The organism is Microbispora sp. H10949 (assembly GCF_014161435.1).
GTDB classification, from domain to species: Bacteria; Actinomycetota; Actinomycetes; order Streptosporangiales; family Streptosporangiaceae; genus Microbispora; species Microbispora triticiradicis.
Window position 1 is genome coordinate 913790 of sequence record NZ_JABBWZ010000001.1, and the last position, 40566, is coordinate 954355.

The following is a 40566-nucleotide window of genomic DNA, read 5'->3' on the forward strand; positions in this document are numbered from 1 at the left end:
CCGGGCTGCGGTCCCGCGTGGAGCTCGCCCTGGCCGTCGCGCGCGGCGAGCTGTGACCGTCCTTCGACCACGGGCGTGTCCCCGGCGGCTGGACGACGCCGGCGAGATGCCGCACACCCGGCCGTGATCAGGCGGCGGGGAAGTCGGTGGCGGGCGCGCTGAGAGCGGTGGCCTCGACGTTCGCCCGCAGGGCCTCGACCTTGGCCACGGCGTAGGAGTGGGCGTCCGAACCGAGCAACTGCCGCAGCGGGCCTTCCCCGGCCAGGACCCGCCCGATGATCGCGCGGGCGCCCATGACCGGGTCGCCGAGCTGGCTGCCCTGGAGCTTCAGGTGATCGAGGATCATCTCGCGGATGGCCGGGTAGTGCGCGGTCGTCTCCGCGGGCAGGACGAGGCTGTCCGCGCTGAGGAAATCGGTGCGGAAGTAGCCGGGCTCGACGATGGTGACCTCGACGCCGAACTCCGCCACCTCGGCGGCGAGCGCCTCACTCAACCCCTCCAGCGCGAACTTCCCGGCGCAGTAGAGGGCCCAGCCCGGGACGGCGGTCAGGCCCAGGATCGAGGACACGTTGACGATATGGCCACCTCGTTGCCCGCGGAGGATCGGCAGGGCGGCACGCAGCACGTTCCACACGCCCACGACCTGGACGTCGAGCATGTCGCGGACCTCGCGGTCCCCGGTCTCCTCCACCGCGGCCAGGAATCCGTAGCCCGCGTTGTTGACGACGACGTCCAGGCCGCCGAAGCGTCCGGTGGTCTCCCGGACCGCCCGGCTGACCGCCTCCTCGTCACGCAGGTCGACGGTGAGCGGAAGAAGGCGCGACATCTCGATCCCGCCGCCGAGTGCGGCGAGCAGCCGCTCCGGCGACCGCGTCGTCGCGGCGACCTGGTCTCCGCGCTCCAGTATCTGCCTGACCAGTTCGAGGCCGAGGCCGCGGGAGGTGCCGGTCACGAACCACGTGGCAGGCCGGTCTGCTGGGAAGCTCATGGTGATCCTCTCGAATGTCGCGAGTGGCGCCGGCCGGGAGGCCCCCAGGACCGGCACAGCACCAGCTTCCTTCGCCGCGACCCGCCGTGGACGTCCATAGCGCGCCCTGCGCAACCGCGCACCGGGCAACCTAGGACGCACCGGACCACCCAGGAACGCGCGGCAGCGTGGACACTGGATCCGTGGCCGGAACCAACCGTGAGCTCGCCGACTTCCTCAGACGCGCCCGTGGCCAGGTCGACCCCTCGCGGGCGGGCCTGCCCCCCGACGGCCGCGTGCGACGCGTCCCGGGCCTGCGCCGCGAGGAAGTCGCTCTCCTGGCCGGAGTCTCGACCGACTACTACGCACGCCTCGAACAGGGCCGGCGCATCGTCCCCTCGACGACCGTCGTCGAGGCCATCGGCCGTGCTCTAGGGCTCGACGACGCCGGACGCGCGCATCTGCACGACCTCATGGGGATGACCGCGGCCCCCGTCCGGCGCCGAACTCGCGGCGTCCAGCGCGTGCGCCCCGGGCTCTACCAGCTCCTCGACGCCCTCGACGGCGAGCCCGCCCTCGTCCTCGGCCGCCGCACCGACGTGCTCGCCGCCAACGCGATGGGGAAAGCCCTGTTCACGGACTTCGACCGGATGCCGCCGAGGCGGCGCAACTACGCGCGATGGATGTTCCTCGACGACGCCCGATCGCTGTTCGTGGACTGGGAGGTCCAGGCACGCGCCGTGGTCGAGAGCCTGCGGCTCGACGCGGGCCGCGACCCGGACGACCAGGCCACCGTCGCGCTCATCGCCGACCTGCGCGAGCACAGCCGTGAGTTCGCCCACTGGTGGGAGCAGCACCGCGTCCACCAGCGCACCCACGGCTCCAAACGCCTGCGGCACCCTCTCGTCGGCGAGCTGACCGTCGAGTACGAGACCCTCTCCCTGCCCGGAGACCCGGAGACGACGCTCTTCGTCTACACTGCCGAACCCGGCTCGTCCTCGAAACGCGCCCTGGACCTTCTCGCGAGCTGGACCGCCGAGACCCTGGCGGTTCGCCGCGGACATTAGGGATCTCCCTACTGGGCGTCGCGCGCGCGGAGGGCCAGGCTCGGGAGCATGGAGTCACCGATCCTTCGGTTCGCCGACGCGGTCTGGCGTGGTTCGGTGCGTCCCGAGGACGTGCCCGTCTCCGATCTGCGCCGGGACGGGGTGCAGGAGATCGCCTACGGTGTCGCGATGTGGCCCGCGTGCGGGAACGTCTACGTGGTCCGGGGCGAGGACGGGCTGGCTCTCTTCGACACGGGCGACGCCCACGAGGCGTCGCCGTCCTACCGAGCGATCAGGAAGTGGTCGGCCGAGCCGCTCAAGTACGCGATCTTCTCGCGGGGCAGGGCCGACCGGCTGGCGGGCCTGGAGGAGTTCGACGCCGAACCCGGCCCGCGGCCGCTGGTGGTGGCGCAGGAGGGACTGGTGCGCCGGCTCACCCAGCAGGGCAGGACGGCCGGCTACAACGCCACCGTCGACCTGCGCGAGCAGGGGTTCCCGCGGGTGGTCTGGCCGCTGCCGCACCGGCTGCCCGACCTGACCTACCGCGACCGGCTGTCGCTGTCGCTGGGCGACGTCACGTTCATGCTCACCCACGCCCACGGCGCCACGGACGACGCCACCTGGGCGTTCCTGCCGGAGCGCGGGGTGCTGCTGACCGGGGACCTGTTCGGCTGGACGGTGCCGGGCGCGGGCGACCCGCAGCGGGTCCAGGGCTACCCCGACGAGTGGGCCGTGGCCCTCCGCGCCATGGCCGCGCTCGACGCGGACCTGCTCCTCCCCGGCCGGGGCCTGCCGATCTGCGGCGCCGCCCGGGTGCGCCGGGCGCTCGCCGACACCGCCGACTACCTCGACAGCCTGGTGGAGCAGACGCTCGACCTGATGAACTCCGGCGCCCGGCTGGACGAGATCCTGCACGAGGTCAAGCCGCCGCCCGCGCTCGCCGCACGCGTCTACCTGCAGGAGCACCACGACGAGCCCGAGTTCATCGTGCGCAACATCTGGCGGCTGCACGGCGGCTGGCACGACGGCAACCCGGCCAACCTCAAGCCCGCGCCGGACGCGGTGTTCGCCCGCGCGGTCGCCGAACTGTCCGCGGGCGCGGCGTCGGTCGCGGGGCGTGCCGTCTCCGCTGCGGCCGACGGCGACCTGCGCCTCGCCTGCCAGCTCGCCGAGCTCGCCGCCCAGGCCGAGCCCGACGACCACCAGGTCCACGAGATCAGGGCCCTCGTGTACGCGCTCCGAGTGCAGCAGGAGCCTGGAACCATCGCCCGCGGCGTCTACGCCTGGGCCGCCGCCGAGTCACGCAGCAAGATCACCGGCCTGGACCTCCTCGACGTCTACCACGACGTCACCGAGGGCCGGGTGTGGTGGCTGCCGGTCGCCAACTGAGGCCGGCACCGACGACGTCGTCCGTCACGACGGCCGGCGGGCGCCTGGAGGGGAGCGCCCGCCGGCCCTGCCGGTAACCTTCCTGTCGTGCTCGAACAGATCACGGCGACGCGGTACGTCGCGCCGCTGCGCGAGGGCGGCTCGCTGCCCGGCGTCGTCGAGGCCGACGACCTCGGCACCTACGTCGTGAAGTTCCGCGGCGCGGGCCAGGGCAGGCGGGTGCTCGTCGCCGAGATCGTCTGCGCCGAGATCGCCCGGCGGCTGGGCTTCGCCACGCCGGAGCTGAAGGTCGTCGACGTCGATCCCCAGCTCGGCGCCCGTGAGCCCGACGAGGAGATCCAGGACCTGCTCACCGCGAGCGCCGGGCACAACCTCGCGATCGACTTCCTGCCCGGCGCGCTGGGCTTCGACCCGCTCGCCTGGCAGCCCGACGCCGGGTTCGCCTCCCGGGTGCTGTGGTTCGACGCCTTCGTGCACAACGTGGACCGGAGCTGGCGCAACCCCAACCTGCTGGTGTGGCACGGCGGGGTGTGGCTGATCGACCACGGCGCGGCCCTGTGGTTCCACCACAACTGGCCGACGGCCGACCCCCGCCGCCGGTTCGACGGCCGCGACCACGTGCTCGCGCCGTTCGCGACCCGGCTCGGCGAGGCCGACGCCGACCTCGCCGGGCGCGTCACCCGAGAGCTGCTCGACGAGGTGACCGCGCTGGTGCCGGACGAGTGGCTGGAGGACGAGCCGGGCTTCGCGGACGCGGAGGCCGTACGGCGGGCCTACACCGAGCACCTGCTCGCCCGGGTCGCCGGGCCGCGTGACTGGCTGCCGGACCCGGGCGAGGCCCCCGCCCCGCGCGGCGAGCGGGGCGCGACGATCGGCGGCTTCTGGCGGGCCGCGCGGGAGGCCGGACGATGAGCGGGCGGGACGTCTACGAGTACGCGGTGATCCGCGTGGTGCCGAGCGTCGAACGGGGCGAACTGGTCAACGCCGGCGTCATCCTCTACTGCCAGCCACGCGGCTATCTGTGCGCGCGGGCCGAGCTGGACGAGTCCCGGCTGCTCGCGCTGGGCGCCCCGGTGGACCTCCCCGGCGTGCGGCTGGCCCTGGCGGCGTACGAGCGGGCCTGCGGCGAGGAGGCGGGGCCGTTGTGCGGGGAGCCGCTCGGCGCCCGGTTCCGCTGGCTCACCGCGCCGCGCAGCACGGTCGTGCAGACCGGGCCGGTGCACGCCGGGCTGACCGGCGACCCGGCCGCCGAACTGGAGCATCTGCTGACCCGGCTGGTCAGGCCGCCGGCCGCGATCAGAACAGCACGGACATGAACGAGTCGACCTCCTGGAAGCCCACCTTGCGGTAGACGGCCCTGGCCGGGAGGTTGAAGTCGTTCACGTAGAGGGTGACGACCGGGGCGAAGTACTTCAGCGCCTGCTCCACCACCGCGGCCATGCCCGCCACGGCGTGGCCCCGGCCGCGCAGGTCCGGGTGGACCCACACGCCCTGGATCTGGCAGGCGTGCGGCGTGACCGCGCCGATCTCCGCCTTGAAGACCACCTGGCCGTCGTCGATCCGGGCGTACGAACGCCCGATGCGGATCAGTTCGGCGACCCTCGACCGGTAGAGCGCGCCGCCGTCGCCGTTGTCCGGCGAGACGCCCACCTCCTCGGTGAACATCGCGACGCACGCGGGCAGCAGGATGCCGAACTCCTCGGGGCGGACCCGCCGTACGAGCGGGTCCGGCTCGACGGCGGGCGCGGAACCCGTGGCCATGACCGGCTGGGCCGACCGGATCGCGCGGGCGACGCCCCAGTGGGGTTCGAGCCGCTCCCAGAGTTGTCCGACGGCGGCGGCCGGGCCGACGATGGACGAGCAGCGGCGGCCCTGCCTGCGCGCCCGTTCGGCGAAGGCGTGCACGGCCTCACGGGTGGCGTTGACGGGCACCAGGTTGGCCCCCGCGTAACACAGGGACACCAGCCCGCCGCGCGGACCGTATCCCCACATCTGGCCGCCCAGCCGCGAGGGGCTGAGGCCGACGGCCCTGACCCTGGCCGCTACGAACACGTTGGCGACCGGATCGGTGTCGAGGAGCGTCAGCACCTCGTCCCGATCACCGTCGTCGAGCACGCGCGACGCCGATGTGCGCAGCATCACGGGCCCAGCCTACGCGAAGGGTTCACGTTTGGGATGTATCGGCCCGCCCGGGCCTCACCGCCGTACGGCGGATTCGTGAGCGGCCGCGCCGGGCGCCGTCGCCATGTCCACGGGCGCCGCCCTCGGCGAGGGGTCGGCCGGGCAGCTCGCGCCGGTTCCCCGCGCGCCTCTGCGCTGCGGCGGCGCCGTCGCGTCCCGCAGGTAGGCGGCGAGGTACCGATCGACACAGGCGTTCCCGGCGAGGGACACGCCGTGGTTGCCGCCGCCCGAGGTGACCAGCCGCGCGGTCGGGAACCGGCGGCGCATCCGCAGCGCCCCTTCATACGGCGTGGCGGCGTCCCGCTGGGCCTGGATCAGCAGGATCGGTGGCAGCTGCGCGGTGCCCACCTTGACCGGCGTGCCGCCCTTCTCCGGCCAGAAGGCGCACGGCGCGTTGTAGACGGCGTTGGGCCAGGCCATGAACGGCGCCTCCGCGTGCAGCCGCCGCGTGTCGTCGTGCCAGCGGGCCCAGGACCGCGGCCAGGGCGTGTCGCGGCACTCCACCCCGAGGTAGACGGCGTAGGCGTTCTCCTTCTCCGCGTCGATCTCGGCCTCGCTGTGGAAGAGCCGCACCAGGATCGAGGGGTCGCCCCGGTGGACGTAGGCCGAGAAGGCGGCGGCGAGGTACGGCCAGAGCCGGTCGGTGTAGGCGCCGTTGGAGAACACGTCGTCGAGCTCGCTCGGGCCGACGACGCCGCCCGCCGGGCGGTCCCGCAGGCGGGCGCGCAGGGCGTACCAGGCGTAGGAGACCGCGGCCTGGCTCGCGCCCAGCCGGTAGACGTCGTCGTGCCCGGCCAGCCAGGCGAGGAAGTCGCGGTGGCGCCGGTCGAAGCTGCGGTCCTGGGCGATGTTGGCGTCGTACCAGTCGACATCGGGGTCGACGACGCTGTCCAGCACGAGCCGTCGCACCCGCCGGGGGAACAGGGTGGCGTAGACGGCGCCCAGATAGGTGCCGTACGAGTAGCCCAGGTAACTGATCCTGTCCTCGCCGAGGGCCGCCCGGATCGCGTCCATGTCCCGCGCGTTGTTCTCGGTGGTCAGGTAGGGCAGGAACCAGGCCCAGCGGTTGCCGCAGCCCTCGGCGTACTGCCGGGCCCGGCCCGCCAGCACCTGCTCGTCGGCGTCGTCGCGCGGCACGTTGTCGGGGCGGGGCGCGGCGAAGAAGCGCGCCGGGTCGACGCACGACAGCGCGGGCCTGCTGGGGGCCACCCCGCGCGGGGCGAAGCCGACGACGTCGAACCGCGCGGCGACGTCCGCGGGCAGCCGGGCCGCCACGTACCCCGCCAGGCTCAGGCCTTCGCCGCCCGGCCCGCCCGGGTTGACCAGCAGCACGCCGAGGTGGTTGCCGTCGCGGGAGACCGTGCCCCGGATGCGGTTGAGCGCCAGCGAGATCCGCTGGCCGTACGGCTCGGAGTAGTCGAGCGGGACGTCGAGCGTGGCGCACTCCTGCCCGGGCTCCCGCCGCGCGCCCCCTCGTGACGCGTCGCGCGACGTCCGGGAGGCGGCGGAGTCCAGCAGGCCGCCGGAGGACGTCTCGCCGAGGGCGTCCTGGGAGGGGCAGGGCCGCCACTCCAGGGGCCGCTGCGGCGGCCCCCAGCGGCCGGCCCAGTGGTCGGCTCTGTGGTCGGCTCTGTGGTCGGGCCGGTGCTCGGCTCCGTGCCCGGCTCGGTGCTCGCCCCCCTGCTCGCCCCACGGCCGCTCCCGCGGCGTCGCGCCCTGGGCCGCCGCCCCTCCCGGTACGGCGAGCCCGGCGACCAGAGCCGCCACTCCCGCGACCACACCAACGACCCGCTTCACCGGCAACGCTCCTCTGCTCCTGTACGGCAGAGGCAAGCCTCGCGGTGTGATCGCGGCGCTACGCCCGGTACTACCCGGTCATTGCCATTGTGTAGTCAGAGTATTGCTTGTTGTAACGACTCGCCTCTTGGTCAGCGGACGACGACCTCGGGGCCACCGGCCTCGTCGTCGTCGAGGTCCACGTCGATGCCCATCTCCTCGGCCAGGCGCAGGGCCTCCTCGATCAGGGTCTCGACGATCTGCGACTCGGGCACGGTCTTGATGACCTCGCCCCTGACGAAGATCTGGCCCTTGCCGTTGCCCGAGGCGACGCCGAGGTCGGCCTCGCGGGCCTCGCCGGGTCCGTTGACCACGCAGCCCATCACGGCCACGCGCAGCGGCACCTTGAGCCCGGTCAGCCCGGCCTGGACCTGTTCGGCGAGGGTGTAGACGTCGACCTGCGCGCGCCCGCAGGACGGACAGGAGACGATCTCCAGGCCGCGCTCGCGCAGGCCCAGCGACTCCAGGATCTGGGCGCCGACCTTGACCTCCTCCACCGGGGGCGCCGACAGCGACACCCGGATGGTGTCGCCGATGCCCTCGGCCAGCAGCGCGCCGAAGGCCACCGCCGACTTGATCGTGCCCTGGAAGGCCGGCCCCGCCTCGGTCACGCCCAGGTGCAGCGGGTAGTCGCACTGCTCGGCCAGCAGCCGGTAGGCCTGGATCATCACGACGGGGTCGTTGTGCTTGACAGAGATCTTGATGTCGCGGAAGCCGTGCTCCTCGAACAGCGAGCACTCCCACAGCGCCGACTCCACCAGCGCCTCGGGGGTGGCCTTGCCGTACTTCGCCAGCAGGCGCGGGTCGAGGGACCCGGCGTTGACGCCGATCCGGATCGGCACGCCGGCGTCGGAGGCGGCGCGGGCGATCTCGCCGACCTTGTCGTCGAACTTCTTGATGTTGCCCGGGTTGACCCGCACCGCCGCGCAGCCGGCCTCGATGGCGGCGAAGACGTACTTCGGCTGGAAGTGGATGTCGGCGATGACCGGGATCTGCGACTTCCTGGCGATCGCCGGCAGCGCGTCGGCGTCGTCCTGGGACGGCACCGCGACGCGGACGATCTGGCAGCCGGCCGCGGTGAGCTCGGCGATCTGCTGGAGTGTGGCGTTGACGTCGGCGGTCAGCGTGGTGGTCATGGACTGCACCGAGACCGGCGCGTCCCCGCCGACGGGGACCGACCCGACCATGATCTGACGCGACACCCGCCGCTTCGCGATCGGCCGGGTCCGTACGGCGGGAATCCCGAGATCAACAGACATTTCTGCACCTTGTTTGATAGGCGATGCCCGATGGGGGGCCCTCCCAGTCTAAGGAGTGCCGCGAGGGCGGGTGGCCCGAAACCTTTTCACGACGAATGAAGGTTTCATGACCGGCGGCTGATGAAAACGGTCCCACCTGCACGGACGATCGACGCCGCGGCGACCGGGGTGGGCGGTGACACAAGGCCGACCTACAGTCCGAACAGCGCGAGTGCTCTCGCACCACCACCAATCAGGTCGGTTAGTCAGAGGCTGTCCCCCGGGGCCGACGTGCTCGCGCCGTCGGCGGTGCCGTGCTGCACCACGAGTGCGGCAGCCATGACCACGCGAAAGGGTAGCCCGTGGGAAGACCACGAAGAACACCATCGAAGGTGACGATCGGCGTGATCGTCGCCGCGCTGTCCGCCCTCGTCTCCGCCGTCGTCCTCAGCTCGCCCGCGAACGCGCACGGCGCCCCGATGACCCCCGGCAGCCGCACCTACCTGTGCTGGAAGGACGGCACCACCTCGAGCGGTGCCATCCAGCCGAAGAACCCGGCCTGCGCGGCCGCGGTCGCCAAGGGCGGGACCAACGCGCTGTACAACTGGTTCGCCGTGCTCCGCTCGGACGGCGCGGGCCGGATGTCCGGCTTCATCCCGGACGGGCAGCTGTGCAGCGGCGGCGCGATCGTCTACGACTTCAGCGGTTTCGACCTCGCCCGCAACGACTGGCCGGTCACCCACCTGACGTCCGGCGCGACCATCCAGTTCAAGTACAACAAGTGGGCGGCGCACCCCGGCACGTTCCGGTCGTACATCACCAAGGACTCCTGGAGCCCGACCCGCGCGCTGGCGTGGAGCGACCTCGAGTCGACGCCCTTCGACAGCGTCACCAACCCGCCGAGCGTCGGCTCGGTGGGCACCGAGGACGGCCACTACTACTGGGACGCCCGTCTGCCCTCGGGTAAGAGCGGCCGCCACATCATCTACACCGTGTGGCAGCGCTCGGACAGCAACGAGACGTTCTACAGCTGCTCCGACGTCGTCTTCGACGGCGGCAACGGCGAGGTGACGGGCGTCGGCCAGACCGGCACCAGCACCCCCACCCCGCCCGTCTCCCCGTCGGCCTCGCCCAGCATCACGCCCAAGAACTCGCCGACCCCGCCGGTGAGCCCGTCCGCGTCCCCGTCCACGTCCCCGTCGAGCGGCGGCCCCGGTGGCTGCTCGGCGACGTACAAGGTCGTCAGCTCGTGGGGCGGCGGCTTCCAGGGTGAGGTGACGGTGAAGGCCGGCTCCTCCTCCATCGGCGGCTGGACCGTCAGATGGACCCAGCCGAGCGGTGGCACGATCACCCAGGTCTGGAACGGCACGCTGAGCCAGTCCGGCGGCAACGTCAGCGTGCAGAACGTGAACTACAACGGCAGCCTCGGCGCCGGCGCCTCGACCACCTTCGGCTTCCTGGCCAACGGTACGAGCAGCGGCACCCCGTCGCTGACCTGCTCGGCGGCCTGACCCGCCCGACCGCGGCGCGGCCCGCCTGACCCGGGTCGCGCCACGGTCTCAGGGACGGTCTCAGCGCGTGAGCTCGGCCGCCCGCGCCCTGGCCCAGGCGTCGGCGTCGAGGACCTCCTCGACGGACGACGCGGGGCCGGGGTCGTGGGCGGCCACCACGCGTTCCACGGTGTCCACGATGCCGGGGAACGGCAGGGCGCCCTTCAGGAACGCCTCCACGCACACCTCGTTCGCGGCGTTGTAGACCGCCGGGGCCGTACCGCCCAGGGTGCCGACGTGCCGGGCCAGCGCGACGGCGGGGAACGCCTCGTCGTCGAGCGGCTCGAAGGTCCAGGTGGAGGCGGTGGACCAGTCGACCGGCCGGGCCGCTCCGGGCACCCGCTCGGGATAGGCCAGCGCGAGCGAGATCGGCAGCCGCATGTCGGGCGGGCTCGCCTGCGCGACCGTCGAGCCGTCCACGAACTCCACCATCGAGTGGATGATCGACTGCGGGTGGACCACCACCTCGATCCGGTCGAACCCGATGTCGAACAGCAGGTGGGCCTCGATCACCTCCAGGCCCTTGTTGACCAGGGTCGCCGAGTTCACGGTGATGACCGGGCCCATGGACCACGTCGGGTGGTTGAGCGCCATCTCGGGCGTCACGTCCGTCAGTTCGGCCCGCTTCCTGCCCCGGAACGGGCCGCCGCTCGCCGTCACGACCAGCCGCCGTACGGCCGCCGGAGCGGCTCCGCCGGGACCGGCCGCCCACAGGCACTGGGCGAGCGCGGAGTGCTCGGAGTCGACCGGGATGAGCCGCCCCGGCCCGGCCAGCCGCTTGACCAGCGGGCCGCCCACGATCAGCGACTCCTTGTTGGCCAGCGCGAGCACCCGGCCCGCCTCCAGCGCCGCGAGGGTGGAGGTGAGCCCCAGCGCCCCGGTGATGCCGTTCAGCACGACGTCGCAGGGCGACGCGGCGACCTCCGCCACCCCCTCGGGGCCCGCCAGCACGCGGGGCCGCGCCCCGGCGGCGGCGAGCGCCTCCCGCAGCGCGGGCACGGCCGCCGGGTCGGCGACGGCCACCGTCTCCGCCCCCGTCTCGGCCGCCTGCCGCGCGAGCAGGTCGGCCCGCCCGCCGCCCGCCGCGAGCGCGGTCACCCGGAACCTTCCGGACGCGTGGGCGACGACGTCGAGGGCCTGGGTGCCGATGGAGCCGGTAGAGCCCAGCACGACGACTGACCGGGGCTGCGGCGAGGATTGGGAGCTCATCCCCTCATTGTCGCCGAGACGACAACCGCGACGGCATCCGCGTCGCCCTTCCGTTCCGCCGTACGGAACAGCCGATGCGGCGGAGAAACCAGTACATCTATGCCGGAATCTGCCCATAACCGTATAGGCGGATCGTGAGAAATCCAGCCGGAGGCGTCGCTACCTTCCCGCGTCAGGACATCCCGACACGGAGGTAGGCATGCACCCCTCGGCACGACGTCTCGCGGCCCCCACTGTCACGGCCGCGGGGGCCATCGCGGGGGCTATGGTCCTCGCCGCCTTACCCGCCGTGCCCGGCGCCGCGGCGACGGCCGCGCGGACCGCCACGGCGGCCGCCGGTCCTCGGCCCGCCGTGCACGACGCGGCCGACACGGCGGCGGAGCAGCGGACGGTCCGGAAGTTCTGGACCACCGCCCGGATGGAGGCCGCCGAGCCGCTGGAGGCACCCGGCACGGGCTCGCGGCACTTCGCCGCCGCGGCCTCCGCCCTTCTCGACGCGTCCGGGGCGAGCCCCGCCGCCGTCGCCCCCACGAGCGCCCCCACGAGCGCCGCCGCGAGCGCGTCCACGCAGGCCGCCGCCTCGGGGGCCGCCGCGGCGGGGTCCTCGGCGTACGTCTCGTCCCGGACCTCCGGGTCGTCCTGGACGGCGGGCGGGACGATCGCGAGGACCACGGGCCGGGTGTTCTTCACGGTGACGACCGGATCGGACGCCGGCCGGAACGCCTCCTGCACCGGCACCGCCGTCACCAGCGCCAACAAGAGCGTCGTGATCACGGCGGGGCACTGCGTGAAGCTGAACGGCGCGTTCCACGCCAACTGGGTGTTCGTGCCGGGCTACGACCAGGGCGACCGGCCCGACGGCACCTGGCCCGCGACCACCCTGCTCACCACCTCCCAGTGGAACTCCGGCGAGAACATGAACTTCGACATCGCCGCCGCCGTCGTGGCGCCCCAGGGCGGCAGGAGCCTCACCGAGGTCGTCGGCGGCCAGGGCGTGGCGTTCAACCAGCCGCGCGGACGCCAGACGTACGCCTTCGGGTACCCGGCCGGCGCGCCGTACGACGGGTCGAGGCTGGTCTACTGCAGCGGGCGCACGTTCGACGACTACCTGTCCTCGGAGGACCAGGGGCTGGGCTGCGGCATGACCGGAGGCTCCAGCGGCGGCCCGTGGCTGGTCAACTTCAACCAGAGCACCGGCGGCGGCATGGTCAACTCGGTGAACAGCTTCAAGTACAACTTCGCGCCCTCTTGGATGTTCGGGCCGTACTTCGGCGCCGAGGCCGAGGCGGTCTACAACACCGCCCAGAACACGGGGCTGTCCTGATTCACGGAAAGTAGCCACGCGGGCACCGATGGTGGTCCACACTCTGGAGCCATGACTCCGAGCCTCCCCTTGCTTGCCGTCACCCTCCTCGCCGCAGGACTCGTCCACGGCCCCGGACCGGCGGTCCCGCCCGCGGACGACCCAGTGAGCCGCCCCGTGAACCACCCCGTGAACCACCCCGTGACGGACCCCGTGACGGACGTCGTGGAACACGTGGCGGACCACGCCGCCGAGCCGTACTGGACGCCGCAGCGGATGGCGCGGGCGGCCCCGATCGGACTGCTGGCGGGCCTGCAGAAGATCACCGCCCTGCCGCCGGCCGGGCCGGTCCTCGCGCCCGGGCCGGCGCCGCGGACCGGCGTGCCGGCGACCGGCGGGACGGACGGGACGACCAGGACGCGGCAGGCGGCGGCGATGCCCCCGGTGACCACGAGCGGCACGCACTGGGCGGCGGGCGGTTCGGTGACGAGGACCACCGGAAGGGTCTTCCTGACCATGAACGGCGTGGACTTCGTCTGCTCGGCCAGTGCCGTGCGCAGCGCGAACAGGGACGTGGTCGTCACCGCCGGGCACTGCGTCAAGGACGGCGCCGGAGCCTGGGCCGAGAACTGGACCTTCGTCCCCGGATACGACCAGGGACGTCAGCCGTACGGCGCGTTCCCGGCCCGGCGCATGTTCGTCGCGGGGCCCTGGTCACGCGCGGGAAACGACGACTACGACGTGGGGATGGTCGCCGTGGACGACCAGGACGGCCGGCACCTCACCGACGTGGTGGGCGGCCAGCCCCTGGGCTTCGACGCGCCGCAGGGCCGGCGGACCTACGGGTTCGGTTTTCCCGCCGACCCCCCGTACGACGGGGAGCGCCTGCTCTACTGCGCCGGGGTGCCGCACGGCGACCCGCAGGGGCAGACCCGCGACCAGGGCCTGCGGTGCGACCTCACGGCGGGGGCCAGCGGCGGGCCCTGGCTGAGCGGCTTCGACCCCGGTTCCGGCCGCGGCACGCTGACGTCGGTGAGCAGCTTCAAGTACAGCAACGACCAGCGCACGATGTACGGCCCCTACTTCGGCTCGGCCGTACGCGACCTGTTCCGCGGCGCCGAACGGGCCTGACCGTGCGGGACGCGTGAGGACCGGTCAGAAGGGCGACAGGGGCTCGGCGTTGTCCTCGTCCACGATGTCGGCGGCGGACCGGACGATCAGGGGGTCGGGCTCGCCCACCACCGAGACGTCCTTGTCGTCGTAGTCGTAGAGGGACAGGACGTAGCGCATCGCCTCCAGGCGCCCGCGCTTCTTGTCGTTGCTCTTGATGATCGTCCAGGGGGCGTCCTCGGTGTCGGTGTTGAGGAACATGTCCTCCTTGGCCCGGGTGTACTCGTCCCACAGGTCCAGCGAGGCGATGTCCATCGGCGACAGCTTCCACTGCCGTACGGGGTCGACCTGGCGGATGATGAACCGGGTGCGCTGCTCGGCCCTGGAGACAGAGAACCACAGCTTGACCAGGCGGATTCCGTCGCGCACGAGCATCCGCTCGAACAGCGGCGTCTGGTACATGAACTCCATGTACTCCTCGGGGGAGCAGAAGCCCATGACCCGCTCGACCCCGGCCCGGTTGTACCAGGACCGGTCGAACAGCACCATCTCCCCCGCGGCCGGGAGGTGGGAGACGTACCGCTGGAAGTACCACTGGCCGCGCTCGCGCTCGCTGGGCTTCTCCAGCGCCACCACGGTCGCGCCCCTGGGGTTGAGGTGCTCCATGAACCGCTTGATCGTGCCGCCCTTGCCGGCGGCGTCCCGTCCCTCGAAGAGGATGACCAGGCGCCCGCCGGTGTCCTTCAGCCAGTACTGCAGCTTCAGCAGCTCGATCTGCAGCAGCCGCTTCTGCCGGTCGTAGTCCTGCCGGGAGATGCGGTGGTCGTACGGGTAGTGCTCGCGCCAGGTGTCCACCGGCCCGCCGTCGGCGCGGACGAGGACGGGATCGTCGTCATCGTCGTCCAGCACCTTCAGTCCCGGCGTGCGCCGCAGCAACTCGACGCCGTCCGGGTGATCCTTCGCGACCTGCGACGCTTCCGGCATCTCCGACCCCGCTCACTTGGTCAGCATTACGTATAGGCCGAGCAACGCCCCGGCCAGGACGAGGCCGAAGCAGGCGACGGCGACGACCGTTCCGGCCGCCCGCGCCGCGGACGTCCCGCTGCCCCGATCAGGGGCGTCGTACACCCGACCGGCGGCGAGAGCCGCGAGACCGAGGGCGTAGACGGCGACCAGCCCGGCGCCGCCCAGCAGCCCGGCGAGCAGCACCTTCCACAGCACGGCGAAGTCGATGTACTGGCTCATCCGACCGGCTCCTTCACGGGGACGAGACGCCCGGTCCACTCGGCGTTGACGTTGGCGTGGGTCACCGGCTCGCGCCGGGCGGCGAGGTAGAGACCACCGGCCAGCAGCAGCATCACGGCGAACACGACGGCCGCGCCGCCGGTTCCGCCGATGGCGTCGGCGCCCAGCCACGCCGCCGCGCCCACGAGCGCGGCGGCCGGGAGCGTGACCAGCCAGGCCACGACCATGCGGCCGGCGAGGCCCCACCGCACCTCGCCGCGCTCCCCGGCGAGCCGCCTGCCGAGCCCCGCGCCGACCACCGAGCCGCCGGTCACGTGGGTCGTCGAGAGCGGAAGCCCGAAGTGGGTCGCGGCGAAGATGATCGCCGCCGAGGAGCCCTCCGCCGCGAATCCCTGCGGCGGCCCGATCTCGGTGAGGCCCTTGCCCAGCGTACGGATCACTCTCCAGCCGCCGGTGTAGGTGCCCAGGGCGATCGTCACCGCGCACGCGAGGATGACCCAGAACGGCGTGCCCGCGTCCGGCGCGATCGCGTGGTCGGCGACGAGGGCCAGCGTGATGACTCCCATCGTCTTCTGGGCGTCGTTGGTGCCGTGGGCGAGCGACACCAGGGACGCCGAGCAGAGCTGGCCGACGCGGAAGCCGCGCTCCCGGACGCCCCCGGGCGTCCCCCGGGTGATCCGATGGACGAGGAAGGCGCCGGCCGTCGCCACGAGGGCCGCGAAGACCGGTGCGAGGACGGCGGGGATCAGCACCTTCGACACGATCGCGGCGCCCTTGACGGCGGAGGCGCCCACCGCGATGAGCGTCGCCCCCGCCACGCCGCCGATCAGCGCGTGCGACGAACTGGAGGGGATGCCGAAGTACCAGGTCACGAGGTTCCAGGCCAGGCCGCCCACGAGACCGGCGAAGACGACGGTCAGCGTGATCGCGCCGCTGTCGACGATGCCGGTCGCGATCGTGGCGGCCACCTTGAGCGACAGGAACGCGCCGGCGAAGTTGAGCACGGCGGACAGTGCGACGGCCGCGCGCGGCGGCAGCGCACCGGTGGCGATGGACGTCGCCATCGCGTTGGCGGTGTCGTGGAAGCCGTTCGTGAAGTCGAACGCGAGCGCCGTGACGACGACGACGGCGAGAAGCGCTGTGTTGGCGTCCATGGCCCTCTACTGCACCCGTGGAGCCGCGCCAATCCCTTCGCCGCCGATGTTTTCGCGACGTTCACTCCCCGGCCCGCGTCCCGTCGACGGGTGCGGTGCGGGCGGGCCGGGAGGCCTCGTCGAGGCGGGCGGCGACCTCCGGCGGCAGGTCGAGGTCGAGCCCGGCGAGGTTGTCGCGCAGCTGGTCCAGGGTGCGGGGCCCGACGACGACCGAGGTGACCCCCGGCCGCCGGCGCACCCAGGCCAGCGCCACCGCCGCCGGTGTGGCCCCCAGTCCGGCGGCCGCCTCGGCGACGTGCTCGGCGACCACGAGGTTGGGCTCGTTGAGCAGGCCGTCCGCCCACGCGCGGGCCATGGGCATCGGCGACGCCCTGAGCCGGGCCATCCGGGTGCCGGGTCCGGGGGCCTCGCCCCGCCGGTAGCGGCCCGCCAGCACGCCGCCGCCGAGAGGCGACCAGACCAGCGTGCCGAGGCCGTGCCGCCGGCAGACGGGCAGGATCTCCGCCTCGATGCTCCGGGCCAGCAGGGAGTACTGCGGCTGGAGGGACACGAACGGCGTGCCGCCCGCCCGCTCCGCGGCCCACTGCGACTCCACGATCTGCGCCGCCGTGAAGTTGGAGCAGCCGATGTAACGCACCTTGCCCGAACGCACGAACCCGTCCAGGGTCGCCATGGTCTCCTCGATCGGAGTGGAGTCGTCCCACTGGTGGCACTGGTAGAGGTACCACGTGGTCGGTGCCGAGGCGGCGCAGGCTGCCCTCCAGCGCCCGGGTGAGGTGGGCCCGGGACAGCCCGCGGTCGTTGGGCCCGGGCCCCTGCGGCAGGAACGCCTTGGTGGCCAGCACGACGGAGTCGCGCCTGCCCCGGACGGCCCGTCCGACGACGCGCTCGGACTCGCCGCCGTTGTAGGCGTCGGCGGTGTCGATGACGTTCCCGCCCGCCTCCAGGAAGGCGTCGACGATCCGGGCAGCCTCCGTCTCGTCGCAGCCGCCGGACGAGCCGGGTTGCGTGCTGAAGTTCATGGTGCCGAGGCACGCCGTGGAGACCTTGAGCCCCGAACGACCGAGTTGTGTGTGCCGCACTGCGCTCCCCTTGTTCCCGAGAACCGGAACCGGCGTTCCGATTATGTCGGGGCAACATACGGAACTAATGTTCCGGTTGTCAACGCGGCATCGGGCCGCACAGGCGAGGAGGACGATGACCGGCGACGCCAGACCGCTGCGCGCCGACGCGCGGCGCAACCGGGCCCGGATCCTGGAGGCGGCCGAGACCGTCCTGGCCCGCGACGGGACGTCCGCGTCCATGCGCGCGGTCGCCCATGAGGCGCGGGTGGGGCTCGGGACGATCTACCGGCACTTCCCCGACCAGGAGGCCCTCTACCACGCGGTGATCGTCGAGGGCGTGCTGCGGCTCCTGGCGGAGGCGGAGACGCTGCCGGCCGACGCGGGCGAGGCCTTCTTCGGGTTCCTCGGGCGCGTCGTCACCGGCGCGCGGCGGAGGAGGACCCCGGCCGACCTGCTGACCGCGGCCGGGGCCGATCCCAAGGCGGGGACGGCGGAGGCCGCCCGCGGCATGCGGAACGTGATCGAGCGGCTGCTGCTGGCCGCGCAGGAGTCGGGCGCGGTGCGGTCCGACCTCCGCATGCCCGAGCTCCTGGCCCTGCTGTCCGCGGCGTGCCTGGCGGCCGAGCGCGACCAGTGGAGCGACGACCTGCTCGGCCGGGCGCTCGCCCTCCTCTTCGACGGCCTGCGCCTCCGCGGTTAGGTCCCCGCGGCTAGGTCTGCGCGGGGGTCCCGCGCGAACGCCACCGTGACCTCCAGGCCGCCTGCGGGGCCCGGTCGCGCCCGTACGGCGGCTCCGTGCGCGCGGGCGATGGACGCGACGATCGACAGCCCCAGCCCCGCGCCCTGCTCCCGGGTGGTGTGCAGCCGGCGGAACGGCTCGAAGAGATCGTGGAACCGCTCCTTCGGCACTTCCGGGCCCGTGTTGCGGACCGTCAGCACGCCGTCGGCGAGGGTCACGTCCACGGCCCCGCCGGAATGGTTGTAGCGCAGCGCGTTGTCGACGAGGTTGGTCACCAGCCGGTTCAGCAGGACCGGGTCCCCCCGCAGGACGAAGGGGGCGATCCGCGAGGTCACCGTCACGCCCGCCGGCCCCCGCCCGTTCTCGCCCGCGTCGGCCAGGGCGAACCGTACGATCTCGCCGAGCGCCACCGGGCTCCGCTCGCGCAGGCCGTGCCCGGCCTGCGCGAGGGCGAGGAGGGCGTCGATGAGGTGCTCCATGCGACGGTTGTGGAGCAGCAGCTTGGCGCGGATCTCCCCGACGTCCTCGGGCAGGCCGACCTCGATCGCCGTCCGCTGCACGGCCAGCGGAGTGCGCAGTTCGTGGGACGCGTTCGCGATGAACCGGCGCTGCCCCTCGACGGAGCGCTCCAGCCGGTCGAGCATGGCGTCGAACGTGTCGGCCAGTTCCTTCAGCTCGTCCTTCGGCCCGGTGAGGGCGATCCGCTCGTGGAGGGTGGACAGCGACAGCCGCTGCGCGGTGGCGGTGATCCGGTGGAGCGGCCGCAGGACGCGCCCCGCGACCACCCATCCCACCACCACGGACACCAGGGTCAGGATCCCGATCGTCAGCGCGCTCACGTCCCACTGGTAGTGGATGACGTCACGCACCAGCTCGGACAGCGGCGGCGGCGGTTCCGGCTCGCCCAGGCGCGGGGCCGGAGCCGGACGCGGCCGCTCGGGCGGCAGCGGGAGCCGCGCGATCCGCGTGTCCAGCGCCTGCCGCATCAGCGTGTTGACGATGATCAGCAGCACGACGGAGGTGAACAGGAACAGCCCGGAGTAGACCAGCGTGAGCCGTACCCGGACCGTCGTCACAAGACGTAGCCGGCGCCGGGGATGGTCTGGATGCAGGGCGGGTCGCCAAGCTTCGCCCGCAGACGGCTGACCACGACCCTGACCACGGTCGTGAACGGATCGACGTTCTCGTCCCACGCCTCCTCCAGCAGCCGTTCGGCGCTCACCACCGCGCCCTCCGCCCGCAGCAGGGTCTCCAGGACGGCGAACTCCTTGAGCGACAGATGCAGGTGCCGCCCGTCCCGGGACGCCTGGATGCGGTGCGTGTCGAGCGTGATCCCGTGCCGCGTCAGCACCGGCGGCACCTGCGACCTGCTGCGCCGCCCCAGCGCCCGCACCCGCGCGACCAGCTCGGCGAAGTCGAACGGCTTGGGCAGGTAGTCGTCGGCGCCCATGCCGAGGCCCGCGATCCGGTCCGGCACCGACGCCGCCGCCGTCATCATGAGGATCCGGGTGCGGCTCCCACGTGCCACCAGTTCCCGGCACACGAGGTCGCCGTGCAGTTCGGGCAGGTCGCGGTCCAGCACGAGGACGTCGTAGTCGCTCACCGCCAGCCGCTCGGCCGCGCCCGCCCCGTCGTAGACCACGTCGACCGCCATGGCGTGGCGGCGCAGCCCCGTCGCCACGAGATCGGCGAGATCGCGTTCGTCCTCCGCCACCAGAACCCGCATGGGGTCTTCGTACCGCAGGAGGGGTAACAGCGGCGTTAACGATCTCGTTCACGGTCCTGAAACCCACTCCCGGCCACGCTGACGGCATGATCAGAACGTTCTGCTCCGCCGTCCTGCTGACGGCCTGTGCCCTGGCCCCGGGGTCATCCCCCGCGACCGCCGCCGACGGCGGACGCTGCGCCACGCCGTCCGGACCCCCGCCCGCGTCCTCGTCGCCGACGACGGTGAACACGCTCCGGCAGGCGTACGAGTGCGTGCTGGACAACTACTACAGCGGGCCCGTGCTGGACTCGAAGATCCTGCTGCGGGACGCCCTCGCCGCGTACACCCAGGACCTGGTCCGGCGGGGGGCGGACGCGCCGGGCCTCCGCCTGCCCGCCCTGACCGGGGACCGCGACGCCGACTGGGCCGCCGTCGCGGAGGTGCTCGGCACCGGGGACACACGAGCCCTGCCGGCCGCGATCACCGGCATGGTCGCCGGACTGCACGACAACCACGCCCGGGTGGAGAGGATCACTCCCCCGTCGGAGGACGGACCGGTGGGGACGGGCATCGCCGGCCTGTCGGCCGCGCAGGGCGGGCGGCTGGACCCGGCCGCCCGGCCGCCGCTGTTCATCACCCGCGTCCTGCCCGGCAGCCCGGCGGAGAGGGCCGGCATCCGGCCCGGCGACATCATCGAGAAGGTCGACGGCATACCGGCGTTCATCGGGGACAGGGTGAACCAGAGCCTCGTCGACACGTTCGCCTCCAGCACCGTGCGGCTCACGCTGAAGCGGCCCACGACGGGACGCGTCCGGACCGTGAAGCTCACGGAGGGTCCCGTCGAGGAGCCGAAGCGGGCGGTGACGTCGAAGACGCTCCCCGGCGGCGTCACCTACGTCAAGGTGCCCGGGTTCTTCCAGGGCGCGGCCGACCAGGTCGTCGCCGCGTTGAAGAACACGCCGAAGGCGGCGGTCCTCGACCTCCGCGGCAACGGCGGCGGGTCGCCGCGCGAGGTGACGCGGCTGCTCGGCGCGTTCGCCCACGGCAGGGTGACCAGCTACTTCTGCCCACTGAAGGGTGACTGCACGGCCAACCGCACCGACGACTCCGTCCCGCTGCTCGGGCTGCGCCTGGTCGTGCTCACCGACCGCGCGTGCGCCTCGGCCTGCGAGGACTTCAGCGGGGCCGTGAAGGACAACGGCCTGGGCACCCTCGTCGGAACCCGCACCGCGGGGGTCGTCTCCGGCCCGTCCGAGCCGTACCTGCTCGACGACGGCAGTGTGCTGCTGCTGCCCAAGGTCCGGCACCTCGGGCCGGCCCGGGAGATCATCGACACCGTCGGTGTCCCCGTCGACCACTACGCCCCCATGACGGCCCTCGACCTGGCCAAGGGCCGTGACCCCGGCCTCGCCAAGGCGCTGAGTCTTCTCTGAGGCCGCCAAGTCTCCCACGACGAGGGGCCCGGGGGACGGTGGTCCCCCGGGCCCCTCGGACGCGTGGTTCTACAGGGTGAGACCGGTGAGCACCATGACCTTCTCGTAGGTGAGGTCCTCCATGGCCGAGCGCAGCCCCTCGCGGCCCACGCCCGACTCCTTCACCCCGCCGTACGGCATCTGGTCGGCCCGGTACGACGGCACGTCGCCGATGACGACGCCGCCGACCTCGAGCTCCCGGTTGGCCCGGAAGGCGACGTCGAGGCTGCGGGTGAAGACCCCCGCCTGCAGGCCGTACCGGGAGTCGTTCACCAGGGCGAACGCCTCGTCGACGGAGGCCACCCGCTGCACGGTCATGACGGGCCCGAAGACCTCCTCGCAGGTGACCTTCGCGCCGGCGGGGACGTCGGCCAGCACGGTGGGGGCGATGGTCGCGCCGTCGCGGGTGCCGCCCGCCAGCAGGCGCGCCCCGGCCGCCACGGCCTCGTCGACCCACTTCTCGACGCGGATCGCGGCGTCCTCGCTGACGAGGGGACCGACCTGCGTCTTCTCGTCGGCCGGGTCGCCGGTCACGAGGCCGCCGACGGCGCCGACCAGCTTCTCGGTGAAGGCGTCGGCGACCGAGTCCTCCACGATCACGCGCTGCACCGCGATGCAGCTCTGGCCCGCCTGGTAGTTGGAGAACAGCGCCACCCGGCTCGCCGCCCAGTCGAGGTCGGCGTCGGCGAGCACGACCGCGGCGGCGTTGCCGCCGAGTTCGAGCGTGACGTGCTTGCGCGGCACGCTGTCCAGGATGGAGTAGCCGACCGGCCCCGAGCCGGTGAAGGAGACGACCGGCAGGCGGGGGTCCTCCACCAGCGAGGCGGCCCGGTCGTTGGGCACCGGCAGCACGGAGAACACGCCCTCCGGCAGGTCGGTCTCGGCGAGGATCTCACCGAGCACGAGCGCCGACAGCGGGGTCGCGGGGGCGGGCTTGACCACGATCGGCGCGCCCACGGCGATGGCCGGGGCGACCTTGTGCGCCACCAGGTTGAGCGGGAAGTTGAAGGGCGTGATCGCCAGCACCGGTCCGTACGGCACCCGGGAGACGTAGGCGAGCCGTCCCTGCGCCGCGGGCTCGGTGTCGAGCCGCTGCACGTCGCCGCTGAACCGGCGGGCCTCCTCGGCGCCGAAGCGGAAGGTGGAGACGGCCCGGCCGACCTCGCCCCGGGCCCAGAAGATCGGCTTGCCGTTCTCGGCGCTGATCAGCTGGGCGATCTCCTCGGTGCGCTCGCTCAGCCGCCGGGCCACGTGGGCCAGCGCCTCGGCGCGTACGTGGATGGGCAGCGCGGCGGCCTGTCCGCGCACCGCGTGCGCGGCGGCGACGGCCTGCTCGACCTGGTCGGGCGTCGGGACCGAATGGACGCCGACGACCCTTCCGTCGTGCGGGTTGGTCACGGTCTGCTCGGCGTCTCCCGTGGCGGGACGACCGGCGAGCCAGAAGGGGCGGGGATCGGAAGTGCGGCTCACGTCCATGTCTTCACGCTATGACCGCTGACGGGACCCGGCTCTACTCCGGACAGGCCAATCGCCGTCCTCCGGCGCGCCATCGTGGACAACCCCGGCGGGATGTCACAGATACGCGGCGATTTCATGATGTTTTCTGTTTCTCGGCGGTTTGAAAGCCGAGCGGCATGGTTAAGTCATCTTCCGGGTCTGTCGCGGGACCCCCACAATCAGAAGGGCTCGTCGCTGATGGGTACGCCGGCGCCGCTCGGTCTTCAGGGTGCCTACGCACGCGGCCATCGGAGCAATTACGACGAGTTGCGCACCCGCCTTCTCGATGTCGCCAACGACCTGCTCGCCTCCGCGGGCCCGGAGAGCCTCACCGTACGCAGGATCGCGTCCGAGGCCGGCTGCTCCACCCAGCTGATCTACACGATGTTCGGCAGCAAGGAAGGCCTGGCCGAGGCGCTCTACCTGGAGGGCTTCGAACGGTTCCGCCGCAGGCTGGAGGCCGTGCCGCACCGCGCCGACCCGATGGAGCACCTCAGCCTGCTGGGTCCCGCCTACCGCGAGGCCGCGCTGTCCGAGCCCGGCTACTACAGCCTGATGTTCGAGCGGGCCATCCCCGGGTTCGTGCCGAGCGAGCGCGCCCGCACCCTGGCGAGGGCCGCGCTCAACATCGTCGACCGGGTGATCGCCGACTGCATCTCCGCCGGCCGCCTCGTGCCGACCCAGCCCCGGAAGGTCGCCGACACCCTGTGGGCGGCGGCGCAGGGCGCGCTCAGTCTGGAACGTGCCGGACACCTCCCGGACGGCAAGACCTACGAGATCGTGACGACCGCGGCCATCCGCGCGTTCATCGCCCGCCCCCAGGCCTGACCCGCCACGGTCGGACACGCGCCGTCACAGGCTCAGCGCGATCCAGAGTTCGGCGCGCACGGCGGGGTCGTCGAGGTCGCGCCCGAGCAACTCGCTCACCCGCTTCATGCGGTATCGCAGCGTGTGCCGGTGCACGCCGAGACGCTGCGCGGCGGCGTCCCAGTGCCCGTTGCTCGCCAGATAGGCACGCAGCGACTCGACGAGGTCGGCGCGGGAGCCGTACTCGCGCAGCGGCGCGAGGATCGCGGCGGCGAACGACGCCGCGGCGTCCGGATCCAGCAGCGACAGCAGCCCCTGACCGGCGAGTTCGGTGAACCGTGCCACCGGCGAGGCCGAGGCGAGCGCCCGGCGGGCCTGGTCCAGCCCGACGGCGAGATCCAGCCGGGGCCCGCCTCCGGCCGCGGGTGCGGCGCCGCCCACGGCCTCCGCCTCCGCGCCGCCCGGGCCGATCCGCACGCCTTGTCCGGGCGACAGGTCCACGCCGGGCGCGGCGGCGCCGACCCGGCCGTAGCGTGCGGCCAGCGCGATGACCTCCTCCGCGTACGAGTCCGGAGCCGGGACGACGAGCAGGCCCTCCCAGGGAGCGGTGAAACAGGCGGGCGCCGCGCCGCTCAGCGCCTCGGTCAGCGCGTCCGGGTCCGAGGTCTGGCAGACCAGGACCGTGACCGGCTCGGCGGGCAGCCGCATGCCCAGGGCCGCCAGCGTCCGCGCCGCGGCGCCGGCCTCACCGGCCAGCAGCAGCCGCAGCACCGCGGCGCGCACCTGCGCCGCGGCGGCCCGCTGCTCCCTGCCCTGTTCCAGGGCGAGCGTCAGCAGGGACCCGGCCGCGTTGACGACCGTGTGCGCGATGGGCGAGAACGGCCGCGGGGAGCCCACCGCGAAGAATCCCCGGCGGCCCAGCGGCTGGACGACGACGTGCTCGTCCGGGGTGGCCAGCGCGAGGCTCGCCGGGGACGGCGCGCTCCGCAGCCGGGCGATCTCGGGCTCCAGCGACCGGGCCGTCTCCCGCGCCCAGTCCTCCACCGGGCCGTCCTGACCCGGTCCGTGTCCACCGGGCCCCCGGCCACCCGGTCCCTGTCCGCCGGGTCCCTGTCCGCCAGGTCCTGCGCGGCCGGTCGCGTCGGCGGCGTGCCGTACCGCGCCGGAGGGGTCGAGCAGCAGCGCCCAGCCGCCGATCTCCCTGGCCAGCCGGTCCACCACCGCCACCGGCCCCCGGCGCCGCAGGGCGGCCCGGGTCAGCCGGCCCTGCGCGGCGAAGGCGCGGCTGATCTCCTCGTACTGCTCCCCCGCCAGCAGGTCGCTGACGGCCTTGCCGATCGCGATGAAGGGGGTGTCCCTCGGCACCTCGACCAGCGGCAGCCCGGCCGACTCCGCCGCCTCGGCGAACCCCGGCGGGACGACGTCGTGGCTCAGCCCCACGCCGAACCCCAGCCCCGTGACGCCCCGGGCCACGAGCCGGGAGACGTACGGGCCCGCGTCGGCGCCGGACAGGCGCATGCCGGTGGTGAGCACGAGTTCCCCGCCTTCGAGGAACGGGGTGGGGTCCTCCAGTTCGCTCACGGCGACCCATCGCACGGGACGGTCGAGCCCGTTCCTCCCGGCGAGAACCTCCAGGTGGAGCGGTACTATCGCCGTGACCCGGCGCAGTGTGGGTGCCACGGCCCCCTCTCCCCCGGCGGCTTGTGCGCACCGGCTAAAAGCGCGCCTACATTCTGACATAGCGGCATATCGGCGGGTGGTGGCGGTAGCCGTAGCGTCTCAGATATGAGCACTGCGACCACGCACGGCGGCCCGCAGCTCCCCCAGGAGCGCCGCCTCGTCACCGAGATCCCCGGCCCGCGGTCCCGCGAACTGTTCGCGCGCAAGCAGTCGGCCGTGCCTCCGGGCATCGGCACCACCCTGCCCGTCTTCGTGACCCACGCGGGCGGCGGTGTGATCGTCGACGCGGACGGCAACTCCCTGATCGACTTCGGCTCGGGCATCGCCGTGACCAACGTCGGCAACGCCGCGCCGCGCGTGGTCGAGCGGGTGCGGAAGCAGGTCGCCGACTTCACCCACACCTGCTTCATGGTCGCGCCGTACGAGTCGTACGTGGCGGTCTGCGAGAAGCTCAACGACCTGACCCCCGGTGACCACGACAAGCGCACGTTCCTGGTGAACAGCGGCGCGGAGGCCGTCGAGAACGCGGTCAAGGTCGCCCGGCACGCCACCGGCAGGCAGGCGGTCGTCGTGTTCGACCACGGCTACCATGGCCGCACGCTGCTCACGATGTCGCTGACGGCCAAGAGCATGCCGTACAAGCACGGATTCGGCCCGTTCGCGCCTGAGGTGTACCGGGTGCCGCTCGCCTACCCGTTCCGCTGGCCCACCGGCCCGGAGAACTGCGCCGAGGAGGCCGCGGCGCAGGCGATCGACATGATCAACAAGCAGGTCGGCGCGGAGAACGTCGCGGCGGTGCTCATCGAGCCGATCGCGGGCGAGGGCGGGTTCATCGAGCCGGCCCGCGGGTTCCTGCCGAAGATCGTGGAGTACTGCCGGGCCAACGGCATCGTCTTCATCGCCGACGAGGTCCAGACGGGCTTCGCCCGGACCGGCCACCTGTTCGCCTGCGAGGACGAGGGCATCGTCCCGGACATCATCTGCACCGCCAAGGGCATCGCCGGCGGCCTCCCGCTGGCGGCCGTGACCGGCAGGGCCGACCTGCTCGACCACGTCCACACCGGCGGGCTCGGCGGCACGTACGGCGGCAACCCCCTCGCCTGTGAGGCGGCCCTGGGCGTGCTGGAGACCATCGAGGAGGAGAAGCTCGTCGAGCGGGCCCGGCATATCGGCGAGGTCATGCTTCCCCGTCTCCGGGCCATCCAGGAGCGCAACCCCGTCATCGGCGACGTGCGCGGGCGCGGCGCGATGATCGCGATCGAACTCGTGGTCCCCGGGACCAAGGAGCCCTACCCGGCCGGCGAGATCGCGCGCAAGTGTCATGAGCAGGGACTTCTCGCGCTCACCGCCGGGACCTACGGCAACGTGCTGCGCTTCCTGCCGCCGCTGGTCATCCCCGACCACCTGCTGGAGGAGGGCCTCTCCATCCTGGAGAAGGCACTCAACATCGATTAGCCGTTTCAAACGGATCAAAAGGGGCACCCGTTATCATCCAGGGTGTCCCTTTTGTTGTCGTACGGCTTGCGTTATGCCTGGATTTAACCATCACTTGGCCCGACTCGCGCCGATCACGAAGGGTAACCGCGTTATAACGGTTCCGATAGGCGATCGAGGGGGGACTTTGATGAGCTGGAACCCGAACGGCGCCGAGCGGCTCATGCTGACGTTCGACCCTGCCGGTCTGACCACCACGCAGCGCGACGGCGACGCCTGTGTCGTCTGCCACAAGAAGTGGCCCCGCCCCCGGGTCAAGGTCGGGATGCTGCCCGACAACGCCCCCGTACACGCCTGCGACGACTGCGCCGAGGCCCTGCTGCCCGCGCCCGAGGGCAAGGTGCCGCTGCCCCGCCGCTCCCGGGCGGCCATGTCCTGACCATCGCGCGTGTCAGCGGCTCCCTTCCGGATCGACGCTGATGTTCTGGTCGAACAGGTTCGCGGGGTCGTAGAGGCGCTTGACGGCCGCGAGCCGCTCGCGGGTGCGGGCCGGGTAGACGGCGGCCACGTCGTCCTTCGACGGCTCGCTCAGGAAGTTGCCGTACGCCCCGCCGGTGTGGGGAGCCAGCCCGCGCCACAGGGCTTCGAGGTTCTCCCGGACCGGCGCGTGCTCCGCCTGGCCGCCCAGCACGACCGTGGTCAGCAGGACCTCGGCGTCCCGGTGGGCGAAGGCGGTGGCCCCGGCCGGCACGCGGCCCATCGCCCCGCCGAGGGCCCGCAACTCCACCACCGTCATCGGGATGCCGCCCACGTGCGACACGAGCGTGTCGATCAGCTCGTCGGCGCAGGACCGGGCGAACCGGTTGCGCAACCGCGCGTGCCAGGCCGGCCGCGGTCCCGGCGGGGTCTCCACCAGCAGGTCCGCGTACGGCTGGACCGCGACGTCCACGCTGAGGGCGTCGCCGAGCCGGGTGAGAGGCTCCACGGCGTCGTGGTCGCCGCCGGCCTGGCAGGCGGTGATCACGACCGTGGGCGGGGCGTCGTCGCCGGACGCGGGAGACAGGTGCGCGGTGGACGTGAGCTCGTCGCCCGCCGACCGCATGACGTCGCGCCAGCCCTTGAGCACCCTGGCCGCCTGGCTCGCCGGATAGACGATCCGGGCGAAGGTCACCTCCCGCTCCCGCGCGGCGGCGACCTCGAACGTGGTCACCACGCCGAAGTTGCCGCCGCCGCCGCGGATCGCCCAGAACAGGTCGGGGTGCTCCGTCGCGCTCGCCCGGACGATCCGGCCGTCGGCGGTCACCACTTCCGCGGCGACGAGATGGTCCAGGGCCAGGCCGTGCTTGCGCACCATCCAGCCGATGCCGCCGCCGAGCATCAGCCCGCCGACCCCCACCGCCGCGGTGTCTCCCGAGGAGACGGCCAGGCCGTACGGCGCGAGCGCGCGGGCCACCTCGCCCCAGCGCGCACCGGCGCCGATCCGCACGATGTCGTCCAGGCCGCCGAACACCTCAACACCGTCGATGAGCCCAAGGTCGATGACCAGCCCGCCGTCGTTGGTGCCGAACCCCGCGCCGTGGTGCCCGCCGCTGCGCACCGACAGCGTCAGGCCCTCCTCCGTCGCGAACCGCACGGCCTGCGCGACCTCCTCCGCGTCGCGGCAGCGCACGATGTACGCGGGGCTGCCGGTGCCGCCGGAGGTCCGGCGCAGGGTCTCGTACGCGTCGTCACCGGGCAGCACGATCTCGCCGGTGAGGGAGGGAGCATATGCGAGCGTCATCGTCGTGTCCTTCTTCGTCTCGGTGGGACCGCCATGGGCGGCACTCACTGAGGAGCCGGAGCGGAGCTCGCGCCCCCGACATCCACACGCCGATTCTTTCCGCCGCCACCGACAAAATCGGGGCCTCAAAGCCCTCCACGTACGCGAGGGGTCACGGCGCGATGCGTGACCAGCGCTCCACCCACTTGTCGTACGCCTCCGGGCGCACGGCGAAGTAGACGTCCTTGAACGCCCGGGACTCTCCGGCCTCGTAGTCTGCGCAGATCCGGCGGGCCGCGCCGGTGCACGCCTCGGGGTTGGCCGGGGCGAGGCCCATCCAGGCCGACACCTTCCGCTGCACGTCGGCCGAGGCGGTGAAGTCGAGCCACTTGTACGCGCACGACGGGTGGGGGGCGTCCGCCGACAGCATCCAGGCGTCGGCCCAGCCGGTCACCGGCCGGTCCCCCGCCACCTTGACGGGCTTGCGCCCGTGACTGAGCACGTCCGCGTGGTACGGCGTGGCCTGCGCGAGCCGTACGGACCCGGTCGCGAAGGCCTGGACGACCTCGATGGGGTCGCGCCAGAAGAGACGGCCGCCCTCGTCGCCCGAGCGGAACAGCTCGGCGGCGGCGTCGAGCTGCTCGTCGGTGAGGTCGAACGGGTCCTCGATGTCGGCGCCGCGCTCCTTGAGCACCAGCGCGGCGTCCGCCAGCGACAGCGGGCGGTCGCGGAACATCACCGGCCCCTTGTCCTCGAACAACGACTCCGGTCCGGCCGAGCGGACCTTGCCGGAGTCGTAGAGGACCTCGTTGGTCGCCCATACGTACGGCACGCCGTACACCTGCTCGCCACGGGTCACCGACGGCAGCGTGCGCAGCCGCTTGGGGATCTTGTCGTAGCCCGCGAGCAGGGCGGTGTTGAGCGGGGCGGCCTTACCCTCCGCCATCAGCCTGCCGCCCACCTCCGGCGTCGCGGAGACCACGTCGAAGGACGCCGGCGCGAAGTCGCCCGGCTTCTCCTCCTGGCGGGGGTCGTAGATCCGGAGGCTGACCTTGCAGCCCGTCTCCTTCTCGAACGTGCCGATCCACTTCACCTTGGGATCGACGCCGCCCCACTCGGCGTACCCGTCGAGCGCGACCACGCTGACCGTTCCCTCGCCCGGCCCGAGCGAGGCCGCGGGTGTGGGCGTGGCGGCCGGTGCGGACGGGCCGGGGCCGCTGGAGGCCGTCGCCGACGCGGCCGCCGCGGAGGCCCCCGGCGTGACCGTCTCCGTCCCCGGCGCGGAACGGCTGCCGCAGGCGGTGAGCAGCCCGGCGGACACCACCGCCACGGCCACGTGTGTACGGCGCACGCACGACCCCCAGGGAAGAGACGGACGTCCGCAGCCTACCGGCCCGGCCCCGCGGGAGGCCGCGCCCGACGCCGGTGCCCGCCCACGCCGGGCGATCTCAGGCGTTGGTGGGGAATCCGAGGTTCACCCCGCCGTGGGAGGGGTCGAGCCACCGGGAGGTGACGACCTTTCCCCGGGTGTAGAAGTGGACCCCCTCGGTGCCGTGCACGTGCGTGTCGCCGAACAGCGAGGCCTTCCAGCCGCCGAAGCTGTAGAACGCCATCGGCACCGGGATCGGCACGTTGATGCCGACCATGCCGACCTCCACCTCGTTCTGGAAGCGCCGGGCCGCGCCGCCGTCGTTGGTGAAGATCGCCGTGCCGTTGCCGTACTCGCCGGTGTTGATCAGCTCCAGGCCCTCCTCGTACGAGCGGACCCGCACGATCGACAGCACCGGACCGAAGATCTCCTCGCGGTGCACGCGGGAGTTCGGCGGCACGTGGTCGAGCACGGTGGGGCCGAGCCAGAAGCCGTTCCCCCGGTCCCCGCGCACCGGGGTCTCCCGGCCGTCGACCACGAGCTTGGCCCCCTCCTCGACGCCGAGGTCGAGGTACGACTCCACCTTGTCGCGGTGCGCCGCGGTGACCAGCGGGCCCATCTGCGACTCGGGGTCGGTGCCGGGGCCGACGGTCAGGTCACGCACCCGCGACACGATCTTCTCGACCAGGGCGTCGCCGACCGGGTCGACGGCGAGCACCACGGAGATCGCCATGCACCGCTCCCCCGCCGAGCCGAAGCCCGCCGAGACGGCCGAGTCGGCGACCAGGTCGAGATCGGCGTCGGGCAGCACGAGCATGTGGTTCTTGGCGCCGCCGAGGGCCTGCACCCGCTTGCCGTGGGCCGTCCCGGTCTCGTACACGTACCTGGCGATCGGTGTGGAGCCGACGAACGACACCGCCCGTACGGCCGGGTGCTCCAGCAGCCGGTCGACCGCGACCTTGTCGCCCTGGACGACGTTGAACACGCCGTCCGGCAGCCCCGCCCGCCGCCAGAGGTCGGCGATGAGCAGCGACGCCGAGGGGTCGCGCTCCGAGGGCTTGAGCACGAACGTGTTCCCGCAGGCGATGGCCACCGGGAACATCCACATCGGCACCATCGCGGGGAAGTTGAACGGAGTGATGCCCGCGACCACCCCGAGCGGCTGGCGGATCGAGTAGGAGTCGACGCGGGTCGAGACGTTCTCCGAGTAGCCGCCCTTGAGGAGGTGGGGAATGCCGCAGGCGAACTCCACGACCTCCAGGCCGCGGGCCACCTCGCCCAGCGCGTCGGAGTGGACCTTGCCGTGCTCGGCGGTGATCAGCGCGGCCAGTTCGTCGCGGTGCGCGTCCATCAGCTCGCGGAACCGGAACAGCACCTGCGTGCGCTTGACCAGCGAGGCGTCCCGCCAGGCCGGGAAGGCCCGCGCGGCCGCGTCCACGGCCGCGTCGACCTCCTCGGCCGAGGCGAGCGACACCCGGCCGCTCACCTCACCCGTCGCCGGGTCGAACAGCTGGGCCGTACGGGCGCCCTCGCCGGTGAGGACACCCCCGATCCAGTGGTTAACGTGCTTCATCGTCGACGGTCTCCAGAGCGGTGACGAGGATGCCCAGGCCCTCGCGGGCCTCGTCCTCGGTGAGGGTGAGCGGCGGGGCCATGCGCAGCGTGCTCCCGTACAGGCCGCCCTTGCCGGCGAGCAGGCCGAGCTTCTTGGTCTCCTCCATGAAGCGGGCGGCCAGCGCGGGGGCCGGAGCTCCGGTGGCGGGGTCGACCAGGTCGACGGCGAACATCAGGCCGCGGCCCCGGATGTCGCCCACGACGGCCAGCCGCCCGGCCGCCTCGCGCAGCCCGGAGATCAGGATGTCGCCGGTGCGCGCCGCGTTGGCCTGCAGATCGTGGTCGAGCACGTAGTCGAGCGTCGCGTTGGCCGCCGCCATCGAGATCGGGTTGCCGCCGAAGGTCGACACCCCGATGGCGGGCAGGCCGTCCATGAGGTCGCCGCGCGCGACGACGCCGCCGACCGCGAAGCCGTTGCCGAGCCCCTTGGCGAAGGTCATCATGTCCGGCGTCACGCCGTGGTTCTGGATGCCGAAGAACGCCGAGCCCGTACGGCCCCAGCCGGTCTGCACCTCGTCGCTGACGAACAGGATGCCCTCCTCGTCGAGGACCTCCTTGTACGCGGCGAACAGCCCGTCGGGAGCCGAGGTGAAGCCGCCCACGCCCTGGACGGGCTCGGCGATCAGCGCGGCGACGTTCCCGGCGACGGCGGTGGCGAGCACGTGGCGCAGGTCGTCCACGCAGGCGGCGATGTAGTCGGCGTCCGACATGCCGCGGAACTGCGTGAGGTGGCGGTCGGCGCCGTGCAGGAAGTGCACGTTGAGCGGCGACAGCGAGTTGTTCTTCCAGGCGCGGTTGGAGGTGACGCTGATCGCGCCGAACGACCGGCCGTGGTAGCTCTGCCGCATCGCGAGCACCTGGTCGGAGCCGCGGGCGTAGGTGGCCAGCAGCAGGGCCGTCTCGTTGGCCTCGGTGCCGGAGTTGGTGAAGAAGACCTTCGCGTCCGGGATGCCCGACAGGCGGGCGATCTTCTCGGCCAGCTCGACCTGGGTCCGGAGGAGGTACAGCGTCGAGGTGTGGACGACGCCGGTGGCGAGCTGACGCTCGACGGCCTCCCGCACCTCGGGCACGTCGTACCCGATCATGTTGGTCAGGATCCCGGCGAAGAAGTCGAGGTAGCTCTTCCCGTCCGCGTCGACGACCCGGTTCCCCTTGCCGCCGACGATCTCGATGGGCTCGTTGTAGTAGAGGGCCATCCAGCTGGGCATGACCGCGCGATGGCGCGCGAGAAGATCCGACATGTACTGAGTATCCCGGCTGACGGACGGAGGCTCACCCGTCAGCCTGTCGGGACAATCCGAAATCCGCTTACACAGTGCCTGCCGTCGCCGATTCCACGCCGGCGGCGGGAGCGGCGGCCTTCCGGCGCAGGACCAGCAGCGCGACCAGGGCCGCCGCGAGCGAGCAGCCCGCCCCGACCCACGATCCCGCGGACATCGCCGACACGAACGCCGCACGTCCGGCGGCGGCCACCGACGGATCGCCCAGGGTCACCGCGGCGCCGATCGACTCGCGCGCCGCCGCCGGAGCCGATGCCGGCATGGCCGAGGTGTAGGCCGCGGCGAGCACGCTGCCGAGCACCGCCACACTCAGCGCCATGCCGACCTGCTGCACCGTGTCGTTGAGCGCCGAGCCCACCCCGGCGTGGTCGGGGGGCACCGCGCCCATCAGCGTGGCGTACGCCGCCGGGCCGGCCAGTCCTCCGCCGACCCCCATGACCAGCAGACCGGCGATCATCGTGCCGTACCCGTCGGTGAGCGTGGACAGCAGCGCGAACCCGGCGGCCATCACGACAAGGCCCGCGACGATCAGCGTCCGGTTGCTCACCTTCTTGCCGAGCGCCGCGCCCAGGCCGTTGAAGAGCGCCGCGGCCACGACGTACGGCAGCAGCGCGAACCCGGCGGTCAGCGGGTCGTAGCCGAGGACGAACTGCAGATACTGCGTGAGGGCCAGCATCAGCGCCCCCGCCCCGAACGACAGCAGCACGACGGAGAAGCACGCGCCGCTGAACGAGCGGTCGCGGAACAGGCCGAGCGGCAGCATCGGGTGCGGGTTGCGGCGCTCCCACAGCACGAACGCCGCCAGGGCGAGCGCCGAGACCACGACGACCACCGGGTTGAGTCGGCCTCCCGGCGCCGAGATGACGGCCCAGACCAGGCCGCCCATCCCCGCGACGGACAGGATCACGCCGAGCGGGTCCGCCCGCCGCGCGACGCCGTACGTCTCGGGCATGAGCGTGACGGCGGCGACGATCGCCAGGATCGCGATCGGCACGTTGAGCAGGAAGACCGATCCCCAGTAGTAGTGCCGGAGCAGGAACCCGCCGAGCGTGGGACCGGCGACGACGCCCACCATGGCGACCGAACTCCACACCGCGATGGCCTTGCGCCGCTCGCTCTCGTCGAAGACGGTGATCAGGATCGACAGGGTGGACGGCATGACGCAGGAGCCGCCGACGCCCATGAGGGCGCGGGCCCCGACGAGCTGCCAGGGCTCGGTGGCCAGGGTGGCGGCCAGCGAGGCTCCGCCGAAGAACGCCAGGCCGATCACGAGCATCCGCCGCCTGCCGTACCGGTCGGACAGGCTGCCCGCGGTGAGCAGCAGCCCGGCGAAGACCAGGACGTACGCGTCGATGATCCACTGCACGTCCTGCGGGGATGCGCCGAGATCGCGCATGAGCGACGGGATCGCGAGGTTGAGCACGGTGTTGTCCACGACCAGAGTCAGCAGGCTCAGGCACAGGACCCCGAGGATCCACCATCGGCGGGGATGGGACATGCATGTCTCCTCGTACAGTGTGCGAGTTGTTTCGCACACTGTACGACGGCGTCGAACACTGTGCGAGCGAATATCGTGGGGCCGTGCCACCGAAGCCGTTCTCCTCCGTCTGGACCCGCGAGCGCAGGGGAACGCGCGAGCAGGGCCTCAGCCGCGACCAGATCGTCCGCGCGGCCGTGGAACTGCTCGACGCCGAGGGCCTCGACGCGCTCAGCATGCGCAAACTGGGGGCCCGCCTGGGCGCGGGGGCGACCAGCCTCTACTGGCACGTGGCGAACAAGGACGAACTGATCGAGCTGGTCATGGACGAGGTCTACGCCGCCGTGGTGCTGCCGGAGGACGCGGACTGGCGGGAGACCACGAGAGTCTTCGCGTACGGCATGCGGGGGGCGGTCTTCGCCCACCCCTGGAGCGCCGGCCTGATCGGGGTGGTCCCCGCGCTCGGGCCGAACGCGCTCACCGCCGCCGACCGGCTGATGGGCGCGTTCGTCCGCGCGGGCTTCCAGGGCGTCGACGTGGACTACGCCTGCACGGCCGTCGTGTCGTACACGCTCGGCGCCACGATTCCCGAGGTCGCCTTCCTCGGCACGCTGGAGAACTCCGGTCAGAGCGTCGCGAACCTGCAGGCCGCGGTCGAGCCGGTCCTGATGAAGGCCGTGGCCGACCGGCCCAACCTGCTGGAGCGCTTCAGCGCCTACAGCGACATCGACTACGACCCCCTCGTCGCCCGCCGGCTCGCCTTCGAGTTCGGGCTGACCGCTCTGCTCGACGGGCTGGACAGGCACAGGACGGGCGGCTCCTGACACCGGGCCCGCATACTGTCACGTTCGGGCGGGTCATCCTTACATAATGATCAGGTAGCCTCGGACCATGCTCCCCACGGTCGCCGACGTGCTCGCCCTGGACACGGTGCGGCGCGGCAAACCCCGGGTGGTGGCGGGCGGCGACCGGCTCGACACCCGGGTCCGCTGGGTGCACGTCGGCGAGGTCCACGACATCGCGCATCTGCTGCGCGGCGGCGAACTCGTCCTCACGACCGGGGTGGCGCTGCCGGAAGAACCCGGCAGTCTGGCCGACTACGTCGGCGAACTGGCCGAGGTGGGCGCCTCCGGCCTGATCGTGGAACTCGGCCGCCGGTTCGTCCGCGAACTGCCGGGGGCGGTGGTCAGGGCCGCGGAGGAGCACGGGCTGCCGCTCGTCACGCTGGCCCGCGAGACGCCCTTCGTACAGATCACCGAGTCGGTCCACGCGCGGATCATCGACGACCAGCTCCAGGAGCTACGGGCCTCGGAGCAGCTGCACGAGGTCTTCACCGAGCTGTCGGTCGAGGGCGCCTCCCCGGGGAAGGTGCTGAACCAGGTCGTCCGGTTCTCCGGCCGCCCGGCGTTACTGGAGAACCTCGCCCACCAGGTGCTGGCCTGCGACGCCGCCGGAGGCGACACCGGCACCGTGCTGGCCAACTGGGAGGCCAGGTCGCGCGCGGTCATGCCGTCCGAGCGGACCGCCTACGACGCCGCCGCCGGATGGCTGGTGACGATGGTCGGGGCCCGGGGCCAGGACTGGGGACGGCTCATCCTGCTGTGCGACGGCCCGCCCGGCCCCCGCGACATCGTGCTGGCCGAACGTGCCGCGACCACCCTCGCGCTCAGCCGCCTGCTGGAGCGGCACCAGGAGTCCCTGGAGCGGCAGGCGCACGGCACGATACTCACCGGCATCCTCACCCACGCCTACGCCGACCCCGACGAGGCCGCCGCGCGGGCCCGCGCCGTCGGCGTCCCGCTCACCGGCCGCCGGCTGGTGAGCGCCGTCATCCGCCTGGCCTCCCCGGCCGGCCCGGCCCCGGTCAGCGCGGTGCCTGTCGGCACGGTCCCGGCCGGCACCGCGCTGGGTGAGCAGGCGAGGCTCGGCGAGCTGGCCGAGGCCGGCGCCGCCGCCTGCCGCGAGGCCAGGCTGCCCGCCCTGGTGGGGGCGCTCGACCAGAGCAGCGTGGGGGTGCTGCTGCCGCTGCCGCCCCGTACGGCCGCCGAGACGGCGCTCGGCGCGCTGGCCGAGCGCCTGCGGGCCGGGTTCGTCACCCCGTTCGTGCTCGCGGCCGGCTCCGTCGTGGAATCGATCAAGGACGTACGGCGCAGCTTCCTGGAGGCCGAGCAGGTCGCCGAGGTCGCGGTGCGCCAGCCCGACGGGCGGCCGTTCTACCGCCTGCCCGATCTGCGGCTGCGCGGGCTGCTGCACCTGCTGCGGGACGACGCGCGGCTCCAGACCTTCGCCGAACGCGAACTCGGCGCCCTGCTCGCCCACGACGCGCAGCGGCACGGCGACCTGACCAGGATCCTGCGCGTCTACCTCGACTCGGGCCGCAACAAGGCGGTGGCCGCGCAGCGGGCCCACCTGTCCCGCCCCGCCTTCTACGACCGGCTGCGGCGGCTGGAGCGCGTCCTCGACACCGACCTCGACGACGTCGAGTCGTGCCTGTCGCTGCACGTCGCGCTGCTGGCCCTGGAGACCTTCCGCCGCGAAGGCGGCTGAGCGCGATCCGGCCGCACCGGCCCGCGGTGGACAACTGCCCGTGGAGATGCCACAACCGAAGCGTAGGTATGTCGTCCCGCGTGTAAGACTTCGCATCCGCTACTGTTCGCGCACTCGCGATCACGCAGCGAATCGTGCTTATCTCGAAGCGTGCCCACGATGAACGAACCCCGAATCAGCCCGGCCGTGGTGGTACGGGCCCTGTCCGCGCGTTTCCCCGGCTGGACCATCTGGTGGGGCCAGGCCACCACGCACTACTGGGGCATGTTCCGGCGGCCCGACGGGCTGCTCGTCCACATCGAGGCCCGCTCCGCGCAGGAGTTCGTCCAGCGGGCCCGGGAGATGGACACCCGCGCCTCCCGAGGTCCCGCGTGACGCAGGCGGACACCTTCGTGGCATTTCGGGCCTAATGTTCCTTTAGCCCGATTCTTTCGGAGAGTTCCGGCGGCTTCACGTCGCAATTTGATGCCCTTTGGCGCGTTCGCCTCCACATCGGGCGTCAGCCTCGCCACGATGGTCCCGTAAGGATCACCAATGGGGAGTAAACCGCATGAGACGCCGCCTGATCGCCGGGGCCGCAGTACTGGCCCTGACGACGACCATCCCTCCGGCCCCGGCAGCCGCCGAACCCGTCGCCGGTCTGCCGACGACGAGCTTCCCCCTCGGCGCGCCCGGGATACCGAAGTCGGCGGCGAAGAGCCTCGGGCCCGGCATCAGCTACTTCACGCTCCGGCACGGCAGCACGAAGGACGGGTACACGGTCAGCGTCGTCGTGGCGGGCAAGGACTTCATGTCCGAGTCCAACGCGCAGGCCCAGGCCGAGGCCGTGCAGGCGGCCGGCTTCACCCCCACCGTGGTGAAGTTCACCCGGCCCGCGGTGGCCGACTTCCCCGCCGGCGACTACTACATGGTCCGCGTCGGCGGCTGGCCGCTCAGCCAGAAGGCCGAGGCCGCCAAGGTCGTCAAGCAGCTCAAGGACGCCGGCGTGAACACGAAGGTGGACTTCCAGGGCGACGACGGCTTCGTCACGACCGGCCCCTGGAGCGTGCGGGTCATCATGGTCGATCCCCGCACCTTCCGCGGCTCCTACCGGTCCTCGGTGGGCACGAGCGTCGCGAAACGGGAGAAGGTCTCGGCGATGGCCACTGCCGCCAAGGCTGTGGCGGCGGTGAACGGCGGATTCTTCGACATCCACACGCTCCCCGCCTTCCGGGGCGACCCCACCGGCATCTCGGTCGTGGGCGGCAAACTGCTCAGCGAGGCGGTCCCCGGCCGCGTCGGCCTGGTCCTGAAGGGCCGTACGGCCCGGGTCACCGAGTTGTCCTCCTCCGTGGTCGCCCGCGCGGCCGACGGGGCGACCGTCCAGGTGACCGGCCTCAACCGGGTTCCGCAGCCGGACGAGGTCGTCCTCTACACCGAGGAACTCGGGCGGGAGACCCCGAAGGACGACGGGATCGAGGCGGTCCTCGACGCGACGGGCAAGGTGCTGGCCATCCGCGACGCCGGCGGCAAGGTCACCCGTGGCATGCGGGTCCTGCACGGCGTCGGAGCGGGCGCCGACTGGCTCTCGGAGCACGTGACCGAGGAGACGACGATCAAGGTCTCGACCCGGGTCACCGACCTGCGGACGAAGAAGGCCGTCCCGCTGACGCCGGAGACGAACATCATCGGCGGCGCGGTGGGCCTGGTCCGCGGGGGCAGGACGACGATCACCCCCGGCCGGGACGGCATGGCCAACACCAACATGATCCTGCGCCGTCACCCCCGGACGCTCGCCGGCGTGACCCGCAACGGCAAGCTCGTCATCGCGGTCGTGGACGGCCGCGATCCCGGCGGCACGATCGGCGCGTCGTTCTTCGAGGCGGCCGAGCTCATGCGCTGGCTCGGGGCGCGCGACGCGATCAACCTGGACGGCGGCGGGTCGAGCGCCATGGTCATAGGCAAGAAGGTCGTCAACCACCCGTCCGACGGCGTGGAGCGGGGAGTCGGCGACGCCCTGCTGATCGTCGGCGCGCCCTGAGCGTGGGACGAGCCCTTACGGCCGGTGCCCGGACAGGAGGCGGGTGACGGCGTCGTCGTCGCAGGTGTCCCAGAACGCCCCGACGGTGTCTTCGAGGTGGTCGAATGAGGCCGCCTCGAAGAGCACCTCCTGATACTTGGTGATGTCGTACTTTGTGGTGCCCATCGCGGCGAGGTCGAGCGGCCGGATGTCCATCCCGCGAAACTCCTCGATCTCGCCGTACGAGCTCAGCAGCCCCGCGCCGTACGCCCTGAGCTCGCCGTCCTCCCGCATGACGCCGAACTCCAGCGTGAACCAGAACACCTTGGAGACGAACTCCAGCGCCTCGGTGGTCTCCATCCGCCGCGCCGCCCGCCCGGCGGCCCGGTACAGCTCCGCGAACCGGGGCGAGGCGAGGGTGTTGCCGTGGCCGATCACCTCGTGGATGACGTCCGGTTCCGGCGTGTAGAAGGGCACCGAGTGGTGCCGGATGTACTGCGTGGAGTGGAACAGGCCGTCGGCCAGCACTCCGTAGAACTCACGGAGCGGCACCAGCCCGGCGGCGGGCAGGTAGCGGAATCCGGTGAGCGGATGCAGGAGGTCGCTGACCTCCTGAAGCTGCGGGATGCGGTGCTCGGGCAGCCCGAGCCGCTCCGCCGCGCGGAGGAACTCGCGCACCGCGTACTTGTGGTGCTTGACCGCCAGTTCCTTGGTGACGAGCGCCCATACGTGGTGCTCCTCGTCGGTGTACTCGGCGACGGGAATCGGGTCGCCGGGAGTGTGGCCGAGCGCCAGCGCCGCGATCGCGTTGCGCCGCTCCCGGTAGACCTGGTCCGCGAACCCCGGGTGGCTGGTGGCCAGCTCGACGACGACGGAACCGTCATCCTTCGTCGCCACCGGAGCGAAATACTGCGCTTCCTCGAACATACTTCTATATGACAGCAAGTCACCCATGCAGTGGCAAGAGTGACCAGTTGTAGTGGGCGAATCGCCCAAAAATGATCGTTCCCGCACCGCCGCACTGGTCGAATCGCTCACTCCGGGCGTACCCTCGGCGCATGCTCGACGCGCTCGACAGCCGGCTGCTGACCACCATGCGGGCTCATCCCCGCATCGGGCTCACCGAACTGGCCCGCCTGCTCGGGGTGGCCCGGGGCACCGTGCAGGCGCGCGTGGAGAAGCTGACCGCGCGTGGAGTGATCACGGACTTCGGCCCCGCCATCGCGACCGAGGAGATCGGTTATCCCATCCTCGCCTTCGCCTCCCTGCAGATCGCGCAGGGCCGGCTGACGGAGGCGGTGCACACGCTGGCCGAGATCCCGGAGATCCTGGAGGTGTACGGCACGAGCGGGCAGGCCGATCTGCTGTGCCGGGTGGTCGCCCACAGCACACCGCACCTACAGGAGATCATCGCCCGGATCCTGGCCTCCCCGGCCGTCCGGCGGTCGGACACGACGATCGCCCTGTCGACCCAGATCCCCTACCGCGTCGAACCTCTGCTGAAGGCCGCGGTCAGGCCGGACACACCGTGACGGCCGGTATTTGGGCACAAAAAAAGGGGGTCATCCCAAACGGGATGACCCCCCTCAAAAAATTGTCCGGCGGCGTCCTACTCTCCCACACCGTCCCCGGTGCAGTACCATCGGCGCTGGTAGGCTTAACTTCCGGGTTCGGAATGTAACCGGGTGTTTCCCCACCGCTATAACCGCCGTAACCCCATGAAACACACAACCACCCACACCACAACGGGTGTGAAACTGGTTGCTGTCTCTGAGATCACATAGTGAACGCGAGCATAATATGGTCAAGTCCTCGGCCTATTAGTACCGGTCAGCTCCACGCATTACTACGCTTCCACTTCCGGCCTATCAACCCCATCGTCTATAGGGAGC

General features: G+C 72.3%; 36 protein-coding genes, 2 rRNA genes and 2 pseudogenes (1 of these 40 running past the window's edge). 18 read left to right on the forward strand and 22 right to left on the reverse strand.

All coding sequences use genetic code 11. The features are described 5' to 3' along the window. A protein-coding gene (locus HHX40_RS03990) for a helix-turn-helix transcriptional regulator (RefSeq protein ID WP_182879425.1) crosses the window boundary here: on the forward strand, positions 1-56 show its end. It extends 2551 nt beyond the left edge of the window; only the last 56 of its 2607 coding nucleotides appear in the window; the start codon falls outside the window, past its left edge; the stop codon is at positions 54-56. Positions 57-127: 71 nt separating this feature from the next. Here HHX40_RS03990 and HHX40_RS03995 read toward each other — a convergent pair whose 3' ends face one another. Continuing rightward, positions 128-988: an SDR family NAD(P)-dependent oxidoreductase gene (locus tag HHX40_RS03995; RefSeq protein ID WP_182879426.1), complete on the reverse strand. Its 861-nt coding sequence runs from the start codon at positions 986-988 to the stop codon at positions 128-130. A gap of 182 nt (positions 989-1170) precedes the next feature. Here HHX40_RS03995 and HHX40_RS04000 point away from each other — a divergent pair, with 182 nt between their 5' ends. From HHX40_RS04000 to HHX40_RS04015, 4 genes are all read left to right on the forward strand, one after another. Further along, positions 1171-2034, forward strand: coding sequence for a helix-turn-helix transcriptional regulator (locus tag HHX40_RS04000; protein WP_117409828.1), 864 nt, complete (start codon positions 1171-1173; stop codon positions 2032-2034). Positions 2035-2082: 48 nt separating this feature from the next. Continuing rightward, the gene (locus tag HHX40_RS04005) at positions 2083-3402 is read left to right on the forward strand and encodes an alkyl sulfatase dimerization domain-containing protein (protein WP_182879427.1); all 1320 of its coding nucleotides are present in this window, start codon (positions 2083-2085) and stop codon (positions 3400-3402) included. Positions 3403-3489: 87 nt separating this feature from the next. Further along, positions 3490-4314: a HipA family kinase gene (locus tag HHX40_RS04010; RefSeq protein ID WP_117409830.1), complete on the forward strand. Its 825-nt coding sequence runs from the start codon at positions 3490-3492 to the stop codon at positions 4312-4314. Then, the gene (locus tag HHX40_RS04015) at positions 4311-4718 is read left to right on the forward strand and encodes a DUF3037 domain-containing protein (RefSeq protein WP_117409831.1); all 408 of its coding nucleotides are present in this window, start codon (positions 4311-4313) and stop codon (positions 4716-4718) included. The genes HHX40_RS04010 and HHX40_RS04015 overlap by 4 nt, the downstream gene beginning before the upstream one ends. Here HHX40_RS04015 and HHX40_RS04020 read toward each other — a convergent pair. The 3 genes from HHX40_RS04020 to ispG all read right to left on the reverse strand — a co-directional run bounded on the left by HHX40_RS04020 (position 4699) and on the right by ispG (position 8678). Beyond that, positions 4699-5541, reverse strand: coding sequence for a GNAT family N-acetyltransferase (locus HHX40_RS04020; protein WP_117409836.1), 843 nt, complete (start codon positions 5539-5541; stop codon positions 4699-4701). The two genes, HHX40_RS04015 and HHX40_RS04020, sit on opposite strands and share 20 nt — an antisense overlap. A 57-nt stretch (positions 5542-5598) precedes the next feature. Then, positions 5599-7380: an alpha/beta hydrolase gene (locus tag HHX40_RS04025; RefSeq protein ID WP_310737935.1), complete on the reverse strand. Its 1782-nt coding sequence runs from the start codon at positions 7378-7380 to the stop codon at positions 5599-5601. Between the two features lie 131 nt (positions 7381-7511). Continuing rightward, the gene (gene ispG / locus HHX40_RS04030; RefSeq protein WP_182879428.1) at positions 7512-8678 is read right to left on the reverse strand and encodes a flavodoxin-dependent (E)-4-hydroxy-3-methylbut-2-enyl-diphosphate synthase; all 1167 of its coding nucleotides are present in this window, start codon (positions 8676-8678) and stop codon (positions 7512-7514) included. A gap of 371 nt (positions 8679-9049) precedes the next feature. On the opposite strand from ispG, the gene HHX40_RS04035 reads away from it, so the two are divergent. Beyond that, positions 9050-10168: a lytic polysaccharide monooxygenase auxiliary activity family 9 protein gene (locus HHX40_RS04035; RefSeq protein ID WP_310737936.1), complete on the forward strand. Its 1119-nt coding sequence runs from the start codon at positions 9050-9052 to the stop codon at positions 10166-10168. A gap of 60 nt (positions 10169-10228) precedes the next feature. Here the strand turns inward: HHX40_RS04035 and dxr are convergent, their stop codons facing one another. Then, the gene (gene dxr, locus HHX40_RS04040) at positions 10229-11416 is read right to left on the reverse strand and encodes a 1-deoxy-D-xylulose-5-phosphate reductoisomerase (protein ID WP_182879429.1); all 1188 of its coding nucleotides are present in this window, start codon (positions 11414-11416) and stop codon (positions 10229-10231) included. Positions 11417-11615: 199 nt separating this feature from the next. Between dxr and HHX40_RS04045 the strand changes: the two genes are divergently transcribed. After that, a complete protein-coding gene (locus HHX40_RS04045) occupies positions 11616-12740 on the forward strand; it encodes a trypsin-like serine peptidase (RefSeq protein WP_182879430.1) in 1125 nt (374 codons plus the stop codon). Between the two features lie 156 nt (positions 12741-12896). Further along, a complete protein-coding gene (locus HHX40_RS04050) occupies positions 12897-13850 on the forward strand; it encodes a hypothetical protein (RefSeq protein WP_310737937.1) in 954 nt (317 codons plus the stop codon). A 24-nt stretch (positions 13851-13874) separates the two neighbouring features. Here the strand turns inward: HHX40_RS04050 and ppk2 are convergent, their stop codons facing one another. The 5 genes and pseudogenes from ppk2 to HHX40_RS38105 form a co-directional block, all read right to left on the reverse strand. Beyond that, the gene (gene ppk2 / locus HHX40_RS04055; protein WP_111701458.1) at positions 13875-14813 is read right to left on the reverse strand and encodes a polyphosphate kinase 2; all 939 of its coding nucleotides are present in this window, start codon (positions 14811-14813) and stop codon (positions 13875-13877) included. Positions 14814-14825: 12 nt separating this feature from the next. Then, positions 14826-15074 carry a hypothetical protein gene (locus HHX40_RS04060; RefSeq protein ID WP_182874878.1) on the reverse strand — a complete coding sequence of 83 codons (249 nt, stop codon included), beginning with the start codon at positions 15072-15074 and terminating at the stop codon, positions 14826-14828. Beyond that, on the reverse strand, positions 15071-16228 hold the full coding sequence (locus HHX40_RS04065; RefSeq protein WP_182879432.1) for an inorganic phosphate transporter: 1158 nt from the start codon (positions 16226-16228) through the stop codon (positions 15071-15073). Before HHX40_RS04065 ends, HHX40_RS04060 begins: the two co-directional genes overlap by 4 nt. Before the next feature lie 61 nt (positions 16229-16289). Continuing rightward, positions 16290-16937 (reverse strand): annotated as a pseudogene (locus HHX40_RS35570) (aldo/keto reductase); the annotation flags it as partial. Positions 16938-16965: 28 nt separating this feature from the next. Then, a pseudogene (locus HHX40_RS38105) lies at positions 16966-17532 on the reverse strand (aldo/keto reductase); the annotation flags it as partial. On the opposite strand from HHX40_RS38105, the gene HHX40_RS04075 reads away from it, so the two are divergent. Continuing rightward, the gene (locus HHX40_RS04075) at positions 17426-17992 is read left to right on the forward strand and encodes a TetR/AcrR family transcriptional regulator (protein ID WP_182879433.1); all 567 of its coding nucleotides are present in this window, start codon (positions 17426-17428) and stop codon (positions 17990-17992) included. The pseudogene HHX40_RS38105 and the gene HHX40_RS04075 sit on opposite strands and share 107 nt — an antisense overlap. Here the strand turns inward: HHX40_RS04075 and HHX40_RS04080 are convergent. Both HHX40_RS04080 and HHX40_RS04085 read right to left on the reverse strand, forming a co-directional pair. Next, positions 17989-19107 carry a sensor histidine kinase gene (locus HHX40_RS04080; RefSeq protein ID WP_182879434.1) on the reverse strand — a complete coding sequence of 373 codons (1119 nt, stop codon included), beginning with the start codon at positions 19105-19107 and terminating at the stop codon, positions 17989-17991. The genes HHX40_RS04075 and HHX40_RS04080 overlap by 4 nt on opposite strands. Next, positions 19104-19757, reverse strand: a complete 654-nt coding sequence (locus HHX40_RS04085) for a response regulator transcription factor (RefSeq protein WP_182879435.1) — start codon at positions 19755-19757, stop codon at positions 19104-19106. Before HHX40_RS04085 ends, HHX40_RS04080 begins: the two co-directional genes overlap by 4 nt. A gap of 86 nt (positions 19758-19843) precedes the next feature. Here HHX40_RS04085 and HHX40_RS04090 point away from each other — a divergent pair, with 86 nt between their 5' ends. After that, a complete protein-coding gene (locus HHX40_RS04090) occupies positions 19844-21172 on the forward strand; it encodes a S41 family peptidase (protein WP_182879436.1) in 1329 nt (442 codons plus the stop codon). A 69-nt stretch (positions 21173-21241) separates the two neighbouring features. Here HHX40_RS04090 and HHX40_RS04095 read toward each other — a convergent pair whose 3' ends face one another. Next, entirely contained in the window at positions 21242-22687 is a 1446-nt protein-coding gene (locus HHX40_RS04095) for an aldehyde dehydrogenase family protein (protein ID WP_182879437.1), read from the reverse strand. Positions 22688-22975: 288 nt separating this feature from the next. On the opposite strand from HHX40_RS04095, the gene HHX40_RS04100 reads away from it, so the two are divergent. Further along, a complete protein-coding gene (locus tag HHX40_RS04100; RefSeq protein ID WP_259402408.1) occupies positions 22976-23536 on the forward strand; it encodes a TetR/AcrR family transcriptional regulator in 561 nt (186 codons plus the stop codon). Between the two features lie 24 nt (positions 23537-23560). On the opposite strand, the gene HHX40_RS04105 is transcribed toward HHX40_RS04100, so the two are convergent. Then, positions 23561-25195 carry a PucR family transcriptional regulator gene (locus HHX40_RS04105; protein WP_310737938.1) on the reverse strand — a complete coding sequence of 545 codons (1635 nt, stop codon included), beginning with the start codon at positions 25193-25195 and terminating at the stop codon, positions 23561-23563. A 105-nt stretch (positions 25196-25300) separates the two neighbouring features. Here HHX40_RS04105 and gabT point away from each other — a divergent pair, with 105 nt between their 5' ends. Next, positions 25301-26650, forward strand: coding sequence for a 4-aminobutyrate--2-oxoglutarate transaminase (gabT, locus tag HHX40_RS04110; protein ID WP_111699307.1), 1350 nt, complete (start codon positions 25301-25303; stop codon positions 26648-26650). A gap of 169 nt (positions 26651-26819) precedes the next feature. Next, positions 26820-27068: a hypothetical protein gene (locus HHX40_RS04115; RefSeq protein ID WP_111699306.1), complete on the forward strand. Its 249-nt coding sequence runs from the start codon at positions 26820-26822 to the stop codon at positions 27066-27068. 12 nt (positions 27069-27080) lie between these two features. Here the strand turns inward: HHX40_RS04115 and HHX40_RS04120 are convergent, their stop codons facing one another. From HHX40_RS04120 to HHX40_RS04140, 5 genes are all read right to left on the reverse strand, one after another. After that, complete coding sequence (locus HHX40_RS04120; protein ID WP_182879439.1) at positions 27081-28409, reverse strand: FAD-binding oxidoreductase; 1329 nt, start codon at positions 28407-28409, stop codon at positions 27081-27083. Between the two features lie 151 nt (positions 28410-28560). Beyond that, a complete protein-coding gene (locus HHX40_RS04125) occupies positions 28561-29739 on the reverse strand; it encodes an extracellular solute-binding protein (protein ID WP_182879440.1) in 1179 nt (392 codons plus the stop codon). 97 nt (positions 29740-29836) lie between these two features. Beyond that, the gene (locus HHX40_RS04130; protein ID WP_182879441.1) at positions 29837-31330 is read right to left on the reverse strand and encodes a CoA-acylating methylmalonate-semialdehyde dehydrogenase; all 1494 of its coding nucleotides are present in this window, start codon (positions 31328-31330) and stop codon (positions 29837-29839) included. Further along, entirely contained in the window at positions 31317-32612 is a 1296-nt protein-coding gene (locus tag HHX40_RS04135) for an aspartate aminotransferase family protein (protein WP_182879442.1), read from the reverse strand. Before HHX40_RS04135 ends, HHX40_RS04130 begins: the two co-directional genes overlap by 14 nt. A gap of 67 nt (positions 32613-32679) precedes the next feature. Then, entirely contained in the window at positions 32680-34149 is a 1470-nt protein-coding gene (locus HHX40_RS04140) for an MFS transporter (protein ID WP_182879443.1), read from the reverse strand. A gap of 83 nt (positions 34150-34232) precedes the next feature. Between HHX40_RS04140 and HHX40_RS04145 the strand changes: the two genes are divergently transcribed. The 4 genes from HHX40_RS04145 (at position 34233) to HHX40_RS04160 (ending at position 38695) form a co-directional block, all read left to right on the forward strand. After that, on the forward strand, positions 34233-34952 hold the full coding sequence (locus HHX40_RS04145; RefSeq protein ID WP_310737939.1) for a TetR/AcrR family transcriptional regulator C-terminal domain-containing protein: 720 nt from the start codon (positions 34233-34235) through the stop codon (positions 34950-34952). 67 nt (positions 34953-35019) lie between these two features. Next, positions 35020-36675, forward strand: coding sequence for a PucR family transcriptional regulator (locus tag HHX40_RS04150; RefSeq protein WP_182879445.1), 1656 nt, complete (start codon positions 35020-35022; stop codon positions 36673-36675). Positions 36676-36834: 159 nt separating this feature from the next. Continuing rightward, a complete protein-coding gene (locus HHX40_RS04155; RefSeq protein WP_182874894.1) occupies positions 36835-37050 on the forward strand; it encodes a hypothetical protein in 216 nt (71 codons plus the stop codon). A gap of 175 nt (positions 37051-37225) precedes the next feature. Then, on the forward strand, positions 37226-38695 hold the full coding sequence (locus HHX40_RS04160) for a phosphodiester glycosidase family protein (protein WP_182879446.1): 1470 nt from the start codon (positions 37226-37228) through the stop codon (positions 38693-38695). A 15-nt stretch (positions 38696-38710) separates the two neighbouring features. On the opposite strand, the gene HHX40_RS04165 is transcribed toward HHX40_RS04160, so the two are convergent. Next, positions 38711-39571 carry a phenylalanine 4-monooxygenase gene (locus tag HHX40_RS04165; RefSeq protein WP_310737940.1) on the reverse strand — a complete coding sequence of 287 codons (861 nt, stop codon included), beginning with the start codon at positions 39569-39571 and terminating at the stop codon, positions 38711-38713. Between the two features lie 161 nt (positions 39572-39732). On the opposite strand from HHX40_RS04165, the gene HHX40_RS04170 reads away from it, so the two are divergent. After that, entirely contained in the window at positions 39733-40206 is a 474-nt protein-coding gene (locus HHX40_RS04170; protein ID WP_111699293.1) for an Lrp/AsnC family transcriptional regulator, read from the forward strand. A 64-nt stretch (positions 40207-40270) separates the two neighbouring features. On the opposite strand, the gene rrf is transcribed toward HHX40_RS04170, so the two are convergent. Continuing rightward, positions 40271-40387, reverse strand: a 5S ribosomal RNA gene (gene rrf / locus HHX40_RS04175). Between the two features lie 87 nt (positions 40388-40474). Beyond that, positions 40475-40566 (reverse strand): 23S ribosomal RNA (locus tag HHX40_RS04180); the annotation flags it as partial.

Bases quoted from the DNA above. Each gene is read 5' to 3' on its own strand.
- HHX40_RS04170 (WP_111699293.1), top strand. From the start codon at position 39,733: ATGCTCGACGCGCTCGACAGCCGGCTGCTGACCACCATGCGGGCTCAT.
- HHX40_RS04065 (WP_182879432.1), bottom strand. From the start codon at position 16,228: ATGGACGCCAACACAGCGCTTCTCGCCGTCGTCGTCGTCACGGCGCTC.
- HHX40_RS04060 (WP_182874878.1), bottom strand. From the start codon at position 15,074: ATGAGCCAGTACATCGACTTCGCCGTGCTGTGGAAGGTGCTGCTCGCC.
- HHX40_RS04135 (WP_182879442.1), bottom strand. From the start codon at position 32,612: ATGTCGGATCTTCTCGCGCGCCATCGCGCGGTCATGCCCAGCTGGATG.
- HHX40_RS04160 (WP_182879446.1), top strand. From the start codon at position 37,226: ATGAGACGCCGCCTGATCGCCGGGGCCGCAGTACTGGCCCTGACGACG.
- HHX40_RS04115 (WP_111699306.1), top strand. From the start codon at position 26,820: ATGAGCTGGAACCCGAACGGCGCCGAGCGGCTCATGCTGACGTTCGAC.
- HHX40_RS04020 (WP_117409836.1), bottom strand. From the start codon at position 5,541: ATGCTGCGCACATCGGCGTCGCGCGTGCTCGACGACGGTGATCGGGAC.
- HHX40_RS04095 (WP_182879437.1), bottom strand. From the start codon at position 22,687: ATGGACGTGAGCCGCACTTCCGATCCCCGCCCCTTCTGGCTCGCCGGT.
- HHX40_RS04155 (WP_182874894.1), top strand. From the start codon at position 36,835: ATGAACGAACCCCGAATCAGCCCGGCCGTGGTGGTACGGGCCCTGTCC.
- HHX40_RS04120 (WP_182879439.1), bottom strand. From the start codon at position 28,409: ATGACGCTCGCATATGCTCCCTCCCTCACCGGCGAGATCGTGCTGCCC.
- HHX40_RS04140 (WP_182879443.1), bottom strand. From the start codon at position 34,149: ATGTCCCATCCCCGCCGATGGTGGATCCTCGGGGTCCTGTGCCTGAGC.
- HHX40_RS04150 (WP_182879445.1), top strand. From the start codon at position 35,020: ATGCTCCCCACGGTCGCCGACGTGCTCGCCCTGGACACGGTGCGGCGC.
- HHX40_RS04015 (WP_117409831.1), top strand. From the start codon at position 4,311: ATGAGCGGGCGGGACGTCTACGAGTACGCGGTGATCCGCGTGGTGCCG.
- ppk2 (WP_111701458.1), bottom strand. From the start codon at position 14,813: ATGCCGGAAGCGTCGCAGGTCGCGAAGGATCACCCGGACGGCGTCGAG.
- HHX40_RS03995 (WP_182879426.1), bottom strand. From the start codon at position 988: ATGAGCTTCCCAGCAGACCGGCCTGCCACGTGGTTCGTGACCGGCACC.
- HHX40_RS04005 (WP_182879427.1), top strand. From the start codon at position 2,083: ATGGAGTCACCGATCCTTCGGTTCGCCGACGCGGTCTGGCGTGGTTCG.
- HHX40_RS04085 (WP_182879435.1), bottom strand. From the start codon at position 19,757: ATGCGGGTTCTGGTGGCGGAGGACGAACGCGATCTCGCCGATCTCGTG.
- HHX40_RS04130 (WP_182879441.1), bottom strand. From the start codon at position 31,330: ATGAAGCACGTTAACCACTGGATCGGGGGTGTCCTCACCGGCGAGGGC.
- HHX40_RS04075 (WP_182879433.1), top strand. From the start codon at position 17,426: ATGACCGGCGACGCCAGACCGCTGCGCGCCGACGCGCGGCGCAACCGG.
- gabT (WP_111699307.1), top strand. From the start codon at position 25,301: ATGAGCACTGCGACCACGCACGGCGGCCCGCAGCTCCCCCAGGAGCGC.
- HHX40_RS04090 (WP_182879436.1), top strand. From the start codon at position 19,844: ATGATCAGAACGTTCTGCTCCGCCGTCCTGCTGACGGCCTGTGCCCTG.
- HHX40_RS04045 (WP_182879430.1), top strand. From the start codon at position 11,616: ATGCACCCCTCGGCACGACGTCTCGCGGCCCCCACTGTCACGGCCGCG.
- ispG (WP_182879428.1), bottom strand. From the start codon at position 8,678: ATGTCTGTTGATCTCGGGATTCCCGCCGTACGGACCCGGCCGATCGCG.
- dxr (WP_182879429.1), bottom strand. From the start codon at position 11,416: ATGAGCTCCCAATCCTCGCCGCAGCCCCGGTCAGTCGTCGTGCTGGGC.